This is a genomic window from Providencia rettgeri (genome assembly GCF_001874625.1).
Lineage (GTDB): Bacteria > Pseudomonadota > Gammaproteobacteria > Enterobacterales > Enterobacteriaceae > Providencia > Providencia huashanensis.
The window spans coordinates 865,072-922,742 of record NZ_CP017671.1 but is presented as its reverse complement, the minus strand read 5'-3'; the positions used below and the strand labels follow the sequence as shown (position 1 = coordinate 922,742).

At 39.4% G+C, this 57,671-nt stretch carries 52 protein-coding genes, 1 tRNA gene, 1 other RNA gene and 1 pseudogene (2 of these 55 only partly in view); 21 read left to right on the top strand and 34 right to left on the bottom strand.

Going from position 1 to position 57,671, the window contains the following annotated elements:
- The 3 genes in view from RB151_RS03940 to RB151_RS03930 are tightly spaced (at most 1 nt apart) and all read left to right on the top strand, a layout consistent with a single transcriptional unit that may run on beyond the window.
- On the top strand, nucleotides 1–773 hold the 3' portion of the coding sequence (locus tag RB151_RS03940; RefSeq protein WP_173424827.1) for a hypothetical protein. 268 nt of this gene lie to the left of the window's left edge; only the last 773 of its 1,041 coding nucleotides appear in the window; the start codon falls outside the window, past its left edge; its stop codon occupies nucleotides 771–773.
- Nucleotide 774: 1 nt separating this feature from the next.
- Entirely contained in the window at nucleotides 775–1,317 is a 543-nt protein-coding gene (locus RB151_RS03935) for a LemA family protein (protein WP_071547726.1), read from the top strand.
- On the top strand, nucleotides 1,314–1,712 hold the full coding sequence (locus RB151_RS03930; protein WP_042846863.1) for a hypothetical protein: 399 nt from the start codon (nucleotides 1,314–1,316) through the stop codon (nucleotides 1,710–1,712). The genes RB151_RS03935 and RB151_RS03930 overlap by 4 nt, the downstream gene beginning before the upstream one ends.
- A 20-nt stretch (nucleotides 1,713–1,732) precedes the next feature.
- On the opposite strand, the gene RB151_RS03925 is transcribed toward RB151_RS03930, so the two are convergent.
- The 3 genes from RB151_RS03925 to RB151_RS03915 are packed head-to-tail and all read right to left on the bottom strand — an operon-like array spanning nucleotide 1,733 to nucleotide 4,067.
- Entirely contained in the window at nucleotides 1,733–2,917 is a 1,185-nt protein-coding gene (locus RB151_RS03925) for a cyanate transporter (RefSeq protein WP_042846865.1), read from the bottom strand.
- Nucleotides 2,917–3,381: a nucleoside deaminase gene (locus RB151_RS03920; RefSeq protein ID WP_048608315.1), complete on the bottom strand. Its 465-nt coding sequence runs from the start codon at nucleotides 3,379–3,381 to the stop codon at nucleotides 2,917–2,919. The genes RB151_RS03925 and RB151_RS03920 overlap by 1 nt, the downstream gene beginning before the upstream one ends.
- A complete protein-coding gene (locus RB151_RS03915; RefSeq protein WP_042846869.1) occupies nucleotides 3,381–4,067 on the bottom strand; it encodes an ankyrin repeat domain-containing protein in 687 nt (228 codons plus the stop codon). Before RB151_RS03915 ends, RB151_RS03920 begins: the two co-directional genes overlap by 1 nt.
- Before the next feature lie 83 nt (nucleotides 4,068–4,150).
- On the opposite strand from RB151_RS03915, the gene RB151_RS03910 reads away from it, so the two are divergent.
- Together RB151_RS03910 and RB151_RS03905 are read left to right on the top strand one after the other, a co-directional pair.
- A complete protein-coding gene (locus RB151_RS03910; RefSeq protein ID WP_048608316.1) occupies nucleotides 4,151–5,005 on the top strand; it encodes a LysR family transcriptional regulator in 855 nt (284 codons plus the stop codon).
- 2 nt (nucleotides 5,006–5,007) lie between these two features.
- On the top strand, nucleotides 5,008–5,376 hold the full coding sequence (locus tag RB151_RS03905) for a DUF4440 domain-containing protein (protein ID WP_071547725.1): 369 nt from the start codon (nucleotides 5,008–5,010) through the stop codon (nucleotides 5,374–5,376).
- Between the two features lie 51 nt (nucleotides 5,377–5,427).
- On the opposite strand, the gene RB151_RS03900 is transcribed toward RB151_RS03905, so the two are convergent.
- Nucleotides 5,428–6,393, bottom strand: a complete 966-nt coding sequence (locus RB151_RS03900; RefSeq protein WP_048608319.1) for an agmatinase — start codon at nucleotides 6,391–6,393, stop codon at nucleotides 5,428–5,430.
- A gap of 38 nt (nucleotides 6,394–6,431) precedes the next feature.
- A complete protein-coding gene (locus tag RB151_RS03895) occupies nucleotides 6,432–7,652 on the bottom strand; it encodes a sodium/glutamate symporter (RefSeq protein ID WP_048608321.1) in 1,221 nt (406 codons plus the stop codon).
- A gap of 281 nt (nucleotides 7,653–7,933) precedes the next feature.
- Between RB151_RS03895 and RB151_RS03890 the strand changes: the two genes are divergently transcribed.
- The gene (locus tag RB151_RS03890) at nucleotides 7,934–8,809 is read left to right on the top strand and encodes a LysR family transcriptional regulator (RefSeq protein WP_042846876.1); all 876 of its coding nucleotides are present in this window, start codon (nucleotides 7,934–7,936) and stop codon (nucleotides 8,807–8,809) included.
- A 64-nt stretch (nucleotides 8,810–8,873) separates the two neighbouring features.
- On the opposite strand, the gene fbaA is transcribed toward RB151_RS03890, so the two are convergent.
- The 12 genes from fbaA to dnaQ all read right to left on the bottom strand — a co-directional run bounded on the left by fbaA (nucleotide 8,874) and on the right by dnaQ (nucleotide 24,082).
- Nucleotides 8,874–9,950: a class II fructose-bisphosphate aldolase gene (gene fbaA, locus RB151_RS03885; protein WP_042846877.1), complete on the bottom strand. Its 1,077-nt coding sequence runs from the start codon at nucleotides 9,948–9,950 to the stop codon at nucleotides 8,874–8,876.
- 60 nt (nucleotides 9,951–10,010) lie between these two features.
- Nucleotides 10,011–11,174 (bottom strand): phosphoglycerate kinase, encoded by a 1,164-nt coding sequence (gene pgk, locus RB151_RS03880; RefSeq protein WP_071547724.1) that lies wholly within the window; start codon nucleotides 11,172–11,174, stop codon nucleotides 10,011–10,013.
- Between the two features lie 96 nt (nucleotides 11,175–11,270).
- Nucleotides 11,271–12,299: an erythrose-4-phosphate dehydrogenase gene (gene epd / locus RB151_RS03875; protein WP_042846879.1), complete on the bottom strand. Its 1,029-nt coding sequence runs from the start codon at nucleotides 12,297–12,299 to the stop codon at nucleotides 11,271–11,273.
- A gap of 491 nt (nucleotides 12,300–12,790) precedes the next feature.
- A complete protein-coding gene (gene tkt / locus RB151_RS03870; protein WP_042846880.1) occupies nucleotides 12,791–14,785 on the bottom strand; it encodes a transketolase in 1,995 nt (664 codons plus the stop codon).
- Between the two features lie 603 nt (nucleotides 14,786–15,388).
- Nucleotides 15,389–16,078 carry a fimbrial protein gene (locus RB151_RS03865; RefSeq protein WP_071548817.1) on the bottom strand — a complete coding sequence of 230 codons (690 nt, stop codon included), beginning with the start codon at nucleotides 16,076–16,078 and terminating at the stop codon, nucleotides 15,389–15,391.
- A gap of 34 nt (nucleotides 16,079–16,112) precedes the next feature.
- Entirely contained in the window at nucleotides 16,113–17,720 is a 1,608-nt protein-coding gene (locus RB151_RS03860; protein WP_071547723.1) for a fimbrial protein, read from the bottom strand.
- Nucleotides 17,721–17,727: 7 nt separating this feature from the next.
- Nucleotides 17,728–20,226, bottom strand: a complete 2,499-nt coding sequence (locus RB151_RS03855; RefSeq protein WP_071547722.1) for a TcfC E-set like domain-containing protein — start codon at nucleotides 20,224–20,226, stop codon at nucleotides 17,728–17,730.
- An 18-nt stretch (nucleotides 20,227–20,244) separates the two neighbouring features.
- A complete protein-coding gene (locus RB151_RS03850; RefSeq protein ID WP_048608337.1) occupies nucleotides 20,245–20,928 on the bottom strand; it encodes a hypothetical protein in 684 nt (227 codons plus the stop codon).
- 91 nt (nucleotides 20,929–21,019) lie between these two features.
- Nucleotides 21,020–21,625: a common pilus major fimbrillin subunit EcpA gene (ecpA, locus tag RB151_RS03845; RefSeq protein ID WP_048608339.1), complete on the bottom strand. Its 606-nt coding sequence runs from the start codon at nucleotides 21,623–21,625 to the stop codon at nucleotides 21,020–21,022.
- Between the two features lie 169 nt (nucleotides 21,626–21,794).
- Nucleotides 21,795–22,076: a helix-turn-helix domain-containing protein gene (locus RB151_RS03840; RefSeq protein WP_071547721.1), complete on the bottom strand. Its 282-nt coding sequence runs from the start codon at nucleotides 22,074–22,076 to the stop codon at nucleotides 21,795–21,797.
- A gap of 1,015 nt (nucleotides 22,077–23,091) precedes the next feature.
- A tRNA-Asp gene (locus RB151_RS03835) sits at nucleotides 23,092–23,168 on the bottom strand.
- A gap of 152 nt (nucleotides 23,169–23,320) precedes the next feature.
- The gene (gene dnaQ / locus RB151_RS03830; RefSeq protein WP_071547720.1) at nucleotides 23,321–24,082 is read right to left on the bottom strand and encodes a DNA polymerase III subunit epsilon; all 762 of its coding nucleotides are present in this window, start codon (nucleotides 24,080–24,082) and stop codon (nucleotides 23,321–23,323) included.
- 54 nt (nucleotides 24,083–24,136) lie between these two features.
- On the opposite strand from dnaQ, the gene rnhA reads away from it, so the two are divergent.
- Nucleotides 24,137–24,607 (top strand): ribonuclease HI, encoded by a 471-nt coding sequence (rnhA, locus tag RB151_RS03825; RefSeq protein ID WP_042846886.1) that lies wholly within the window; start codon nucleotides 24,137–24,139, stop codon nucleotides 24,605–24,607.
- On the opposite strand, the gene RB151_RS03820 is transcribed toward rnhA, so the two are convergent.
- A complete protein-coding gene (locus RB151_RS03820; protein WP_042846887.1) occupies nucleotides 24,604–25,338 on the bottom strand; it encodes a class I SAM-dependent methyltransferase in 735 nt (244 codons plus the stop codon). The genes rnhA and RB151_RS03820 overlap by 4 nt on opposite strands.
- A gap of 33 nt (nucleotides 25,339–25,371) precedes the next feature.
- Here RB151_RS03820 and gloB point away from each other — a divergent pair, with 33 nt between their 5' ends.
- The 4 genes from gloB (at nucleotide 25,372) to RB151_RS03800 (ending at nucleotide 28,752) form a co-directional block, all read left to right on the top strand.
- Entirely contained in the window at nucleotides 25,372–26,124 is a 753-nt protein-coding gene (gene gloB / locus RB151_RS03815; protein ID WP_042846888.1) for a hydroxyacylglutathione hydrolase, read from the top strand.
- Nucleotides 26,125–26,205: 81 nt separating this feature from the next.
- Nucleotides 26,206–27,576, top strand: a complete 1,371-nt coding sequence (gene mltD / locus RB151_RS03810; RefSeq protein ID WP_071547719.1) for a murein transglycosylase D — start codon at nucleotides 26,206–26,208, stop codon at nucleotides 27,574–27,576.
- A 529-nt stretch (nucleotides 27,577–28,105) separates the two neighbouring features.
- Nucleotides 28,106–28,474 carry an Hha toxicity modulator TomB gene (gene tomB / locus RB151_RS03805; RefSeq protein WP_042846890.1) on the top strand — a complete coding sequence of 123 codons (369 nt, stop codon included), beginning with the start codon at nucleotides 28,106–28,108 and terminating at the stop codon, nucleotides 28,472–28,474.
- 74 nt (nucleotides 28,475–28,548) lie between these two features.
- The gene (locus RB151_RS03800; protein ID WP_042846891.1) at nucleotides 28,549–28,752 is read left to right on the top strand and encodes an HHA domain-containing protein; all 204 of its coding nucleotides are present in this window, start codon (nucleotides 28,549–28,551) and stop codon (nucleotides 28,750–28,752) included.
- Between the two features lie 343 nt (nucleotides 28,753–29,095).
- Here the strand turns inward: RB151_RS03800 and ffs are convergent.
- Both ffs and RB151_RS03790 read right to left on the bottom strand, forming a co-directional pair.
- Nucleotides 29,096–29,192: signal recognition particle sRNA small type (ffs, locus tag RB151_RS03795), an RNA gene on the bottom strand.
- 143 nt (nucleotides 29,193–29,335) lie between these two features.
- Nucleotides 29,336–29,794, bottom strand: coding sequence for a YbaY family lipoprotein (locus RB151_RS03790; protein ID WP_071547718.1), 459 nt, complete (start codon nucleotides 29,792–29,794; stop codon nucleotides 29,336–29,338).
- A 239-nt stretch (nucleotides 29,795–30,033) separates the two neighbouring features.
- Here RB151_RS03790 and tesB point away from each other — a divergent pair, with 239 nt between their 5' ends.
- Complete coding sequence (gene tesB, locus RB151_RS03785) at nucleotides 30,034–30,900, top strand: acyl-CoA thioesterase II (RefSeq protein ID WP_042846893.1); 867 nt, start codon at nucleotides 30,034–30,036, stop codon at nucleotides 30,898–30,900.
- A 140-nt stretch (nucleotides 30,901–31,040) separates the two neighbouring features.
- On the opposite strand, the pseudogene amtB reads toward tesB, so the two are convergent.
- The 5 genes and pseudogenes from amtB to RB151_RS03760 form a co-directional block, all read right to left on the bottom strand.
- Nucleotides 31,041–32,255 (bottom strand): annotated as a pseudogene (gene amtB / locus RB151_RS03780) (ammonium transporter AmtB); the annotation flags it as partial.
- A 79-nt stretch (nucleotides 32,256–32,334) separates the two neighbouring features.
- Complete coding sequence (locus RB151_RS03775) at nucleotides 32,335–32,673, bottom strand: P-II family nitrogen regulator (RefSeq protein WP_042846895.1); 339 nt, start codon at nucleotides 32,671–32,673, stop codon at nucleotides 32,335–32,337.
- Between the two features lie 172 nt (nucleotides 32,674–32,845).
- Complete coding sequence (locus tag RB151_RS03770) at nucleotides 32,846–34,630, bottom strand: SmdB family multidrug efflux ABC transporter permease/ATP-binding protein (protein ID WP_042846896.1); 1,785 nt, start codon at nucleotides 34,628–34,630, stop codon at nucleotides 32,846–32,848.
- Nucleotides 34,627–36,372: a SmdA family multidrug ABC transporter permease/ATP-binding protein gene (locus tag RB151_RS03765; RefSeq protein ID WP_071547717.1), complete on the bottom strand. Its 1,746-nt coding sequence runs from the start codon at nucleotides 36,370–36,372 to the stop codon at nucleotides 34,627–34,629. Before RB151_RS03765 ends, RB151_RS03770 begins: the two co-directional genes overlap by 4 nt.
- 75 nt (nucleotides 36,373–36,447) lie before the next feature.
- Nucleotides 36,448–36,909, bottom strand: a complete 462-nt coding sequence (locus tag RB151_RS03760) for an Lrp/AsnC family transcriptional regulator (RefSeq protein ID WP_071547716.1) — start codon at nucleotides 36,907–36,909, stop codon at nucleotides 36,448–36,450.
- 278 nt (nucleotides 36,910–37,187) lie between these two features.
- Here RB151_RS03760 and queC point away from each other — a divergent pair, with 278 nt between their 5' ends.
- Nucleotides 37,188–37,889, top strand: a complete 702-nt coding sequence (queC, locus tag RB151_RS03755; protein ID WP_042846900.1) for a 7-cyano-7-deazaguanine synthase QueC — start codon at nucleotides 37,188–37,190, stop codon at nucleotides 37,887–37,889.
- Between the two features lie 41 nt (nucleotides 37,890–37,930).
- Here the strand turns inward: queC and RB151_RS03750 are convergent, their stop codons facing one another.
- The 9 genes from RB151_RS03750 to bolA form a co-directional block, all read right to left on the bottom strand.
- Nucleotides 37,931–38,359 (bottom strand): acyl-CoA thioesterase, encoded by a 429-nt coding sequence (locus tag RB151_RS03750; protein ID WP_071547715.1) that lies wholly within the window; start codon nucleotides 38,357–38,359, stop codon nucleotides 37,931–37,933.
- Nucleotides 38,360–38,554: 195 nt separating this feature from the next.
- Complete coding sequence (locus tag RB151_RS03745) at nucleotides 38,555–38,926, bottom strand: ComEA family DNA-binding protein (protein WP_071547714.1); 372 nt, start codon at nucleotides 38,924–38,926, stop codon at nucleotides 38,555–38,557.
- Between the two features lie 144 nt (nucleotides 38,927–39,070).
- A complete protein-coding gene (gene ppiD, locus RB151_RS03740) occupies nucleotides 39,071–40,942 on the bottom strand; it encodes a peptidylprolyl isomerase (protein ID WP_042846904.1) in 1,872 nt (623 codons plus the stop codon).
- Between the two features lie 175 nt (nucleotides 40,943–41,117).
- The gene (hupB, locus tag RB151_RS03735; RefSeq protein ID WP_004914513.1) at nucleotides 41,118–41,393 is read right to left on the bottom strand and encodes a nucleoid-associated protein HU-beta; all 276 of its coding nucleotides are present in this window, start codon (nucleotides 41,391–41,393) and stop codon (nucleotides 41,118–41,120) included.
- A 226-nt stretch (nucleotides 41,394–41,619) separates the two neighbouring features.
- Nucleotides 41,620–44,058, bottom strand: a complete 2,439-nt coding sequence (gene lon, locus RB151_RS03730; protein ID WP_042846905.1) for an endopeptidase La — start codon at nucleotides 44,056–44,058, stop codon at nucleotides 41,620–41,622.
- Nucleotides 44,059–44,263: 205 nt separating this feature from the next.
- Nucleotides 44,264–45,541 carry an ATP-dependent protease ATP-binding subunit ClpX gene (clpX, locus tag RB151_RS03725; protein ID WP_042846906.1) on the bottom strand — a complete coding sequence of 426 codons (1,278 nt, stop codon included), beginning with the start codon at nucleotides 45,539–45,541 and terminating at the stop codon, nucleotides 44,264–44,266.
- 116 nt (nucleotides 45,542–45,657) lie between these two features.
- Nucleotides 45,658–46,278 carry an ATP-dependent Clp endopeptidase proteolytic subunit ClpP gene (gene clpP / locus RB151_RS03720; RefSeq protein ID WP_042846907.1) on the bottom strand — a complete coding sequence of 207 codons (621 nt, stop codon included), beginning with the start codon at nucleotides 46,276–46,278 and terminating at the stop codon, nucleotides 45,658–45,660.
- A 695-nt stretch (nucleotides 46,279–46,973) separates the two neighbouring features.
- Nucleotides 46,974–48,278: a trigger factor gene (gene tig, locus RB151_RS03715; protein WP_071547713.1), complete on the bottom strand. Its 1,305-nt coding sequence runs from the start codon at nucleotides 48,276–48,278 to the stop codon at nucleotides 46,974–46,976.
- A gap of 350 nt (nucleotides 48,279–48,628) precedes the next feature.
- The gene (gene bolA, locus RB151_RS03710) at nucleotides 48,629–48,967 is read right to left on the bottom strand and encodes a transcriptional regulator BolA (RefSeq protein WP_071547712.1); all 339 of its coding nucleotides are present in this window, start codon (nucleotides 48,965–48,967) and stop codon (nucleotides 48,629–48,631) included.
- Between the two features lie 265 nt (nucleotides 48,968–49,232).
- Between bolA and RB151_RS03705 the strand changes: the two genes are divergently transcribed.
- The 8 genes from RB151_RS03705 to cyoE form a co-directional block, all read left to right on the top strand.
- On the top strand, nucleotides 49,233–49,814 hold the full coding sequence (locus tag RB151_RS03705) for a YajG family lipoprotein (RefSeq protein WP_042846912.1): 582 nt from the start codon (nucleotides 49,233–49,235) through the stop codon (nucleotides 49,812–49,814).
- Nucleotides 49,815–49,959: 145 nt separating this feature from the next.
- Complete coding sequence (gene ampG, locus RB151_RS03700; protein ID WP_042846915.1) at nucleotides 49,960–51,462, top strand: muropeptide MFS transporter AmpG; 1,503 nt, start codon at nucleotides 49,960–49,962, stop codon at nucleotides 51,460–51,462.
- Between the two features lie 273 nt (nucleotides 51,463–51,735).
- The gene (locus RB151_RS03695; protein ID WP_042846916.1) at nucleotides 51,736–52,506 is read left to right on the top strand and encodes an outer membrane protein OmpK; all 771 of its coding nucleotides are present in this window, start codon (nucleotides 51,736–51,738) and stop codon (nucleotides 52,504–52,506) included.
- Between the two features lie 428 nt (nucleotides 52,507–52,934).
- A complete protein-coding gene (gene cyoA, locus RB151_RS03690) occupies nucleotides 52,935–53,906 on the top strand; it encodes a cytochrome o ubiquinol oxidase subunit II (RefSeq protein WP_042846918.1) in 972 nt (323 codons plus the stop codon).
- Between the two features lie 4 nt (nucleotides 53,907–53,910).
- The gene (gene cyoB, locus RB151_RS03685; protein WP_042846919.1) at nucleotides 53,911–55,902 is read left to right on the top strand and encodes a cytochrome o ubiquinol oxidase subunit I; all 1,992 of its coding nucleotides are present in this window, start codon (nucleotides 53,911–53,913) and stop codon (nucleotides 55,900–55,902) included.
- Nucleotides 55,892–56,506, top strand: coding sequence for a cytochrome o ubiquinol oxidase subunit III (locus RB151_RS03680; protein WP_042846920.1), 615 nt, complete (start codon nucleotides 55,892–55,894; stop codon nucleotides 56,504–56,506). The genes cyoB and RB151_RS03680 overlap by 11 nt, the downstream gene beginning before the upstream one ends.
- On the top strand, nucleotides 56,507–56,839 hold the full coding sequence (locus RB151_RS03675) for a cytochrome o ubiquinol oxidase subunit IV (RefSeq protein WP_042846921.1): 333 nt from the start codon (nucleotides 56,507–56,509) through the stop codon (nucleotides 56,837–56,839).
- A gap of 12 nt (nucleotides 56,840–56,851) precedes the next feature.
- Nucleotides 56,852–57,671 carry the 5' portion of a heme o synthase gene (cyoE, locus tag RB151_RS03670; protein WP_042846922.1) on the top strand. The gene runs 68 nt beyond the window's last position, so 820 of the gene's 888 nt are visible here — the first part of the coding sequence; its start codon is at nucleotides 56,852–56,854; its stop codon lies beyond the right edge, outside the window.

The window sequence follows — 57,671 nt, the reverse complement described above, 5'->3', positions numbered from 1 at the left end:
CATCAAAGTTTAGCGCTTTTCTTAAAGTACTCGTGGGGACTTTACTAGCAAGTTGCTTATTTGTAGGCTTTTTTATCGACATGCGAGTGTTTTTCATCGCATTTGTCTTAGCCTTCGTATTTAAGTTTATTGAAAATACACCAACCAAGCGCTTCTTAAAATTTCAAAAAAACCTCGCGACATCCAAAATACGCTCAATAGCTATGGGGCTTGTCGAAGTTGAAGGTGAAATAACCACAGGTACTGAAATTAAAAGCCAGTTAGGTAATAAAACCTGCTATGGCTCCTTTTATTTTGAGTATTCCATATCGAAAGATAAAGATGGTAAAAAAAGTTATACATTACAAAATAGTAAAAGCCGTATGGAGAGTTTTATCCTGACCGATGATACAGGGTCAGTAAAGGTAGAATGTGACCCCGATTACTTTGTTTATCCAGGGCTACAAGCGCATATGGATATTGAGCAAGGCAACCGTCGTTATACTGAATATTTGCTTGAACCAAAAACCCGTTATTTACTGATTGGCACCGCTGACGCGAATGAAAAAGGTGAGCCCGTTATTATCCGCAAAGCTCCTCATATGCTATTAGGTGTTTCTCCGGCTGACTATGTTGTACGTTGGAATAAAACCGGGCCGTTACGTCGGAATTTATCCATTACCGCCATTATTGCACTGTTATTGATTGGGGTTATTTTGGTTACCCCGATAAATTACCGTAATGGGCAATTAAATCTGTATTTTGACAAAATATCATTATTCGGTGATAACTAGCATGGAAACGCTTATTTTCTTCATTATTATTGTTATCATTGGCTATATAATCATTCGCTATCTAATTAATATTTATAACAATATTGTCTTTTTGAAAAATAATTGCCTCAAAGCATTTGCCAATATTGATGTGCTATTAATGAAACAAATTGAGTTAATACCAGCGCTGACTCAAGTGGCAGATAAAGCTATCGCGTATGAAAAACAGCTTATTAATGAAATAGTTGAAAGCCGACAGCGCTATTTATCCAATACGTCCATTGAAATCAAAATTGATACTGCAAACCAACTATCGCCAAAAATAAAGCCATTAATTGCTATCGCAGAAAACTATCCCGCGCTTATCAGTAAGGCGGTACTATTGGAATTACAAACACAAGCAAAGCATATTGAAGAGCAAATTGCCGACAGACGTGAATTTTTCAACCAAACGGTCACACTCTACAATACCGATATTCACATCTTTCCAAACCTAATTTTTGCAGCGTTATTTCGCTTTAAAGCTATTCCTCTACTATACGGTAAACAGGAGCCTTCACAATGATCAGCATTCCTTTTTCTTGGTTTGGTTTTACTGATTGGCTTCTTGAACAAGAAGCTGGGTTAGTCATTATGTTTGCCACGTTCGGCACATTGTTTTTATCTATTGCCACCCTTGTCGTACTAAATATACTCGGGTTAAAAAAACTCTCACTCTATATTTCAGGGGCTTTATTTTGCTCAGTTTTTATTAGCATGATTGTGATGATCCCACTATTACTGCTTTTCAGTATTGAAGACTCAATCAAGTTACAACTTATCTGGGTCATTATTGTTGCCAGTTGCCTAATTTCATTTTTAAGTAACCGACATTATTTGGAGATCTATTTTAATTCCATTGAAAATAAAATTGAAAAAGAAACCAAAAAACAAAAATCCAAACGGAAAAACAAAAAATAGAGGACAAATAAAAGTCCTTTTTATGGTTTCAATGCAAAAATCTTACTGTAATTTTTAGGGTTTAAACGTAAATAAAGCAACAATGTCACTAATACAAATGCAATATGCATTGCCCACACCCATGTAAAATTATGGCTGACTTGATGTAACCAAGCTGCACATAGCGGGCCAAATGCGGCAATAATAAAGCCCCCCGCTTGCATTAAAGACGTAAGAGCCCCAGCACTAACAGGGTGCGATATATGGTCTAATGCAGTGATAATACTCAGTGCAAAACACCCACCAAGCCCTAGGCCAAGCAAAGCAACCCATAACAACGGGAAAGCATTCGCGAATAACATTAACCCTAAAAATCCAATTGCTTGGCTACTAAGCGTTACCATTAGCCAAAATCGCCGATCAATATTATGTGAAGCCAGTACAGGGATCATCAATGCAGATAACGCTTGAAACACCGTTAATATGGCAACAAAAGAACCGCTTTGTGCAGCACTGATCCCTTGTTGTTGGAAAAATGGCGCCAACCAAGTCACCACAGTGCCATAGCCTGCGTTGATAAGCCCAAACCCAGCCATTAACAACCAAGCTCTGGGTTTACGTAAAAAGCGCCATAAAGAAACCTGCTCGGCTTTTGGCGTACGAGCCGTACGAATGTTCAGAAAAACAGCAACCAAAGCCAACAGCGCAGGGAATGCAAGCCAAGCTAAAGCCGTTTGCCAATGCCCCGTTGCATTTTCTAATAGTGGCGTTAATTGCGCCCCGATCGCACCACCAGCCATTAAGGTTGCAGAATACAGCCCTGTCATCATCGCCATTTTTTGTGGGAAGTTAGCTTTGATAAGCCCCGGAAATACCGACTGAATGTACGCCGCCCCTACACCACATAAAAAGGCCGTGAACAGTAAAGAGGTGCCATCCTCTACAAAATAGCGCCCTAATGAGCCAACGAGCAGCAATAACATCGCTGCACTAATCCCTAACCGTTCTCCTAACTGTTGATTTAAGATAGGTACAATTAATGCGCCAATGCCCATCAACAACATAGGTAATAAAGTGAGCAAAGAAATACTTTGATAGCTCATCCCTGTCGTTTGCATAATACTATCAATAACGGGCCCTGGGCCGGTCATGAATGGCCGTAAATTGACCCCCACTAACACAATAGTGAGTATCAAGGCAAAAGAGGATGAGGCTGTTTTACCCATTATTTCTGTTGTTCCGACCATAACTGATACAGTGAAGAACAAGCGTCATTATCAGGTTTCAACTGTTCAAAACGCAAACCGGATTGGTGTTCAGGTTCAACCCGCAAAGCCTTGGCAATCCCTTCTGTTGAAAGCCCAAAGGGCTCTGCATCTTGGTTTGAATAAGCGTACACAACCCGGCTAACCCCTGCCATTCGCATAGCGGCAAGGCACATAGGACAAGGTTGCCCACTGGCATAGACCACACAATCTTCCAGTTTAACGCGGTTCAATGTTTTCCCTGCTTGTCGCAAAGCCATCAATTCGGCGTGTGCTGTTGGGTCACTTAATTCAAGCATTTGGTTCACACCAGTCGCCACCACTTGCCCGTCACACACCACGACAGCACCAAATGGGCGACCACCAGCCCGTACATTTTCTGCCGCTAAAGTGATAGCTTGCTGTAAAAATTGCCTATCTGACATTATTTAGCTCCTGATTTTTCAAGAATTTCAATAAGGTTACGATACCCTTTACTTTTTGCCAGCGTCAACGGCGATGCACCCGTACTATCCGCTAAATTGACATCCGCGCCACCGTTAATCAATAGTGTCACAATCTGCGCGTACTTATCACTACCATCACCTAAAATAATAGCTTCAATTAGAGCAGTCCATCCTAGGCGATTAACATGGTTAACATCCACACCAGCGTCAATCAACGTCTTAACTGTCTGCACATGCCCCCGCTCTGCCGCTGGGATCAGCGCCGTACCACCATAACGGTTGGTACTCGTTAAATCAGCCCCATTTTGTAAGGTTAATAACAAAATCTCCTGCAAGCCGCGGGCACCTGCATATAAATAAGGGGAATCTTGCATTGCATCCCGTGCATTCACATTTGCACCTTGTTCAATCAGGTAACGAGCAACTGCAATTTGGTTTTTATGTGTTGCTGCCATCAATGGTGTACGCTGACGCAGATCTCGCTGTTCAATATCAGCCCCCTGTTCGACCAAAGATTGCAACTGATGAAGGTCGCCTTGCTCCGCAAGTGCAACAAGTGGACTCTGTTGTGGATTTGCCATCCCTTTCACCATAAATATCAAAGAAATAGTCAAAATACCCAGTAAAGAAACCAACCACTTAATAGATAAAAAAGTTATTTTCATGATTTATCTCCTATAAGCCCTTTAATCTACTCAAAAAATATGCTATTTAAAAATTAAATAACTTAATGGTAGGTATTAAAAAAATGAATCCACTACTCAACTTTGTATTATTAAAAACCTTTGTAACGGTTGCTGAAACAGGGAATTTTACTGTTGCTTCACAGCACCTAAATTCGACGCAGTCAACATTAAGTCAACAAATACAACGTTTAGAGGCACTTGTGGAGCACCCTTTATTTATACGTGGGCATCGAATACTCACACTCACAGAAACAGGGGAGATCCTACTTAGCTACGCTAAAAATATTTTAGCCCTAAATGATACTTTCTTTATGAAAATAACAGGTAATGCCGTCATCCAAACTATTCGGCTAGGTTTCCCTGAAGATTTAGCATCAGGGCAAGTCACTCCCACTTTAGCTGCTTTTATGCAGGCAAACCCGAATGTGCGCTTAGAAGTCACTAGTGGATTAAGCCGCCAATTACACCAACGTTACCAACATGGTGAACTGGATTTGATCATTGTTAAGCAAAAAAAAGGCGAGTTTAAAAGCGACTATCACTGGCCAGAGCCTTTATGTTGGTTAACCAGCAGCCAAGCAAAACGGTTAAATATTGACTCCGTGCCACTGGTGGTTTTCCCTGAAAATGGCCTATACCGCAATGATATGTTTAAATTATTGGATAGTGAACAACGCCCTTGGCACATTACCTATACCTGTTCCAGCCTTGCTGGTATCCAGAGCGCTATTGCTGATGGGTTAGGCGTTAGTTTATTACCTCTACGTGCGAAACTCCCGCAACATCGGGTTTTAACAGAAGAAGAAGGTTTTCCTGTTGCTCAAGAAATGGAAATCGCCATGCATTTTCACACTAATACCTCCGATATAATTAATCAATTAGCCGAAAAACTGGCTCAACAATTAGGGGAGCGCTAGCTATGGAAGCATTATTTAATAAATTAATTGATGTAGAAAAAAAGCTACATCTTTCAGCTAACCGGCAGAATATTAATTTCCTTCGTGAGGTGCTACATGAGGATTTTTTTGAATTTGGACGCTCAGGGGGGACGACAAATAAGACCAATACTTTATCCGTACTTGTTGATGAACAGCCTAAAACAATTTATTCAGAAGATTATCATTGCACGTTATTGAGTAATAATACGCTGCTAATGACCTATACCAGTTTTGAGCGACAACAAAATATTAAAATAAAGTTAACTCATCGCTCATCTATTTGGCTGAAAAACTCAAAAAACCAATGGCAATTAAGGTTTCATCAAGGGACGCCGACGGGCGGTCAATAAAGTGGGAAAATATCTCCCACTTTATGATGAGTACGATATTAGTTCGTTGAGTTATTTCTTATCAAAATACCCTGCTCGAATCGATGCGCCAATTAAATTCACGACAAAACGCCCCGCTGTCACCCCTGTTAATTTCGAGGGTATATCCTTAGCTGGGGTGATTTCGACGATATCCATCCCCACAACTCGGCCTTTTTTCACTAAGCCGTGAATTAAGCTACGCGCTTGTAAGTAAGTCACCCCGCCCGGTGCAGGGCCATCAACCCCCGGCATAATGCTTGGGTCGATACCATCAGCATCAATACTGATATAGTAATTTGAGTTATCTGGAATACGGTCTAAAATTGCCTGCATCCCCACTTCATGCAATTCGTAGGCAGGAATAACATGGGCTCCATGGTCTTTGGCAGCTTGGTAATCTGCGGGACGACCACTTCCTTGAGCACGCAAACCAATTTGGAATATTTCACCAATATGTTTCATTTCAGATGCGCGACGAATAGGGCTCGACAGGCCAGTATCTACCCCATTAACCTCTTCGCGCCAATCTAAATGAGCATCAATATGAACCAAAGTAACAGGGCCTACCTCGTCAAAACCTTGCAAAATAGGCGTGGTAATTCCATGGTCTCCACCTAAAACAATCGGTAGTGCATTTGCTCTTAATAATTGCCGAATAGCTTGTGCTGCTCGTTGGTGATGCTCTCCCAATGGTTTTGATAAGTCAGGGATGACATCACCGCAGTCGACAAATTTGATGTCTTCCCGCCCTTGTAATAATGGTCCGTCAATATCAAAATCATAATGATCTGGGTGTCTCACAATCCTATCACTCATATCACGTAGATATTGTGGAGCCCTCGACTGATCATTGGTAAAAGCATGGGCACTGTAAGCTGAGCTAAATGGCATCCCTAGTATGGCAATATCCGCTTCAATATTGGTCAAGTCAGTCACAAGCTCTGAATATAAAAATGTTTTATGACCAACATGAGGAGGTGTCGTTAATTTTTTCATATAACATAATCCTTATTAAATTTATTTTTATTTCTTAATTAGCTGCCAAATGTATTGGCTAAAAAGACAAATAATGGAACTCCGACAATATCTGTTAATACCGTTCCGGCAATAGGGATAATGATGAAGGCTTTTCGCGAAAACAGCCCATATTTATTACAAATTGCATCCATTACGACTAACCCATTTGGTGTCGCACCTAACCCATGACCAATAAACCCTGCAGACATGACAGCAGCATCATAATTTCGCCCTAATGCACGATAAACAATAAATATAGCAACGAGCACTGTTGCAATAACCTGAGTGATTAATATTATGGTTAATGGCAATGCTAATTCGTAAAGTTCCCAAAGCTTTAATTTCATCATCGCCATAACTAAAAACATTTCTAACGATATTGTTGAAATTAATACCACTGTACTACGCGATATTTTGATAATTGGTTTTCTTTCATTAAATGAATGGAAAATAACACCAACAAATAAACTAAAAATATGTCCTGGAATAGTAAACCCTGTAGCTTCACTGATCCATTTAGCTGTTGGCATACCAATAGCAAGTATTGATAAAATAACGGCCCCTGTGACGATACACTGCTGAGGCGTGACCTTATCTTCCTTACTTTCCTTTTCAGTTAAGTCATCCAAATCAATATGATCGGTTTCAATTTTTAAGTTATTTCTTTTTATCAACCAGTTTCCTACTGGCCCACCTAATATTGAGCCGGCGATCAGCCCAAATGTTGAAGCGGCGAGTCCGACATTCAGTGCTTGGTCGTAGCCAAAAGATTCGATAAGAGGAGCCAAAGAAGCCGCCATACCGTGGCCACCTTGCATGGAGGCTTGACCCGCCATCATCGCAATTAATGGTTCGATATCTAAAACATAAGATAAGCCAAGGCTAACACCATTTTGGGCGAACGCTAGTCCCCAACAAATAACCATATACAATAATAATATCTTACCGCCACTAACAAGTAATTTAACCCCCGTCATCAAACCGATAGTGACGAAAAACACATACATAGATAAATCATATAATGTATTATCAAAACTTAGTTCTACAATATTAAATTGGTATGCTAACCACATAATGACGGAAAATATAAACCCGCCAATAACAGGGCTAGGAATCGAATACTTCATAAAAAATGGAAACTTTTTTATAATTACATTGCTCGCAATTAATAATAAGGCCCCTAATGCTGTAAATGTAATCATATCCAGTTTTATTGTTAACATTTCATCTGTGACCATAAATTAGAATCCTTTTGTATTTATATATATTTGGATTAATTATTATTTTGTGGCGCCACTTTGGTAATAATTTATTAACAACTACAACTTTAAGATATACATATCTGCTAAGAATAAAAGTGATATTTTTGATCCTATGGTTTCATAAAATGAAACCTTTTCTGAAATAAAAAATAATTTTAAAAATTAAAATAAAAACATATCAATTATGTTATTTGTGTCTCAATAGAAAGTAAGTTAAATTAACAATTAGTGATTGATTTCACGTAATAGGTATAAATATGCATAATAAAAAATTAACTGAAAAAGATTTAAAATCATTGCGGGTTTTTATTTCCGTTGCTGAGGCGGGGGGCTTTTCTATCGCAGAGAAAAAACTCAGTATGTCTAAAGCCTCAATAAGCCGTCATATCCGTGAAATTGAAGATAAATTGGGAGTACAGCTCTGTGAAAGGGGCCCTGCAGGCTTTAAACTCACAGAATCGGGTTTGTTAGTGATTGAAAAAGCTAACATGGCCTTGACAGCTTTGGATAATATTAAGACAGAAGTAGATGAGTTACATGGAATTTTATCTGGGACACTTGTGATTGGTGTTATCGAACATATCTTGATTGACCCACTTTGCCACCTTTCATCCACCATTTCTCAATTCACCCAAGCGGCTCCCAACGTTAAATTAGAGCTGATTATACTCAACCATAACCAATTAAACCGAGCACTTAGTGATAGAACTATTCATATTGGTATTAGGGGGCAATATCATGAAAATAGCCGTTTTAATTACCAATTTTTATTTATTGAAAAACATAAGCTGTATATTTCGGCTAAAAGCGCTCCAAATAAGCACAATCTAGCATTAGTCTACCGCCCTCACCCATTCACAGAAAGTATTCTAGCTTCAGGTGAATTTAATAAAGGCCCTGAAGCTGCGGGGCTTGAAGCTGTCGCAACCTTTATTGCATCAGGTCACTATGTCGGAATATTGCCTGAAAATTACGCATCTCAAATTAATTTTCGCCATTCCCTTATAGAAGTGGAACACTCTCCCGTTTTTCATAACCGAATTTGTGCTATCACTGAAGCCAGCAAACCCCTCACACAAAGTGAGTCATTATTTTTAAAATTACTCTCACATTCAGGTGAACAACTTGATTAAACAAATAAAAAACCCCCAATAAGTCACCTTACCGGGGGTTTATTAAAAATTAAATCAGTATCAATTATAGAACATCAATACAGTTTAATTCTTTAAATGCCTGCTCTAAACGAACAACCATTGAATCTTGTGCTTTACGCAGCCATACACGTGGGTCATAGTATTTTTTGTTAGGTTTATCAGCACCCTCAGGGTTACCTAACTGACCTTGTAAATAGCCTTCGTTCTTTTTGTAGTACTGTAAGATACCATCCCAAGTAGCCCATTGGGTATCAGTATCGATGTTCATTTTGATCACACCGTAGCCTACAGCTTCTTTGATTTCTTCAGCGCTTGAACCTGAACCGCCATGGAATACGAAATCTAAACTGTTGTGTGGCAGGTTATATTTCTCAGAAACATAGTCTTGTGAATTACGCAGAATTTTTGGCGTTAACTGTACGTTACCTGGTTTATAAACACCATGGACGTTACCAAATGAAGCCGCAATAGTGAAACGAGGGCTAATTGCGCTCAGTTTCTCATAGGCGTATGCAACATCTTCTGGTTGAGTATACAGTTCTGAGCTATCCATACCAGTGTTATCAACACCGTCTTCTTCACCGCCAGTACAGCCTAATTCGATTTCCAGAGTCATATCGATTTTAGCCATACGCGCTAAGTATTTAGAACAGATTTCAATGTTTTCTTCTAAAGATTCTTCTGATAAGTCAATCATATGGGAAGAAAACAGTGGTTTACCTGTTTTCGCATAGTGTTTTTCACCTGCATCCAGTAAACCATCAATCCATGGCAGTAATTTACGTGCGCAGTGGTCAGTATGCAGAATAACTGGAACACCGTAATGTTCTGCCATTTGATGTACGTGATAAGCACCTGAGATTGCACCTAAAATTGCTGCTTGTTGCCCTTCTGCTTTCAGGCCTTTACCTGCGATAAATGCAGCACCACCATTTGAAAACTGAACGATAACTGGTGCACGTACTTTTGCTGCTGCTTCAAGTACCGCATTAATTGAATCAGTACCAACACAGTTCACTGCTGGCAATGCAAAGTTATTTTCTTTGGCAACTGCGAAAACTTTCTGTACATCATCACCCGTGATAACACCCGGTTTAACAAAATCAAAAATTTTAGACATGTGAAAAGGTCCTGTGGTGAACAGGCAGCCTACGCTGCCTGTTGTGTATGAAAAAATTAATTACGATTTAGCTCGTTCTTCTAGCATCACAACGGCAGGGAGTTTCTTACCTTCAACGAACTCAAGGAAAGCACCACCGCCCGTAGAGATATATGAAATTTTGTCAGCGATACCGAATAAATCGATAGCTGCTAAGGTGTCACCACCTCCTGCGATAGAGAATGCGTCGCTATCTGCGATTGCTCTCGCCACAATTTCAGTTCCTTTGCGGAAATTAGGGAACTCAAACACGCCAACAGGGCCATTCCATAAAATGGTTTTTGCATTTTTGAGGATTTCGGCCAAACGCTCTGCTGACTTATCACCTAAATCCAGAATTTGCTCGTCATCTTTAATTTCAGTGCTTGATTTTAATGTTGCTTCTGCGGTTTCTGAAAACTCGGTTGCAACACGGACATCAGTCGGCACTGGAATTTGGCAGTTAGCCAGTAGTTTTTTCGCCTCTGGGATTAAATCATCTTCATACAAAGAGCGACCAACATTGTTCCCTTCAGCTGCGATGAAGGTATTTGCAATCCCCCCACCTACAATCAGTTGGTCAGCAATTTTAGACAGAGAATCTAATACTGTCAGTTTAGTGGATACTTTAGAGCCACCCACAATCGCCACCATTGGACGTGCAGGGTTATCCAACGCTTTACCCAGCGCTTCCAGTTCATTGCTTAACAATGGACCCGCACAAGCAACTGGAGAGAATTTTGCAACGCCATGAGTTGACGCTTGCGCACGGTGAGCCGTACCAAATGCATCCATGACATATACATCACATAGTGCTGCATATTGTTTTGATAGCGTTTCATCGTCTTTTTTCTCGCCTTTATTAAAGCGAACGTTTTCCAGAACAACTAATTCGCCATCTGCGATTTCGACGCCGTTTAAGTAGTCTTTAACTAAACGAACAGGGTAATCAATTTTGCCGGCCAGATAGTCAACAACAGGTTGCAGTGAAAACTCTTCGTTGTACTCGCCTTCGGTCGGGCGACCAAGGTGAGAAGTGACCATGACTTTAGCGCCTTGTTTAAGAGCAGCTTCAATGGTTGGTAATGAAGCACGAATACGTGCATCAGAAGTAACTTTGCCATCTTTTACAGGGACGTTTAAGTCAGAACGGATGAAAACACGTTTACCCGCTAAGTCTAAATCGGTCATCTTAATTACAGACATGGTGAATCCTCTTGTTGATTCTCTATAAAGTTGCTATTAACTACTGCGCGGAAGCTATCTAGGATAGTGTCCGTTGTCTGTCAGTAGCCAATTAGTTTAAACCTGTTCGCCGAAACCGACGGCTGCCATCGCTAGTGTAGTATCTAGCATCCGGTTAGCAAACCCCCATTCGTTATCACACCAAACCAGGGTTTTAATTAAATGTTTTCCGCTAACTCGCGTTTGCGTACCATCAATGATAGCACTGTGCGGGTCATGATTAAAATCCATCGACACGAGCGGTAATTCTGTGTAGTCCACTATACCACGAAAATGCCCTTGTGCAGCGCTTCGCAATAGTTGGTTCACTTTTTCGACGCAAACATCGTCATGTACGGTAACACTCAAATCAATCGCTGTCACATTGGTCGTGGGTACACGGACGGAAATCGCTTCAAAGTGATCTTTAAATTTAGGGAAAATACGGGTAATCCCCGCAGCTAATTTGGTGTCAACTGGAATAATCGACTGGCTTGCCGCACGTGTTCTGCGTAAATCTTTATGATAAGCATCGATAACGGGTTGGTCATTCATGGAGGCGTGGATAGTGGTCACAGTGCCCGATTCAATGCCAAAGCTGTCATCCAGTAATTTGATAATCGGGATAATGCAATTTGTCGTACAAGACGCGTTAGAAACAATGTTATCGCTTGCCGTTAAGCTTTCATGATTAACCCCATACACGATCGTGGCATCAAGGTCATCCGTACCGGGGTGTGAAAATAATACTTTTTTTGCCCCTGCGGTTAAATGTTGCAAGCCATCATCCCGCGAGCCATAAACCCCACTACAATCAAGAACGATATCAATGCCTAATTCTTTCCAAGGTAGCTCACCAATATCGGCTTGGTGAAATAAGCGAATGTTGTCATCACCAACCTGTAAAAGTTCACCGCTAAGCCTTACATCCCACGCAAACCGCCCATGACTAGAGTCATACTTTAGCAAGTGCGCAACCCCTTCCGGTTCAGCGAGTTCATTAATTGCGATAACTTGAACTTCGGCTCGGCGGCTAGTTTCATATAACGCCCGTAATACACTGCGACCGATTCGGCCAAAGCCATTAATTGCTACCCTGATAGCCATTGCGTACCTTGTATATAAGCAAAATCATACGGTTGCTAAAGACTGCTGACGCATGTGAGTTTATTTTCAACTTACCCCGTAAACAGACTTTAGTCATGATATTTAAACCTGTGATTTGAAGTCATTAGCTGCTAACTATTTAGTATAAAACATAAGCACTTATTACATTCAAACCTGAAGTGAGTCACTAAAATAACCAGAGAACTTCAGCAGGCCATAAGGATAACTGACTCACATTAACTCTACTGCTCATTTTAACAGTCAAACATCAAAAATGTGCTACAACCGACATTTTTTGAAAAAATTTTCATTCTACGCTACTCAACTGAAACGCTTCAGCTTATCTATAGTTAGATTAAGGGATATATTTACAGAACGCAATAGAAAAGCAGATATTCATGCACAAAAAAACAACGCCCAACTCATCGTCAGGCGTTGTTAAGTCACATAACCGGAATTAGCCGTAAACCCCTGCTAATTCCTTAACATTTTTATTTCAATAAAGACTTAGCCGCTTCAACCGCTTTTTCTACGGTAATGCCAAACTCTTTGAATAGCTCTTCAGCCGGTGCAGACTCACCAAAAGAATGCATACCGATGATGGCGCCATTTAAGCCTGTATATTTGAACCAGTAATCGGCAATACCAGCTTCAATAGCAACACGTGCGCTAACATTTGCAGGTAATACCGCTTCACGGTAAGCCGCATCTTGTTTATCGAATGCATCGGTAGAAGGCATGGATACAACACGAACTTTACGGCCTTCTGCTGACAGTTGTTCTGCCGCTTTAACCGCTAATTCCACTTCAGAACCTGTTGCAATAAAGATTAGCTCAGGAGTGCCCGCGCAATCTTTCAGGATGTAAGCACCTTTCTCGATATTCGCTAGTTGCTCAGCAGTACGTGGCTGTTGCTCTAAATTCTGACGAGAGAAAATCAGTGCGCTTGGGCCATCTTTACGCTCAATGGCATATTTCCATGCAACCGCAGATTCAACTTGGTCACAAGGACGCCATGTGCTGAGGTTTGGAGTAACGCGCAGGCTAGCTAACTGTTCAACTGGTTGGTGAGTTGGACCGTCTTCCCCCAGACCAATAGAATCATGTGTATAAACGAAGATGCTGCGAATTTTCATTAACGCGGCCATACGAACAGCATTACGTGCGTATTCAACAAACATCAGGAATGTTGCACCGTAAGGGATGAAACCACCATGTAATGCAATACCATTCATGATAGCTGACATACCAAATTCGCGTACACCGTAATGAATGTAGTTACCTGCAAGGTCAACATTCAATGCTTTCGAACCTGACCACATGGTCAAGTTACTTGGCGCTAAGTCCGCAGACCCACCCATAAATTCAGGTAATACTTTACCAAACGCTTCTAAAGCATTTTGTGATGCTTTACGGCTTGCAATGTTCGCTGGGTTTTGTTGTAGGTTTTCAACAAATTGTTTCGCTTCAACATCAAAGTTTGCTGGTAATTCACCGTTCATACGACGAGTAAACTCAGCCGCTAACTCAGGGAACTGAGCGGTATACGCTGCGAATTTTTTATCCCATGCGCTTTGTTTTTCTTTACCTGCAACACGCGCGTCCCAAGCTTCATAAATATCTTTAGGGATTTCGAATGGGCCGTAGTTCCAACCTAATGCTTCACGTGTTGCTGCAATTTCTGCATCACCCAAAGGTGCACCATGGACAGACTCAGAACCCGCTTTATTTGGCGAACCAAAACCAATAATGGTTTTGCACATAATCAGCGTTGGTTTGTCTGTTTGGTTTTTCGCTTCATTAACAGCCGCATTGATTTGCGCTGCATCGTGACCATCAATATCACGGATCACATGCCAGCCATAAGATTCGAAACGTGCTGCTGTATCATCAGTAAACCAACCTTCAACTTCACCATCAATCGAGATGCCGTTGTCGTCATAAAAAGCGATCAGTTTATTTAATTTGAGAGTACCCGCTAAAGAACAGGCTTCATGAGAGATACCTTCCATCATACAGCCATCACCCATGAAAACATAAGTATGGTGATCAACAATATCATGGCTAGGACGGTTGAATTGCGCTGCTAATGTGCGCTCTGCGATAGCAAAACCGACTGCATTTGCAATGCCTTGCCCTAAAGGACCTGTCGTAGTTTCAACACCTGGAGTATAACCATATTCAGGGTGACCCGGTGTTTTTGAATGTAATTGGCGGAAGTTTTTTAACTCTTCAATAGGTAAATCATAACCTGCAAGATGCAACAAGCTATAAATTAACATAGAGCCATGACCATTGGATAATACAAAGCGGTCACGGTTCGCCCAGTGTGGGTCTGCTGGGTTATGATTCATATGGTCACGCCACAGCACTTCAGCAATATCAGCCATGCCCATTGGCGCGCCAGGATGCCCTGATTTTGCTTTTTGAACCGCATCCATACTTAGAAAGCGGATAGCATTAGCAAGGGTTTTACGAGTCGTCATCAGTATACTCCAGGTAGGATAAAAACGTACTTAAACCAATTTTTACAACGCGATATAAATACTTCTACTTCTATTAACACCTACACACCAACCATTCAGTTTATCAATGCATAACAACTTTTTCAGTCTTTTAACTGATACCATTAGCCACAAGAGCTTACACATGACAACTTGAATATTATGAGCAGAGTGATTGAAAGTAACGTAATTCCATTCATACCGCAATATTTGCTATGTTCATGGCAGCAGATCGAAAAAAATTAAACTGCTGCAAAGCTGAATCCATTCCATTGCGCAAAATATCCCTTAGGGCTTACATTTTTGCGCAATTGACTAGTCTTATTAAACCTGAGTTCACGGTCTGGGATCAAGGTGATTTATCCATCTTAAGCATTTAGCTACCACAATAGTGATAATAGGCAAAGTTTTAGGCAAAAAAAGTATGAAAAACTACCGACTGCTTCCGAGTGTAAACCTAAGCAAGGTTGGCTCCAAAAGGGGTTATATTTCAAATCATAAGAAAAAAGCCAGAGACTGGCTAATCTCTGGCTTATCATTGGCCCATACTGAAAAATAGCCCGCTTGATGAGTGGCTTTCTTACTCTACTTAGCCCCTTCGCAGTTACCAATTGAATAATATTTATTAAAAATAACGATATACTTACGGCTTTTCTTTTTCATACTACTATCACGAAACTCTTGCTGAGGTAGTAGATACAGCATTAATGGCACCTCATTTTCATCAACCTCACAGCTTTGATGAATCAATACACGAAAATAAGTATTTCCTGTATTTTTCAATACGCCGCTATCACTATTTATTTCATATTTAAAATCAATATTTTTAGGCCTTACCACAAAGTAAGTTTCCAAACTGACTGTTGGATAAAATAAAGATTGTCGGTTTTGCCTGTTATCACTTTGAACATCAAGGGCTGTTTCACTAATCACAATCTTATAGTAACGTTCTTTATTATCTTCTTGACCACGATAAAAAATTTTAAAATATTCCTGTTCTCCTGGTAGTAGGACTTTTTTCAATGGAGTGAAAATAATTTCCCCATCCTTAATCGCGTTTCCTTGTTCTTTTTCGTTTGGTTTATCAATTTGATAAGCACTAAAAGTATATAAATTTACCTTTTTCGTATCATTAACATACGGTTTTGAAAAAAAACTATTATTAGGTTCTAATGAAGAAATATCCGAACTCAAATAAAGCGCATATGCCTTCCCACCAAATAAAAGCAATAGTAACAACAAGCTACTGAATAATTGTTTTCTACGTACTTTCATTATTATATTAGCGGACAGGAGCATCGACTTAATATTACAAATGTACATCTGGTCCCGTCCAAGTCGCTTTTACAGCCACAGTTCCACTTGCCGATACCGTTCCTAGCCAATCAATACCATCTAACGTAAACAAAGAGTTTGAATCATTCATTGGGAACCGTAAATCTAAGTTGGTACGATAAAAAGAGCCTAAATCTTGATTGGGAATATCCCATGGAGTTTCCGTCCATAATGCATTATCCATAGAGACTTCCGTGCCATCGCAACTTGAACGATAAGACCCCTCAACTCCCGATGCGTTCTTAAACGAAAGGTAAGCTGGAAAAGGGACATGGAACTTATCATCATCCGAACTAAATAAGCAGTAAGCTTGCCCACTCACATTAACCGTAGGCCCCTCTACTCTAGCGGTAATTGAGTCGGCCTGCCTTGGACCACTTGTTGTTACAATATAATTAAACTCAATTGCAGGTTCATTGGCTCCAACTTTACCTGTTTTTGACGGATTTGGAATAAAATCAGAAGGAACAATACTGATACTATAGTCACGAGGCTTAATCACTAACTGATTTGAGGGGGTAAATTCATAATATCCCGATTGTGGCGCTGCAGCTGGGTTAGTAAATGAAAAAGTAAAGAAATCCTGGCTATTAGTAAAATCGACGTTGTTCGTAATTAACTGCTTAAAAAACGTATTAGAAAAAAAGATAGATACGGAATCATTCGAAGTTTTGAAATAAGTGTTTGCTGCGTAAGTAAAATTATAATTCTGCCAAATATTTGACCCGTCATCAGGACCTATTTTTATTGATGCGCTCGCTGGCGGAAATGGAATTAACGTTGAGTTAACTTTTAAACTCAATAAGATATTTGCAAAAATATCCCCTGATGTCTCATGCTTAACAACTTGGCATATCAAGCCATTCACATTAGCAACAATGCCAATCCGGCAAAATTGAGCCCCTGGCCCCAAACTTGGATTACCATTGCTATCAATATAAACCTCTTGCATCGCACCTGTTGAGCTCAACTTTATATGCCCTGCCTTCGTCATCGTAAATTCATGAGAAGCAATAATATTTCCACCAACTCCTTGGCAAGTCTCACCCTTAGAAGGGTCATAATCAATATTTGTCATACAGGCACGATAACTATATGTCTCAACCGTACCAACAGGGAGTTTCTGAAAATATTGGTAAGTCGACTCACTAAATATACCTCGAGCATAAATGCCTTCACCTAAGATGTCAGATTGCACTATCTTATATGCACCGTTTTTTCCAATATATTGAGCTGGCCAATAACCGCTATCACGATGACAGTAATTACGCATACAGCGGTTACCAATAAACGGGCTGTCGATGGGGGAATTTTCAAACCAAATATCTACATTTTGGTTTGCTCTAATGGCAGTATTGGTATACCCCATATAACCTAAGCTCTCCTGTGATTTTGCTGAATAACGGGAAAACTTATTCGCCCCTGTAAATCGTGGGTCTAATGATCTGGGAGTAACGAAGTATTCATCATCTATCCCATTTTCAATAAAAACATAGGAATTACTAAGGGCTATCGCTGAACTATAAAAGCCACTAAGCAATGCTAACACCGGAAGTAATGTATACATTATTTTATTTATCATAAAATTCTCATTGTCTTAATGCGACGGTTTTCTGTGGATCACAGGTTACATCACCTAACCATAACGCCCCTCTGGCTCCCTCTAAATTCAAATCAGCTTCACAAATCGTTTGCTCATCTTCTTGTAAAAGAGAAATAACGGGGTAACGAATATCGACATCCATCGAAAATTCGCCATTATGATCCGTTTTTGTTCGGCCAATATGATTGCGGATTGATGCATATTTTATAAACTCACCATCAGGGGATTTAAGGCGACCAAATACCGTGACTAATTGCCTGACCTCTGGTTTATAAAAAGCGATATTTCCAGGGTATAAAGTGACAGATTTATTTCGTCCAGAGACAATATCAAAACTATCTTTAGACTTAGCGTCATTCATTAATTGAATGTCATAATCAGAATAAGGTGATAATGGGATAAATGTGTTCGTACCACTAATTGGATAACTTTGCCCATTAACACGAGCTGTCATACTCCCCGCGCCATGTATATCCGAATGGATAATAACACCCGACTTCCCTTGTTGACCGCTCGGCATAACTGTTCCATTGCTATATGCAACAGCACCTCTTGAGGTAAAATTACCATTTATTCTATCGCTGTCAGGTCGGTTAATAGTCACCATGCCCGAGTTATATTTAGTTTCATAAGAGGCGTAACCCATGGTTGAGAAATCAGACTCCCCATTATTTTTATCTCTAACCAACTTAGAAACTGAGCCGCCTATATTCGTAATTGCCGAATTTTCAAAATTTTTATTAGCATAAATATTTGCTTTCATGTTGCCATTACTTGATGAAAGCCCAGTGCTTAACCATGTTGATAAAGGTAATGAAAAATCAAGGCTAATAAATTTTTCATTCATACTTTTTTGGTCATCATAGTGGTAACGCTGTACGCCTGTTCTTAAACCAACCGTACCATAGCGGCCTGAAAATAGCGTATTTGCATACTCATAGTTGATAGAATCACCGCCAATACGTTTATCTGTTGTACGACTAATGGTAAATGACCCTGCTCGCTCAAAGACTTTATCAATATTTAATGTTGCACCGTAAGAGTAACTATTTGAGTCATAGATAGGTAATTCGCCTTTTACTACCGCTTTTTCTTTTGATGCCCAAATAGAACCGTAACCATCAGGAATACTTGACGATAGGGTAGCAATATTTCGATGACTACCATGATTCTCAAACATCCCCTGCCAAGACAATGAGATATACTGATTTAAAGAAAGGTTAATGCTACTTTCATTAATCAAAAAATCATCATAGCCGTAATTAGACATCTGAATGTTAACCCCAGATAAGACAGGGAAACTTTTTGCTGCAGAAACCCCGAATAAATAACTTTGCTTGAGCGGCTCACGTTGAGTGTACTTCCCTCTCACATAACGCTTCTTATCAAAATCAACATATCCCCCGTAAATCTCCCAGTTGAGTTTGTCAAAATTGACACTTCTTCCCCCAAAAGATTTATTAATAGTTTGATGTTGAGTTGTCACAATCTTGCCATCCACAACCGTTTCAATAGTAACGTCATAGATACCAAATGGTAGAATACTGGTGTCTACTTCAAAGCTTCCCATTGGGAAATTTTGAATGTTTAATAATTTTCCATCGCGATATATACGTACTTCACCAGGGCTATTCAAAAAGACGTAAATAGGGGTTAACGAATATTTAGAATTGACCACGACACTCGAAGCATTATTACCAACTGAAACCGCATAAATTTTGCTGCTATTTAACGTTGTTAAACTAGCGATAGACTGTAAGTTCCATGTACTCATTAACCCAAGAGCGAAGCGTAACCCATTAAAATCACGCTCATACATTGCTCGATAGAGCTCAGTATTAGAGTTTGACTTTCCAATACTGTACGCCGAAGCATTAATATTGATATGATGCTCTGCGATCGCAAATAGGGTATCTAAATTAAAATAACTACTAGACGAATTTTTACCTTTTTTTACCTGACTCTGAAAAACACCTAAGTCATAATTAACAACGGTAGAAAAAGCATCAACAGACGAATCTCCAAGAGAAAATTGGCGTATTTTTTCCTGAGGAGCAAATGCATCACTATCCACATCTAAAGATAAGTTAAATGAGGATACATCGAGTTGTAACCATGCATTCTTATCAACTTCAATATTATTTGTCTCATTGAAGAATGACTCTTTCTTACTTTCTAATTTTTCAATTAATAATTGGTTTAATTTTGGTCCTTTACTAGCATCAACTAAATGAATGTTCGCAAGCTTAATCTTTCCTTGTTCTACAACTATAATAGCATCTGCTATCTTATCTTCACTTTGATTCTTCTCTATATCGCTATTTAGACGTAAAAATACTGGGACAGACATACCTTCTTCCAACGCAATAACAAAAGCAGGAGGAATAATATACCCTCCAACTTTAATACGCTTTATGTCCCTAGCATAAATAGCATTTGAAAAAATAAAGCTTATTATTGATAACGTAATAATACTTTTATGCATAATTAAGCCCTAACCCTGCTATTTGACAACAATGAAATTCCCTTTGTGCCAAATACCAATACTTGTTTTTTTATTATTTACATTGACTAATTGAAGTTTCACTGCCAAGTTTGGCATCAAGTAATAACGCTCTCGACATATACCTTCAATTCCAAAAGTTATTTTTTCTGTTAAGCAAGGGCCTGATGCAACAACACGGAAAGAAGTATTTCCTAAATTAGCAACTTGGTATTTTTCATATTGATATCGAAAGTTTTCCACCCTAGGAGCGACAACAAGTATCGTGCTTATCGTCGCTGATGTTGTTGCAGAGGCTGATTTTGAACTTTTCGTTATTCCGCTTTCACTTATTGGGTCATCTTTCCAATTTAATCGGTAGTAACGTTCTTGATCATCTTTAGGACCATTATAAATAATTTTAAATATGTCTCTTGCTTTGCCCGGAAGAATAATATTCGCTGGTGTTGACAATATCTCATTAGGGTCATTAACGGGAATAACTTTTCCATTCTCTAAAGGAGAATCTATTTTTTCAATGCTTAAATTTACCAACCTTGCTGCATCGACCGTATTTTCAATTTCCTTTGACAAGGTGTTTTCTTCAGAAGAAATAATTTCTGTTATATTCCCAACATTAACAGCCAAACTATTTTTCAGTGGAATAATTGATAATAAAATGAGCGCAAGAATTGTTTTTTTCATAATAAAACTCAAATAAAAGACGATAAAGATACTATTTCCTTATATTATCTTTATCGTAATAAAGGATTTGTTATTTAATTAGTGAAATAACTTATGGTGTAACAAAAGTTCCTTCCCAATTTGCAGTAAATTGAACTCTTACATCACCATCCCAAACGCCATCAGCAAGATCTTTAAATTCAGCTGCCGCACCTGCAGATTCTGCACTTGCAATAACGAACGTAAATTCGCCACGGTCTGTTGCGCGGTCAGAACCATTATAAACACCATCAGCAGCTAAATTATCTAAACCAGACGTTAAACCACCAGCAACATCAATTAAAGTTGTCTCCGTTGCCGTATCTAAGTCAGTTCCATTCCATTTAACACCCACTTTTAATGTGGAGTTATCAGTAGTTCTTGATAATGTATTAGCAATCACTTTTGAAGTTAATTTAAAATCTGTAGCACCTGACTGCCCTTGAATAGCAACATCAAATGCCCCATTTTGCTGATTAAAACTTTGTTGGCCTTCGGCATAATTAAATGTCAGGCTTTTTAACGGAGTAACAACTAACATACTTGTTGTATCTTTAATTGCGGTTGCTTGCCATGTTGCGGTCGCTTGTGCAGTGCGCGTATCCGCATTCGCAACAGTAGCAAAAGAAGCAGCAATAATCCCAGATAATAGTACAGACGATATTCTTTTATTAAACATTGTTATTCTCTCTAATTAAAATTAAATACATACCAAATAAAAATTACATAGTATAAAAAACACTTTTAGTTGTGTTTTTTATAAAATATAATCTTGACCACTAAAAATGTAATTAAAAAATATTTTTATTATTATTTTTTATTTAAAAAATTATCCATTAAGTAATTACTTAACAAGTAATTTTTTTATTAGATTCTTCCTTAGCCATTTTTATATCAAAGTCATGTTCATTTTGAACAAACATTATTAGTTCAACCCAATTTTTATCGAGTATATTCAAAAGTTGACTTAGTTGATCTATGGTCAAAGATGTTTTTCCAGTTTCATAGCGTGAAATTTGTTGCTGGCTGACATGCATTAACTTTGCTAGTTGCTTTCCCGTTAGATTTTTTTCTTTTCTGGACTTTCGTAAAAAAACCCCCGCATAATAACTTAAGTTATTTACTTCCATAAGCATTTCCAAAATTTTCCCGATGACAAAATTCAAGTAAAATCATTCAATAAATGATAATCATTAATATATTTATATTTAATAGAATAAATTATTTGATAATAATTTTCTGACTATTAATTTATGCTTAATAATATAAATTGATTAAAAAACGTGTAAAAATGTTTAAACCTATCAATGCTAGAAAATCAATAGATTAACTCTATTTAGGTGTTTTTTATGAACTACATTTCAGTTTTATCACTAGATAAAACACGTAGTCAGAGTAGAAAAATGATAAGTAACTATGTGATAAGTAAATTATTTTTTGATGTGAAAATATTGTTTTTTATATTGGTAAAATAAGTTACGAAAATTATTTTAATTAAAACATAATATATTTAATAGACATTTAAATTAATACTATTTTTCATTTTGTTACAATTTGGCATGTAATGTATAAATAGATTATTACAATAACACATAATATGAGTATTAAGGATTAATCTCTACGAAGAGATCATTATTTAGCGTTAAGATCGAGTACGATATATTTATTGATGTAAATCAAAAATGTATTCAATTAATTTTGCTCTTTTGAAGAATTAAAAAAATAAAATAATAACTAGAATAACAATCGTAACCGAAACAATTCATCAATGATATAAAAAGTACACACCCTCAATTCGTCAAATACAGCGTAAAAATCGACCTAGTTTAGCCCATTAAATTAATAACCAAATAAAATAGTTTCAGTAAAAAATTGATTAACCTACCACAAAATAGGTAACCATTTGCTAAAAAACAGCTCTTATTAATAAACTGATTGTTATCTACTTAGTCATTTAGCCTTTCAATGATACAGCGCAGTTGATAGTGACAGCTCTCCATCCGATTGAACAAAGGTCTAAAATTAAACTTTTTTAGTCTAATATACAGATGGTTAAGCAACTGATAATGAAATAAAACTATTTTGACAAGATGAGATGATGAGACAAAAAAAAGCCCCGAGTTAAAAACTCAGGGCTTTAATATTTGGCGGAACGGACGGGACTCGAACCCGCGACCCCCTGCGTGACAGGCAGGTATTCTAACCAACTGAACTACCGCTCCGGATGTTCCCTTCTGGGAACGCCAAGCATATTACGAATACTTTGCAGCCCCGTCAATACTTTTTCTTGGGAAATCGCGCAGTTGAGCAGTTTTTAGCCTTAAATAGCACACTTAATTTGCATGCCATCATTTGTACCAATACATTCTATATATCAATGTAAATTTTCAGCCTCATCAGAAGACTGCCGCCAAAGACAAGGTTTTCCCCCTTTCTTATCGACAATGTCTAATCGCGCTTCGTGGGCAATGATCTCTTCATCGGAAGCATAGAGTACTTTCAAGCCTGTTGTCGGTCGTTCAATTCTTTGTATTTCATTGGTTTGCTCATTATCGGCGGACTCAGACTCCATCGAAAATGACAACGATGTTTGCCCACCCGTCATTGCTAAATAGACGTCAGATAAAATCTCCGCATCGAGCAATGCCCCGTGTAAAGTACGCTTAGTGTTATCAATTAGATAACGATCGCACAATGCATCTAAGTTGTTTCTCTTTCCGGGGAAAAGGCGACGAGCTAAAACCAAGCTGTCCGTGATCGTACAAAAGTCAGCCGTTGGTGGAATACCTTTATTGAGCTTACGAAATTCATGATCCATAAACCCGATATCGAAGGGGGCATTATGAATGACTAATTCAGCGCCACGAATAAATTCAATAAATTCATCCGCAATATCTGCAAAAACGGGCTTATCTTGCAAAAACTCATCGCTGATCCCATGCACTTCAAATGCTTCAGGGTCCACTAAGCGATCGGGTTTAATGTACACATGAAAATTACGCCCTGTGAGTCGGCGGTTAATCACTTCAACTGCACCAATCTCAATTATATTGTGCCCTTCATAATGAACACCGAGTTTATTCATACCGGTTGTTTCAGTATCAAGAACAATTTGTCTGGTTATCACCGTGCTCATAATGTTTTTTTGTGTCAAACTAGAAAGGAACGAATAATATAGAGTGTAACAGAAATGACAAAGCAGGTAGAAATTTTCACGGACGGTTCCTGTTTGGGTAACCCTGGCCCGGGGGGATATGGTGTTGTTCTACGTTATCAACAGCATGAAAAAACGTTGAGTGATGGGTATTTTTTAACCACAAATAACCGGATGGAACTACTTGCGGCTATTGTCGCCCTAGAATCACTGAAACGGCCTTGTGATATCATATTAACCACTGACAGCCAGTACGTCCGCCAAGGGATCACCCAATGGATCCACGGTTGGAAACGCAGACAATGGCGTAAAGCGGATAAGTCTCCCGTTGTCAATGTAGACTTATGGAAGCGCCTCGATGAAGCTATCCAACGTCACACTATCGACTGGCGCTGGGTTAAAGGGCACGCAGGTCACCCAGAAAACGAAAAATGCGATGAGCTTGCTCGCGCGGCGGCGTCATCTCCAACCAAAGAAGATACCGGCTACCAACCTGCACAAGATTAACGATTATGGTTAACTTTAGTGCGTTCACTCAGCTCTTTTGCCGCACCTAAAGCCGTGCCTATTTTAACTTTCGGCTGCTTAAATTTTAACGGCGTTGGCGTGAGCGGATAAGTCCGTTTTCGCGCCACAATAACACTTAGTACCCCTATACCACCGCCATGTTTATTAATCCGTCTGTGTGAATTCATCCAAGGGATAACATGACAATTACGATGATATAAAACTTCATAGTTTAATAAACTTAGCCAATCAAATACCCTTAAAGCAGGAAAAAACCGGCTACAATAAGGTTGCCGTTTACGTAGAACAGGTACTAACTTTGCTAACCCTGCTAAGCTAAAGGGGTTAAACCCTGAAATAACTAGCCACCCATCATCAATTAATACACGGTCGACCTCCCTTAGAAGCCAATGTGGGTCGCTATCATAGGCTAAACAATGAGCCATTAAGCATGCATCAATTGATTTCTCAGTAAAGGGCAACGCCCCCGGTTGAGCAATAAGATTAAACCGCGGGTCATTATTCCCAACATTGAACTGATGAGAAATTAGGCACTCTTGGGTCTGGATTTCAGTACTTAAATGGCCTAACTTAAGGAGATGAAAACCAAATATCTTTGGCCACCAAGGCCTTAATTGGTTTTCTATAGACTGCCGGTATTGCTCTCCAAAAGGAATATCACACCAACTAACGGGCATTTGGAGCTTTTTATCAATACGTGCAGGCTTCATGAAATTCCCCTATTAACAAGTATCGAGGTCGTTATGGAGTTAATTCGAGTCCCAGCTTTAAATGATAACTACATTTGGGTTTTAGCTGATAACCAGCAGTGTATCATTGTTGACCCTGCGGAGGCAGAGCCTGTGCTCGAAATAATTACCGCACAACATTTAACGCCAGTCGCTATCCTCTTAACTCACCACCATAATGACCATACCGGTGGTGTAAAAGGCATTTTAAACAAATTTACATCGCTACCTGTTTTTGGACCTAAAGAAACTGAAAATAAAGGTGCAACAGAATTAGTCGAAGAAGGTGATACTGTCATTATTAACCAATTTAAATTCCAAGTAATTGCTTTATCTGGGCATACCCTTGGGCATATTGGTTTTTACCAAGCGCCTTATTTGTTTTGCGGTGATACTTTATTTTCAGCTGGTTGTGGGCGTATTTTTGAAGGTACACCAGAACAAATGTGGCAATCTATTCAAAAAATTGCAGCGCTCCCAGACGAAACATTAATATGCTGCGCCCATGAATATACCTTGTCGAACCTTAAATTTGCTCACCATATCTGGCCTGAAAATGAAGCGATTACACAATATTTACAAAAAATAACGCAAATGCGTGACAAACATCAAGCAACAGTTCCTACCCTATTGAAAGATGAGAAGAAAATAAATATTTTCTTGCAATGCGACAATCAACAATTACAAAAAAAACTCGAAATTAATATGCAAAATCCCCCTTTGAGAGCAGTTTTTACCCTTTTACGTCAATTAAAAGATCAATTTTAAAGTTTAATGATTGTCATCATGGGGTGGGATAAGTATTATTGTTCGACTTTTAAACATTGCAACGAAGAACAATAGAATAAAATGAAGAAAATCGCGACACTCATCGCCATTGTTCTGCTGGCAGGATGCCAAACCGCCCCAAAAAATGTTAAGCAGAACAAACCTTCAGCCAATCACACAATTGAAACTGTTGCCTCTCACAACCAAGCAGCAAGTAGACAACTTCCAAAGGTAGATTATGACCTTTGGGGTTACATCAGTGATGAGCTAAAAATGGATATACCTGATAACCCACAAATCAGGGAAATGGCTAACAGTTACCTAAACAAACAACGTTTTGTCTACGATGTGGCATTAAGAGCAGAGCCCTATATGTACCTCATCGTAGACGAAATTAACGAACGTAACTTGCCGATGGAATTAGCATTAATTCCGATTATTGAAAGTTCTTTCAACCCTAAAGCAACTTCACCAGCAAAAGCCGCAGGCCTGTGGCAAATCGTTCCAATTACAGCGCGTTCTTATGGGCTAAAACAAACCCAATGGGTTGATGAACGTAGAGATGTTGTTTCATCAACTAAAGCTGCATTTGATTTACTTGAAAACCTAAATATCATGTTTGGCCATGATTGGGAGCTCACGTTAGCTGCGTATAATTGTGGTGAAGGTTGTGTGCTAAATGCTATTAAAAAGAATGAGGCTGCTGGGTTGCCGACTGATTTCTGGTCCCTTTCTTTGCCAAAAGAAACTAAACAATACGTACCCAAAATTCTAGCTCTCAGCCAAGTGCTGAAAACCCCAGAAAAGTACCAAGTTAACCTGCCAACCAGTAATAAAAATAGGGCGTTAACTCAAATTGATGTAGGCCAGCAAATTACACTATCCCAAGCCGCTGAGCTAGCAGGGCTTACTGTAGAATCAGTGAAAACCTATAATTCAGGCTATACTCGAGGCATCACATCGCCAACAGGCCCACATTATATTATGTTACCAACAGCAAAAGCGGAGCAATTTAAAACATCGTTATCTGATCAAGACGTTTTAGAAACCATCCGCCTTGCCGCAATACAAAATCAACAAATTAAAACGGCACAACCGACGGTAATTTCAACAGCTCGCCAAAACCGAGCAAAAATTACGACTTATAAAGTACGTAAAGGGGAATCAGTCGCCAGTATTGCTAAAAAGTTTAATACCACAGCCAAAAATATTCAGAAGCTAAATGGGTTAAAAACGGCGAGTGTGATAATGCCAGGGCAAACATTAAAAGTTTCTAGCCCAATATCGGCAGCAAACAATCGTAAAACGAAAACCTATAAAGTCAGAAAAGGCGATTCCTATTATAGTATTGCAAAACGCCATGGTATCAAGCTCAATGATTTAATGACTTGGAACTCAGGCGTAAAAATGGCTGATTTAAAACCAGGGGTAACCTTAAACCTTTACCTCTAAGTTACCTCCATGAAAAACCTCCCCAATTTTGGTCGAGGTTTTTTCTTATTTAATTATCTTATTTCATTGGTAAAATTAAACTATTTAAATACTCTGAATGGAGTAATACTTTTTATAACATCTTTTGTGTAAACATTTCATATTAGCCGTACTAAAATAACCAAATGGTTAAACGTAATTTAAACATTTTATAAAATTGAGTTTAAGTCGAGCATTTATGGCTCTATTTTAGTCACTTACTAATAAAAATGAAAAAAGTAGTTGATTGGTGGTGACTTATGTAATAATAATGCTATTATTATATCGCGGCTAAACTAGTCCAAGCTGCCAGTCCGTGTTCGAATGTCACTTATGTATAATATTAATAATCTTCGAAAACTTAACGAACTAGCAATAACTTTATATTTTTCAATATATTACTGCTTTATATATGTATATTGAACATAGGTGCTTTTAATTAGTTAACGTGACATTATTATTGATATAACAATACACATAGCAAAAGTCAGATTCGCCCGCGGAGGTGATTATGGATGAATACTCACCCAAAAGACATGATATAGCAGAACTAAAATACTTATGTAACAGTCTCAATAGAGACGCTATCTTAAGTTTGCAAAAAACCAACACACATTGGATTAACGATCTAAGCTCTGCACAAAGTGCAGCTCTAAATGAACTCATTGAACATATCGCAGCTTTTGTCTGGCGATTTAAGATCAAATATCCAAAAGAAAATCTCGTTATATCATTAATTGAAGAGTACCTCGATGAGACTTATGACTTATTTGGTAGCCCAGTCATCACATTAAGTGAAATTATAGATTGGGAAACTATGAATCAAAATCTAGTTTCAGTGCTGGATGATGACCTAAAATGTCTGACCAGCAAAACATAAAATCATTATTTATCTTTAATCAAACAATAACATCGTATGTTACTAAGTTATATTCCATATAAAGAAAGGGCGTTATGACCAAATCTGATTATCTGATGCGTTTGAGAAAATGCACAACAATTGAAACACTTGAGCGTGTCATTGAAAAAAACAAGTATGAACTATCTGATGATGAACTAGAGTTATTCTACTCAGCGGCAGATCATCGTCTTGCTGAACTCACTATGAATAAGCTCTACGATAAAATTCCACCTTCTGTATGGAAGTTTGTTAGATAATACTGTATTAACACGCGCAGATAGTGAATGGTTATAGCCGGTAAATCCACTTATCGGCTGAACTTAATACAATTTTATTTTTAGCACTAATATAGTGCTAGTAGGTTTTTTATTTCTAATTTCCCTGCCTTCTGTTTTTTATCACCATTATAATTAACAATTAATGCGATATTTTTAACTTTATTCTATTTTAATATTAGATATTATTTTAAAGAATAAAAATAAACTTCATATTTATAAATACAATTAAATACAGAACACAAAACTAGCCAATTAATTTGATATAAAAATAAGGGGATTTTTTCTAGTTTAGATGAAAGCAGTGGGATAAATTGGGTGGGAGCCCTGCCAGCGACATCCCGGCACACACGACCCCTGCTATGGCTGCTTCCTTCCGGACCTGACCAAGTTAACAAGTTAGCGTTGCGGGAGAACCAACAGAGCCCCCATTGATTGCTTCTTTCAAAGCAGGGGCATTATGCTTGATAGTCACTAAAATAGCAAGAAAGCCACAGCCAAGTGCTGGTTTATTACACAAGAACCAACATAAGAGATAGAATACTGAAAATTAGCTGCCATCAAATTAGTTCGCTGGTACCATCAGCAACTCTACATCTTTAGTTATACCATTATTGATAACTTCAGCATCAGAATCAGCAATGTATAATAGCTTCCCGTCAACTTTAATCGTCGCATTGACGGTCAGGGTACCCTCTTGTCTAACTTCATTTTTGAGATAAGTTAGCTCAAATGGAATTGTCGGTCGATTATTCAATGAATTGTAATATTTCTGCGATAATATCAATGCAGGCAGATCTACAACAGATGTATCTGCAAGAGTTACCGTGACAATCGCACTTTCTGGTAAAACAGAATCTTGCAAAATCACCACTCGCCCTTCAATTTTCCCTGAATCAACCGTTTGGTTATTGTGGCTACTTTTAGCATTAAGTGTTTTTGCGCTTGGCTTTGTGCTATTCCCTTCACAGCCAATCAACGTCAAAACGACCAATAAGCTAACTATATGGCGAAAGAAACTCATAGATATTACCTGTAAGCCTATGTTTTATTTAAAACATTTATGGTAGAGAAATAAACACATCATTTTTAGATATGGGAATAGGGTGAAGTATAACCAATATAAATAAAATAATAAATTAATATTTCAAAATGTAACATTAAGTGAATTAAAATTTTCTACGCACAATCATCCTACCTATTTAAAGTAAATAATGGGAAAATACCAATATCTAATTATGTCCAAGTGAACCGAAGATAACTATGAGCCCAGAATTAAAGAACTTAATTAGCCTAATTGAGCTTGAAAAGATTGAAGAAGGTATTTTTCGAGGACAAAGTGAAGACCTTGGTTTACCACAAGTTTTTGGCGGACAAGTTGTCGGACAAGCTATGTATGCTGCGAAGCAAACCATACCAGAAGATAGAGCTATTAACTCTTTCCATAGCTATTTTCTACGCCCTGGTGATAGCTCGCGCCCTATTATCTACGATGTTGAGATACTGCGTGATGGTGGAAGCTTCAGCGCCCGACGTGTCAGTGCTATCCAAAATGGAAAACCAATCTTCTTTATGACTGCCTCATTCCAGTCTGAGGAAACAGGCTATAATCATCAAAACCTAATGCCAGACGTTCCACCACCAGAAAAATTAATTTCTCAAGACGATATTATACAGCGCTTAGCGGATCAACTCCCCGAATCAGTTAAGAAATACGCCCTTCGCCCAACGCCTTTTGAGTTCCGTCCAGTGGAATTTTATAGCCCATTTGATGCACCACCTCAGGAGCCATTTCGCTATATTTGGTTTAAAGCCAAAGGGCAATTGCCCGACTTACCCTCTCTACATAGCTATTTACTTGGCTATGCTTCTGACTATAACTTTTTACCTGCCGCTTTACAGCCACACGGTCGAGGGTTTATGGAACGCGACTTACAAGTAGCGACTATCGACCACTCAATGTGGTTTCATCGCCCATTTAAGATTGATGATTGGTTGTTATATGCCGTAGAAAGCCCTTCGGCATCAGGTGGGAGAGGTTTTGTAAAAGGCCAAATCTATAGTCCCCAAGGGGAGCTAGTCGCAACAGCGGTTCAAGAAGGTGTGATACGTCACAGGCAACCTCGTTAATCCGCAGTAAAAAAGTAAGTGAATACTTACAGACTAAAAAAGAAAAGGTAATGGCAGCAAACAATAAACTGCCATTATCAATTCGAATAGAACACAGTATTTATCCTGTTTTCAGCATTATCATATCGTGCCGTACTTGTTTAATTGTAAGCACTTTCACCATGAGAAGTTATATCTAAACCTTCCCTTTCTTTCTCTACTGTAATTCTTAGACCGAATGTTTTAGCTGCTATCTTAAAAGCAATAAAGGCAACAATCGCAGTCCAAACCACACAGACTAAAATGCTAACAGCTTGAATACCAACTTGTTTCATCATAGTAATTCCTTCTGCATAACCACTTCCGCCTAATGTGCTGGCAGTAAATACCCCTGTCAACAAGCACCCTAAGATACCGCAGACCCCATGAACACCAAAAACATCACAAACATCATCTACTTTTAACCAACGTTTAAGAATGACCACGCCCCATAAGCCGGCGATCCCAGAAAGCAAACCGATGATTAGCGCCCCACCAACCCCGACAGTTCCTGCGGCAGGAGTCACACCAACCAACCCCGCTAAGCAACCAGAGCAAGCACCTAACAATGAGGGCTTATCCCTAAAAATCCACTCGGCAAATGTCCAAGACAGGATTGCTCCAGCCGCTGCCGCAATCGTATTGATAAATGCCAGAGCAGCAATACCATCTGCACTTCCCGCCGACCCTGCATTGAAGCCAAACCACCCAACAAATAAAATAGATGTCCCCATAAATACCATCGGTAAGTTATGAGGTTTAATTGCTTCCTTTCCTAATCCTGTTCGATGCCCAAGTAAGTAAGCACCAACTAAACCTGCAACAGCGGCATTAATGTGTACAACAGTGCCCCCTGCAAAATCAAGCGCACCATCTTGAGAAAGAATACCGCCTCCCCAGACCATGTGAGCCATAGGTAAGTAAGCAAATGTAGTCCAAATAACGGTAAAAATGAGAATGGCAGAAAATTTAATGCGTTCTCCTAATGCGCCAACAACTAATGCAACAGTTAAACATGCAAATGCACCTTGAAACGCCACATGCACAAACTGGGGAATTGAACCGGATAAACTTTCTACTGAAATGTTTTTAAGTAACACTTGGTTAAAACCACCAAAAAAAGCATTTCCTTCACTAAAAGCCAAACTATAACCATAAACAATCCAAATAACAGATACCAATGCAAAGATCACCGTTGTTTGCGCCATTAAAGAAAGCACATTTTTACTTCTTAATAACCCACCATAAAACAGTGCAATACCCGGTACAATCATAAAAATAACCAATGCAGTAGCTATCATCATAAAAGCATTATCGGCTTTATCGACTTCTTTTGGCGAAGCAAACACACTCATTGGAAAACCCATTAATACCCATATATATACGACTAGGAACCATTTACGCATCGTCATTCTCCTACAGTGCTTCATCTTGTTTTTCACCCGTACGGATCCGTACAGCTTGCTCTAGAGGCAAAACAAATATTTTTCCGTCCCCTACCTGTCCGGTACAAGCAACACCCTCAATGGTCTCAATGACCTGCTCTAACTGTTCATCTAACACCGCTATTTCCATTCGTACTTTGGGCAAAAAATCAACAGTATATTCAGCTCCTCTATATAACTCTGCGTGCCCTTTTTGCCGCCCAAACCCCCTAACTTCAGTAATGGTAAGCCCTTGAATACCAACATCAGATAGCGCTTCTCGAACCTCATCTAATTTAAATGGCTTAATAATTGCGATGATGTATTTCATATTTACTCCTATAAGTCATACCAATAACCCACTCAATTTAGCGAGCAGTACTGACGTCAGAGCAAAACTTATGCCAAAATGTTTTTTTGCTTAAAAATCAAAAAGAAAAGACAAAATAAAAAACCACTCGGCTGAGTGGTTTTAAGGTGTGCATTATAATGGTGCAGAATAATTAACTGGTTACAACTTCCTTTTCAGCATCACTGAGGGCATTCAACGACTCCCCAACTTGTTGTAACTGGTACATTTGATAATAACGCCCTTTTTGTTGTAAAAGTTGTAGATGTTGACCTTGCTCAACAATTGCACCACGATGTAACACAACAACTTGGTCGGCATCAACTATCGTTGATAAACGATGGGCAATCACCACCAGTGTTGTATGTTGACGGATCACTCGAAGCGCTTTTTGTATCGCTTGCTCTGTCCCTGAATCTATATTTGCAGTTGCTTCATCTAGGATTAAAATTTTCGGGGTCACCACCAGCACCCTAGCCATCGCTAATAACTGCCTTTGACCTACAGATAAGGTATTTCCTTGTTCACCTAATACTGTGTCTAACCCCTCAGGTAAAGTGCGAACTAACTCTGCAAGTTGAACAATTTCAAGAACATCCCAGACTTTCTCTTGATTAATATCACGCCCAAGCGCCACATTGTCAAAAAATGAAGCTGCAAGTACGACAGGGTCTTGCTGTACCATCGCAATGCCATTTCTTAATACATGGTGAGACAATGAATTTAAATCTCGCCCATCTAATAGGATCTCACCTTTTTGCCATGGGTAATAACCCATAATTAAATTAGCAATAGTACTTTTACCACTTCCTGTGTGACCAACTAAAGCTATAAAATTATTATCAGGTACGTGTAAGTTGATATCTTGCAACACTATTTTGTCATTACGATAGGCAAAAGATAGGTGGTTAATGGTAATTGAGCCACCTTGCAATGGGACAAGGCTTTCGCCATAACCCTGTTGTGGGCTATCCATTAATTCAAAAACTCGCTCACCTGATACAACCGCTTGCTGTAGCATGGATTGTTGAGAGGTTAATTCAATTAATGGTTCGTTTAATCGCCCCAAATAATTAATAAATGCATATAAAACACCAACACCAATCGTCGTTGTTCCTTCAAACCCAAACAGTAGCAACAACCCACACAATACTGATGCAGAAAATAAACTCAGTAATGGTCTTAGTAACAAACCATCTAATTTTAAAGCTTTCATCCGTGCAAAATAGTGGTCTTGGTTGACCTCTTGCATTTTTGCCCCGAACCTTGCTTGCTGTAGAAACTGCTGAATAACGGTCATTCCATTAATCACTTCATTAAAACCGTTGTTAATATCAGCAAGGTAAGACCTAACACGACGTACTATCGGTGTGCTCAACCTCTGATAAACAATCATCACCACAAATACAGCAGGGAAAATCATCACAGCAATAGATGCCATTCTCCATTCTAATGAAAACATCGCAACTAACATGGCACAAATCAGTGCTAAACTGCGAAAAACCGTTGGCACGACCATGACAAACAGGTCTTTAATCACCTCGGTATCATTAGTCACTCGTGAAATTAGCTGGCCAACAGGCTGTTTATCAAATGCACTTAGTGGCTGTCGCAAGGCAGCATTCATCACATCAGTTCGTAATGTTTGCACAACCCCCACTGATGCTTTGTTAAATAAAATAATCTGATAATAATGTAATAACGCAGCAATAACTTGAAGCAATATAAAGCCAATAGCCATATATAACGTCAATGGCATAATGATTTGCTTTTTCGCGACCATATTATCAATAAAATAACTGATCAATAGCGGCCCACTGACTTCTGCAATCGCGGCTAACCATAGCATAGCAATGGCAATTCCCATTGTACCCCGGTATGCTTTGCCATAAGATAATAAGCGCTTCAATGCTGGCCAAAGTGGTTTTTTCTGGCTCATAAATCACCATCCAAAGCAGCTTCAATTTGTTGATAATGATACATATCTTTATACCAACCAGTCTGGCTAATTAACGCCTCATGCCTACCTTGAATAACCATGGCTCCTTGGGATAACACTATAATATTGTCGGCTTCAACCAATGCAGATAAGCGATGAGCACTAATAATTAAGGTTCGCCCTTGTCGCCAGCGGCTTAAATTTTGCAAAATAGTAAACTCTGTTTGCCCATCTACTGCTGAAAGCGCATCATCCAATATAAGTATTTCTGCATTTTGTAAGATAGCCCGTGCTATTGAGATCCGTTGCTTTTGCCCTCCAGAAAGCATCACTCCACGCTCACCGACTTGGGTTAAGTACCCCTCAGGCAGACGTAAAATATCATCATGTACACAAGCAATCCGAGCCGCCTGCTCTATTTCTTCTTGGCTAGCTTCTGGTCTTCCTAGAGCAATATTCCCTGCGACAGTTTCTGAAAATAAAAATGGAGATTGGTTTACTACCGATAGCCTTGCGCGCCATTCATCTAGTAATACTTCAGACAAGGGCTGCCCTTGATAACAAATAGCCCCTTCAGTGATATCAAACTGACGTTGTAATAATGCCAGCAATGTTGATTTCCCCGCCCCCGTTGGCCCACAGATACCTAAAAACTGCCCTGGTTGCAGGTTAAATTGAATATCATGTAATGCGACTCGCGTTGTTTCTGGGTAACTAAACCTTATTATGTTCACATCCAACGGCCCTTTTTCAGGCTGTAATGAATGGGAACCATCTTGAATAACGAGAGGCTCATTTAATAAACTTAAGATACGGCTGTAAGCCGCACTTCCTCGTTCGACAATGTTAAACATCCAAGCAAGGGCTAACATTGGCCAAATCATCAACCCTAAATACATCACGAAACTAGTTAACTCACCTAAAGTCAAAGTGCCATTTAGCACCATCCAACTTCCGCCACCAATAGCGAGCAAATTTGCCATGCCTATCGCTAAAAAAATTGTTGGATCAAAACGAGCATCGACTTTCGCAACATGCATATTACGACGCCCCGCTTCCGTTGCCACTTGTTCAAATTGATTCGACTGATGATCTTCAAGGCCAAACGCTTTGATCATACGAATACTGGTTAAGCTCTCTTGTGCGTGATTGTTCAAAGATGAAAACGCACCTTGAGCGTGCTTGAAACGATGATGGAGCTGATCGCCGTAACGCTTAATAACCATTGCCATGATCGGCATCGGAATAAGCGCAAGCAATGTGAGCTGCCAACTAATTTCAACGCTCATCATGATTAATACTGCACACCCCATAACCAATGAGTCTACTAGCGTTAAAACACCCTCTCCAGCAGCAAATACCACACGATCCACATCATTTGTTGTACGAGCGATTAGATCCCCAGTTCGATATTTAAGATAAAACTGTTGATTTTGTAAGCTTAATTGTCGATAAAATTTTTGGCGCAATTGAACTGCCAGCTTATAAGATGCCCCAAATAGCCATAGTCGCCAAACGTACCTCAGGCCATAAACAACCAATGCAATAAGCAGCATTAATAAGATATATGTCACCAACTGTTTTTTAGGCATAGTATCTTTACTTATGCCATCAACCACGACACCCACGATGCGCGGCGGAACCAGTTGTAGAATTGCAATAATAATTAAAAAGCAAACTGCGCCAAAATAGCGCTTCCATTCGCTCAAAAAATACCAACTTAGTTGTGAAAATAATCGCACGTATTACTGCCTTGGATAATGTTAATTTACTTATACATAACTGAAACGCTCGTGTCGTTTACCAACAAAATTGCGCTAATCGGGGATTGGCAGCACCGTAGTATATTTAATTTTTTCCATCGCAAAGCTGGACGTTACATCAATTAAGCCATGTACCCCATTAACCAGTTTTTTGTAAAACAAATCGTAGGATTTCATATCGTGAACTTCTACCTGCATAAGATAGTCATATTCACCAGCCATGCGATAAAACATTAGCACTTCAGGAAGTTGGCTCACGAAAGACACAAACTGTTCATACCATTCACTATTATGGTGCTGTGTTTTAATTGTTACGATGACAGTTAAACCTAACCCAAGTTTCTCACCATCTAATAACGTTACTCTACCCCGAATATAACCATCATCTTCGAGTCGTTTTAGTCTTTTCCAGCATGGTGTAGAGGTTAAATTGACAGCTTCTGCCAGGGTGTTTAAAGATAGACTACTGTCAGTTTGTAATAAAAAAAGCAGTTTTTTGTCTATTTTATCTAACATAATTGCCCTCATGGCTTAGGTGGAAATGCTCTTTTATCTTTCTATTATTTGAATTACCAATATTAAGCAAAATCTCATCATTTAAAAACAATAAAAATGTTACCAATTGACATTATTATAGAAGAATTTTACCCAGATAACCAAATAAGAGTACAAATAGCACGCTAATTAATGGAAATTTATAAAAATAGAACTGTTAATTAAATTACAGTGTCGCTAACATGAAAGCAGAGAATTAATATTCGTTTTAAACAAAGTGATATCACCAAGGAGTCCCTATGAAACGTGCAGTGGTGGTCTTTAGCGGAGGGCAAGACTCAACAACCTGCCTCATTCAGGCCTTACAAAACTATGACGAAGTGCATTGTGTTACCTTTGATTACGGGCAGCGTCATCGCTTTGAAATCGAAGTTGCACAAAAGTTAAGTGTATCACTTGGTGCCAATGCTCATAAGGTTTTAGATGTGACCTTACTCAATGAGTTAGCGATCAGTAGTTTAACTCGGGATAATATCCCTGTGCCTGATTTTACAGAAAGCGAATCGAGCAGTCTGCCAAGTACTTTTGTACCCGGTCGTAATATTTTATTTCTCACATTAGCGGCAATATATGCTTACCAAGTACAAGCTGAAGCCGTCATTACTGGTGTTTGTGAAACTGACTTTTCCGGTTACCCTGATTGCCGAGATGAGTTTGTCAAAGCCCTTAACCACGCGGTTGACCTTGGGCTCGCTAAAAATATACGTTTTGAAACCCCATTAATGTGGCTGAATAAAGCCCAAACATGGGCTCTTGCCGACAGTTATGGCCACCTTGAGACCATTAGGAAGCAAACACTCACTTGCTATAATGGGATTCAAGGTGACGGATGTGGTGAATGTGCTGCATGCCACCTACGAAGCAAAGGCTTACATGAATATTTAGATGACAAAGAAGCTGTCATGCTCTCTCTAAAACAGCAGCAACAAAAAACAAACTAAACCGAACAGAGATACGCCTGCCTAACCACTTTTTAGGTAGGCTAGTTCTGAATGAAATCATCAGTCCCTGATTTGAACAATGCTAGTTTTTCACGTAACTCATCATCTATAACAATGGCTTTATTAGTTATATTATCGATAAAAACAAACGTAACATAGGCGTCAGATACCACTTCTGATCCCCCCGCGTTATTACGGATAATTTGCTGATAGCACACCGCACTCTTAGAGCCTATTTTATCCATACGCGTTACAACAGTAAGCTCATCACCTAACAGCACTCCTTGGATATAATTTACGTTAATATTCACCGCAGCCATAGTTAGATTATTTTTTATCGCCCAATTAATGAAATTACGCTTATTCATCCATTCCCAACGGTCTGCTTCGTAAAATTCCAAATAACGTGCATTATTAACATGTTGGAAAACATCAATATGGTAACCATGGATCTTGACATGTGTTGTCATTCTAACTACTCCGACCAGTTTAATTTTAGATAACATAAAAATAACAAATGTACGGAAAATATGCTGAATGAATACCAGAAATAAGATCTAGCTCCCAAATTATTTACAATAAATTAATATTACAGCTCAATTACCCACCATTAAAATGGTATCCCCATACAATTGAATGAACCACAATGTATGGGGAATATTCAACTACAGTACAATTTTATCTTTATTTTTCTCTAAAAATGCAGGCCCTATCCCCTGAACTTCTAGAATATTTTCAATTGAATTAAAAGCCCCATACTTTTGCCTATATTCAACAATTGCTTTCGCTTTTTGTTTGCCGATGCCACTCAGCTTTTGTGCTAGCTCATCTACACTTGCTGAATTAATATTGACTTTGTCTGATTGCTCTGAAGATATGAGTTGTGAGTTCTCATTTGACGCTTTTTTTTGCACAAGTGCTGTTGTCGGTTTTTCCGCTTCAATCTTTTTCGCTAAAGAAAAAGAAGTAAAAGCCCCTAATAGAGAAAGAAGAAGTACGGTATTAGCCCCATGTTTCATCACTGTATTCCATAACATAATGATTCTCCTGTGTGTGTTGAGGAGTAACAATGACAAAAAAAAACAATGAAAGCTTTCAGAGGGTTATTTAAATGCGAAAGGCCACCCAAAGGTGACCTTTCATTTATAATGTTGCAAATTAAATTGCGAAGCTTCTCGCAATTATTCCATATTCAACACTTCAATTTTTGCATTTTCACGTAAGTTAAGCATCAGAGCTTCGTTAACCGCAGAGCTCATCGCCCCTTGGTATTCACGTGACAGCTGTTTTAACTCATCTTCCGTTGGTTGGCCTAAAGTGACTTTATCTAACTGAATAATCACATAATTATCAGATTCATCACGTGCAATGGCATAGTTTGGTTTACCTTCAGCCGGTTCAGCCATTTCCATTGATGCATTGATAATCGCAGTCTGTGGCATCAAACGTGAAACTGTTTGAACATCCGTAAATTTAATGCCTGCTGCATTCAGAGCTTCTTCGCCTTTACCTGCTTTCAGCTCAGCCAGTAGTTTCTCACTCGTTGCTTTAAGTTCTGCTTCTGCTTTTTGACGTTTAACTAAAGCTTCTATTTCAGGCTTAACAGTGTCAAAAGGTTCAATGTTTTCAGGCTTATACTCTGTAACACGTACAACAAATGCACGGTCACCTTCTACGTTAATAACGTCTGAGTTAATACCTTTAGAACCATTTTTATCAACTAAGCGATCACTAAATACCTCGTTAATCACTTTCGGGAAGTTAAGTGCCGCCGGAGGATTATTGCGGTCAAACCAATCCGTTGTGATTGATTTCAAACCTGAAACAGATTCAACTGAAACTAATGATTCCATATCATTTGTTGCTGCTTCACTAACCTTTTGTTGTAAGTCATAGAACTGTTTGATGTTTTTATCTTGCAGTAAACTGTTTTTGATACTTTCTTTAACTTGTTCAAAAGGCTTAGTTAATTCTGGCTTAATATCATCTAAGCGGAAAATAATATAGTTATTTTGTGACTTGATTGGGGCAGAAAGTTGGCCTTTCTCAGTTAATTTTGCATCAGCAATCTCACTTGGTGTTGATGATGCTTCCATCCAACCAATAAGACCTTTTTGTTTAGCGCTGAATATATCCGTCGACTTTTCAGCTACAATGGCAGCAAAATCAGCCCCTGCTTTTAGTTCATTTAGGATATCATTTGCTTCTTTTTCTGAAGCTACTTGGATCATACTATATTGTTTTTGCTCAGCCTGAGTATAGTTTTTCAGGTTTTGCTCATAATATGCTTTCACATCTTCATCAGATACTGTTGCTGCTGGCATAGATGCCGCATCCATTTCAACATAGCTTACTTTCACTTTTTCAGGTGAAATAAAGCTATCTTGGTTAGCATCGTAATAAGCTTTTAATTCATCGTCTGAAACGGTTTGTTTACCTTGAACATCAGCTAAAGGTAACGTTGCCGTACGAATTTCACGTTCTTGCATATACAGTTGTGCATATGCTTTAACCTCAGATGGCAAAGCAAAATCTGTACCGGTAAAGGTTTTACCTAACTGTGCGCGTGTAAGGTCTTGGCGAATTTGTGCTGCAAAGCTATCTGCATTGATATTGTAACGCTGTAAAATCTCACGGTACTTTTCGCTATCAAATCGACCATCTGTTTGGAAAATTTGCATTGAGAATATAGATTGCTCAATTTGCTGATCGCTTGCTGACAGGTTTAGTTCATTAGCATATTGATTAATCAATTCATTGTTAATCAAGTTATCAAGTGCTTGGCGGCGCAGCAAATTCATGCTTTCTTCGTTACTAGCCACTTCTGAGAATTTATCTCCCAGATATTCTTGCAATGACTGACGTTCCTGCTGAAAGGCCTGCTGCAACTGTTCCCTGCTAATTGGCTGACCGTTAACTTCGGCTGCATTATTTGCACTATTGCCTCCGATGCCGCCCATCATAACGCCACCTAACACAAATGAAAGGATTATCAGCGCTAGTATTATTTTGAGCAAAGGACTATTTGCCTTTGTGCGTAAATTTTCCATCATAAAAAGGCTTAACTCCGCTTTGTTGAATTCAATTTCCTGATAATACGCTAATCTTAACTCAGAAAGAAAAAAAAGCGCACCATTTACATGGTGCGCTTATATATTAGCTGATTAAAGACATTCCGTCAGTTTGAGTTTTCGCAAAAATGCAAGAAAGACAAACTTAAATACCTAATTAGCTATTAACAGCGTCTTTAAGACCCTTGCCTGGACGGAAAGCTGGAACTTTCGCCGCAGCGATTTTAATTTCTTTACCCGTTTGAGGGTTACGGCCTGTACGTGCTGCACGCTCACGAACAGAAAAAGTACCAAAGCCAACTAGAGCAACATCGTCCCCTTTACTAAGAGAGCCCGTTACAGTAGCGACGAACGCGTCAACAACACGACCTGCTGCAGCTTTAGAAATATTCGCATCAGAAGCGATTTGATCAATCAGTTGAGCTTTATTCACTCTTATCATCCCCATATTAGTTGGACTATAAATCTCTTAATTAACTCTAACGGTTATTAGTATAGTTAATTAATGATGCAGTCGTTATATCAATCCTGATTACCAATGGCAAGAGAACAGATTACATACAAACAATTATCAGAATCATCGCTAAAGTAGCTATGAAAAAAAAGGCTGACAAGCCCTAAATTAGCTATCAGCCTTAATTTTATACAAACTTCTTGATTCAGCTCACTCTTTTAGCTTTATTTTTTACAACTTCAGCCCCAAATGGAGGGTTAACTAAAGCCAAAGAAAGCACTTCTTCAATAGTTTTTACTGGATGAATTTCCAGATCAGCGATCACATTTTGAGGAATTTCTTCTAAATCACGTTCGTTTTCTTTAGGGATTAATACGGTTTTAATCCCTCCACGGTGTGCCGCCAATAGTTTCTCTTTTAAGCCACCGATTGGGAAAACTAACCCTCTTAATGTAATTTCTCCTGTCATAGCCACGTCTGCTCTAACAGGATTACCCGTTAAGCAAGATACCAATGCCGTTGACATGGCAATCCCCGCACTTGGACCATCTTTCGGTGTCGCGCCTTCAGGAACATGGACATGAATATCGCGTTTTTCATAAAAATCGCTATTAATACCCAATTTTTCTGCACGAGCTCTAACTACGGTTAATGCCGTTTGGATAGATTCTTGCATCACTTCACCTAAAGAACCGGTATAAGTTAACTTACCTTTACCTGGAACACAGGCGGTCTCAATGGTAAGTAAGTCACCACCAACCTCAGTCCAAGCAAGACCAGTAACTTGCCCTACACGGTTTTCAGTATCCGCTTGGCCATAATCAAAGCGACGAACGCCCAGATAGTCTTTCAGGTTGTCTGCATTAATTTCAATATGCTTAAGCTTTTTATCCATTAATAAAGCTTTAACTGCCTTACGGCACAGTTTTGAAATTTCACGCTCTAAACCACGTACACCAGCTTCGCGAGTATAGTAACGAATGATGCTCATTAGGGCGCTATCATCAATAGTAAGCTCACCCTTTTTCAAAGCATTACGTTCTATTTGCTTAGACAATAGATGTTTTTTCGCTATGTTCAGTTTTTCATCTTCTGTATAACCAGAAAGACGAATAACTTCCATACGGTCTAATAATGGCGCCGGAATATTCATCGAGTTAGACGTCGCAACAAACATAACATCGGACAGATCGTAATCGACTTCTAAATAGTGATCATTAAATGCAATATTTTGTTCTGGATCAAGGACCTCTAACAATGCAGAAGCAGGGTCGCCACGCATGTCAGATGACATCTTGTCAATTTCATCCAATAGGAATAGCGGGTTTTTCACCCCAACTTTAGCCATTTTTTGGATAAGTTTGCCCGGCATAGAACCAATATAAGTACGGCGGTGACCACGAATTTCTGCTTCATCACGTACCCCACCTAAAGCCATGCGAGTGTACTGACGGCCTGTTGCCTTCGCAATGGATTGGCCCAATGACGTTTTACCAACGCCCGGAGGCCCAACTAAGCAAAGAATTGGCCCTTTAATTTTGCTAACACGGCTCTGTACTGCCAGATATTCTAAAATCCGATCTTTCACGCGCTCTAAGCCGTAGTGATCGGTATCTAGCACTTCTTGCGCTTTAACTAAATCTTTTTTAACTTTACTACGCTTATTCCATGGTACTTGTACCATCCAATCAATATAGCTACGAACAACTGTAGCTTCTGCAGACATCGGAGACATCATTTTCAGCTTCTGCAACTCAGCTTCGGCTTTTTCTTGTGCCTCTTTTGGCATTTTCGCTTCTTCAATCTTACGTTTTAGCGATTCATACTCGTCTGGCGCATCGTCCATTTCACCAAGCTCTTTCTGAATAGCTTTCATTTGCTCATTCAGATAGTACTCACGCTGGCTTTTTTCCATCTGTTTTTTAACGCGATTGCGGATACGTTTTTCTACTTGCAGCAATTCAGTTTCTGATTCCATCATTGCCATCAAGAATTCAACGCGTTCAGCAATATTTGCCATTTCCAAAACACGCTGCTTATCAGCTAATTTCAATGGCATGTGAGACGCAATGGTATCCGCTAGTTTATCTAGCTGATCTTGCTCTATCGCATGCAATGCCGTTAGTACTTCAGGTGGTATTTTCTTATTTAGTTTTATGTAGCTTTCAAACTGACTAACAATAGTACGATATAAAACTTCGTTTTCTTTTTCATCAAGTACACTTGATGACTGAGAGCCCGCGGTTGTTTCGTCATAAACTACGTTTTCAGCTTGTGTATCTTGTTCTGGGGCTAAATATTCCGCTTGTGCTAAGAAATATTCGCCATTATCAGTCAAGCTCGTAATACGTGCGCGTTTTAGCCCTTCAACGAGGACTTTAACGGTGCCATCAGGTAGTTTCAGCATCTGAATAACGGATGCAACAGTACCTACAGCAAATAAATCATTCACCCCTGGCTCATCAGTCGAGGCTTCTTTTTGCGCAACCAGCATCACTTGCTTGTCATGATCCATCGCTGCTTCCAGACTGTGAATGGATTTTTCACGTCCAACAAACAGTGGGATCACCATATGTGGGTATACCACTACATCACGCAGAGGCAATACTGGTATTTCAATGCGTTCGGAACGCTCAGGATTCATAAAGCTCTCTCTTCGTTTAGCTCACGCTAGTTTAAGGGTTTCTGTTTCTTATTCTAAAATTACTTTCTAAAACAAGGAAACCACACCTCAGAATATAAACTATATGGGGACAAGATTTTAGCATTCAATAGCTAGTTGAACATAAAAAACAAAATGAGGGAAACCCCTCATTTTGTTTGATTAATTATTGAACGTTTATTAAGGATTAGTTATCGCCAGAAGCTTGAGCCTCAGGTTTACTGTAAATCAACAAAGGTTCAGACTGTTCGTTAATTACATTTTCATCGACAACAACTTTCTCAACATCACTCATTGAAGGAAGGTCATACATAGTATTCAGCAATGCCGCTTCAACAATAGAACGTAAACCACGTGCACCCGTTTTACGTGCCATTGCTTTTTTCGCAATTGCCTTTAATGCTTCTTCACGAAACTCGAGTTCAGTCCCTTCAAGGCTAAATAACGCTTGGTATTGCTTGGTTAAGGCATTTTTTGGTTCTTGCAGAATCTGAATTAATGCTTCTTCGCTTAGTTCTGTCAGCGTTGCAACAACTGGCAGACGGCCAATAAATTCAGGAATTAAGCCAAACTTAATTAAGTCTTCTGGCTCTGCTTGAGTCAGCAATTCACCTTCCGTTGCTTTCTCTGATTCACCTTTAACTTCCGCAGCAAAGCCAATACCAGAACGCGTGTTTAAACGTTGCCCAATGACTTTGTCTAAACCGGCAAATGCACCACCACAGATAAACAGGATTTTTGATGTATCAACTTGCAAAAACTCTTGTTGAGGGTGCTTACGACCACCTTGTGGTGGTACCGCCGCAACCGTCCCTTCAATAAGTTTCAGTAACGCTTGCTGCACACCTTCACCGGAAACATCACGAGTAATTGATGGGTTATCTGATTTACGTGAAATTTTATCAATTTCATCTATATATACAATTCCACGCTGTGCTTTTTCAACATCATAGTCACATTTTTGCAAAAGCTTTTGAATGATGTTTTCAACGTCTTCACCAACATAACCAGCTTCAGTTAATGTTGTTGCATCAGCCATTGTAAACGGTACATCCAAGTAACGAGCTAATGTCTCAGCTAAGAGAGTTTTACCGCTACCTGTTGGCCCTATAAGCAAAATGTTACTTTTACCTAGTTCAACACCATCACTGGTTTTATCGCCATTACGTAGGCGCTTGTAGTGATTATATACCGCAACAGCTAAGACTTTTTTTGCCTTTTCTTGGCCAATAACATAGTCATCAAGATGTTGCCTAATTTCATGTGGAGTCGGCAATTCACTACGCTCGCGATGCGGTGCAAGTTCCTTGATCTCTTCACGGATGATGTCGAGACATAAATCTACACATTCATCACAAATATAGACTGACGGACCGGCAATCAGCTTACGAACTTCATGCTGACTTTTTCCGCAGAAAGAACAGTAAAGCAGTTTGCCTGTCCCCTCTTTGCGTTTCTCTGTCATCAGTTGACCTCACTTTTATCTATACCACTTTGTTTTTCTTAATTAAAGCTAAAAACAAAGCCGCAATTTCTTAAAATAGTTTATGGTATAAACTAATTATACCAAAAGTTGACCCATTAACGGCTACTATAAATTTGGTCGACTAAACCATATTCTTTTGCTTCATTAGCCGATAAGAAACGGTCACGCTCCGTGTCACGGTTAATTTCTTCAATAGATTTCCCTGTATGTTGAGCCATTAGCTCATTCATACGTGCTTTCACTTTGAGGATTTCTTGAGCATGAATTTCAATATCTGTCGCTTGGCCTTGGTAGCCACCCAATGGTTGGTGGATCATGACTCGTGAGTTAGGTAAACAAAAACGTTTACCTTTCGTACCTGCTGTCAATAAGAAAGCCCCCATGGAACATGCTTGCCCCATACAAATAGTACTCACATCAGGCTTGATAAATTGCATTGTGTCATAAATTGACATTCCTGCTGTAATCACACCACCAGGTGAATTAATATACAGATGAATATCTTTTTCAGGGTTTTCTGCTTCAAGAAATAACATTTGAGCGACGATTAAGTTCGCCATATGGTCTTCCACTTGACCTGTCAGGAAGATAATCCGTTCTTTTAATAGACGTGAGTAAATATCATATGAGCGCTCACCACGGGAGGTTTGCTCTACGACCATTGGCACAAGTGCCATTTGGGATGCTAATTGTTCCTGACTGCCAAAATGTGACATCGAAATCTCCTATTAAAAACGTTCTGGTGCTTGCGCCTAATTTGCTTTCTGTCCGCTATATAGAGCAGAGATCGTGCCACAAACAACTGTCTTTAAAACATCTGCCTTAAAAAAAGACCGTGCCTGCAACCTGTTGCGATCTTCTTATTTTTAGTTTAGCTAAAATTTAACCGCGTCACAGATAAAAATTAAGAAGAAAATGCAGCTAAATATGCTGCAGTAAACAAGACGCTGTTGAAAATAGTTTAACACAAGTTAATTAGGTTACACGGATTATCCCATTAGAAAACCTTACCTGATTTTCAAAATTTGCGAAATAACCCGTTAGGCTGATATCAGCACTTTCTTCAATGTTAAGCTATTTAAAATAATTCAAATCTCAATTAAAGCTTTTCGCAAATCAAAAACTATACTCTAAATCATTCACGTGGTAGCTAGACCACAAGCCAATCAGCCTCTTAGAGTGCACATTTGTATGTAACTAGTATGTATAAACATAATCAACCACATTACAGCTTGAAGTATAGTGAGCACATTCATGCTACTTGAAGTATAGATAATATAATTAGGGTTTAAATGTGATTTTCAAGGCTAACCTAGCTAAATTCACAAAAGTGTTAATTTAACGGCTTTAATTGACAAAAAACCCGCAGTAACACACTACGGGTTTTTTATTTTCTACAGCAAGAAAAAAATTAACCAGCTTGAACTTGGTTCATCAGCTCAGTAAAGTTAGTTTCTTTTTCTGTCACTTTAGCAACCGCCAGTACAGTTTCAACGGCTTGTTCTTCTAAAGCTAAGTTACGAACGCTGTTCATTAACTCTTCGTTTTTGCTATAGTATTCGATAACTTCAGCTGGATCTTCGTATGCAGATGCCATCTCTTCGATTAGCGCTTTAACGCGATCTTCGTCAGCTTTCAGCTCATTTTTGTTGATCACTTCGCCTAACAGCAGGCCGATAACAACGCGACGTTTAGCTTGTTCTTCGAACAGTTCACGTGGTAATTCCATCGCTTGTTTTTCATCACCACCAAAACGCTGTGCAGCTTGGCGACGCAGAACATCGATTTCACCATCAACAACCGCTGCTGGAACTTCGATGTCATTAGCTTTGATCAGGCCTTCTAATACTTGAGCCTTCACACGGTTACGAACTGCATTTTTCAGTTCACGTTCCATGTTTTTACGCACTTCTGCACGCAGACCATCTAAAGAACCATCAGCGATACCGAAACGCTTAATGAATTCTTCAGTGAATTCAGGTAATTCGCGCTGTTCTACTTTCTTCAGAACGATAGCAAATTTTGCTGCTTTACCTTTCAGGTTTTCAGCGTGGTAATCTTCAGGGAAGTTAACTTCAATCTCAAACTCTTCGCCAGCTTTGTGGCCAACAACGCCTTCTTCAAAGCCTGGGATCATGCGACCTTCACCCATAACTAATGCGAAGTCTTCTGCTTTACCACCTTCAAACTCTTCACCATCGATAGAACCAGTGAAGTTGATAGTGATACGAGAATCAGCTTCTGCTGCTGCTTCAACTTCTTTCCACTCCGATTGTTGCTTACGCAGAGTTTCTAACATGCTTTCCAGATCTTCATCTTTTACAGATACAGCCGGTTTTTCAACTTCAATCGTTTCTAAACCTGTTAATTCGATTTCTGGGTAAACTTCGAATTCAACTGAATAGACAAAATCTTTACCGTCTTCGAGTTGCTCTGGTTTGTAACTAGGCGCACCCGCTGGGTTGATTTTTTGCTCAATAATAGCGTTAATGAAGTTGCGTTGCATAACATCGCCCAGAACGTCTTGCATAACTGACGCACCGTAACGTTGTTTAACAATGTTCATTGGTACTTTCCCTTTACGGAAACCATCAATACGCACTTTTTTAGCAACGCTGACTAGCTCGCTATTTACTGCTTTTTCAATATCAGTGGCAGGAACGGTGATTGTTACACGACGCCCAAGGCCTTGAGTCGTTTCAACAGAAACTTGCATCTTCTTACCTCAAAATAAATCTTAGTGATCGGTCTACTCCAGAGTTATGCCATTAAATCATATTGGCTGTCTCCCTTCCAGAACCGGGGGCGTTACTTTCATAACGGTCATCCCTGATATCAGAAGCGTCCCGAAACCTTACTGAAAATTAGACGCAGCATTATACCGATGCATGCGCCCTGAGTCGAGAAAAGCTGAGAAAAGAAGCGATTTTTCCTCTTTATTTGTGACTTTTCTGACTAAATTTTTTATTTCCCTTCAAAATTTGAAGAAAAAATACTCATCAAACCCATCATAGGAATGATAAATTATCAAAAGAATAGTTTCAGTCTATTAACTGAAACTAAAAATTACCGGTTTACTCCACCAACACCACGACAGGCTGGCGATTTTAATGCCGTATTGGCAAGCTCATCCCATTCTTTTTGTGTATAAGTGTGCAAAGCAAGAGCATGGATGCCCCCCGCTAATTCATCGGCTAAAATAGCATAAATTTCACGATGACGAGCAAGCATTCGTTTATTCTCAAATTTATCGCTGACTAAAACTACCTTAAAATGGCTTTCTGAACCGGGTAATACATTGTGTTGATGACTTTCGTTGATCACATCTAAATGTGAAGGTTCAAAAGCAGTTTGTAATTTTTGGCTCACTCGATCTTGCATACTTTGCGATGCATTAGCGACCATAAAATACTCCTTAAATTGTGATTCTCTCTAGTATTGGTAAGTTCAGTAAACTATATTGCACATCTTAATTAATGTTGTCTTCTTATTATAGAAATACCCGATTATGATTTGGCAATGTTATGATAGCGATACGTTAGTGCGAATTTTTTTAAAAAATGTTGTCTAACCATTCAGGGAAAATAAACCACAACATTCTATATTGTATAACGGCTACCCGCACCATAACGAAACATTTTCAATTAGGAAAGATGAACTGGGAAAAATTATGTTAAAAAAACTGTGTTTTCCACTTGTTGCGTTGTTCCTGCTCGCTGGATGTGCAACTAGCAGCAACACGCTATCACTTGAACCGAAAATTGCTTTACCTGCTAAAAACCCGACATTAAATGCAACATCAATTAGTGTCAGTAGTGTTGATAACCGCACTAATAAGTCCTTAGCAGAAGTGAATCGTAATGGTAGCTTAGTCGTGCTTAACCCATCGCGTGACCCGCGTTACCTCATGCAAGAAGCAGTAGAAAAACAAATGGCAGCGCGCGGCTTCATGGTGACATCGCCTGCAAATGTGAATTTAGTGGTTCAATTGAATAAATTAGAGACTAAAGTTGCTGAAGGCAGTTTACGCCACAATATTACCGTCAACTCTAGCGTTAGTATTATAGCTACAGCACCGAATGGTTCGACCAAAACGCGTTCATTCACACGCAACTTTAATACGCAAGAATTGTTGGCTGCGAGTAATGCCAAAATAGAAACTGCTATCAATAGTGCATTGGCTGATTTAATTGCAGATATGGCTACAGACCAAGAAATCACCGATTTTATCAGACAGAATTCACGCTATTAATCGGGCAATCTACACTATAACGTATTAAGCTATCCAAGTTTTAATCACCATGACTTGGGTAGCCTAGCGCGGCGACTAGCTCCGCAGTGCAATGTCTCCCCAGTCAATGTATTGCAGCAATATAACATTAGGCCTAGAGGGGATTATGCCTCGTTTTACACTACCCAATAATATTACTTTAATTCTTTTAGGCTTTGTCTCAGGGCTGCCTTTAGCACTTACTGCGGGTACTTTACAGGCTTGGTTAACTGTTGAAAATGTTGATATCAGAACCATTGGTTTCTTTTCATTAGTCGGTCAAGCTTATGTATTGAAGTTTCTGTGGTCCCCTATGATGGATCGCTATACCCCGCCATTCCTCGGCCGACGCCGTGGGTGGTTATTAACAACTCAGATTTTGTTAATTATCAGTATTGCCGCGATGGGTTTCATGAACCCTTCTGAACACTTATGGTATCTTGCTGCGTTAGCTGTCACTGTTGCATTTTGCTCTGCCTCCCAAGATATTGTTTTTGACGCATATAAAACCGATTTACTCAGTGCAGAAGAACGTGGAATTGGCGCTGCGACCTCTGTGATGGGCTATCGGATCAGCATGCTCGTTTCTGGTGGGCTTGCACTTTGGTTAGCCGATAAGTTTTTAACCTGGAAACAACTCTACCTACTGATGGCAGGGTTAATGGTTATTGGTGTTATCGCAACACTGCTAGCCAAAGAACCTGAAGAAGATACTGCTCCTCCCACATCCCTAAAAAAAGCCATCTACGAACCCTTAGCTGAATTCTTTAGCCGCAACAATGCTTGGCTGATTTTATTACTGTTAGTGTTTTATAAACTCGGCGATGCCTTTGTAATGGCGTTGAATACTAACTTTTTATTGAATGCATTAGGCTTTAGCTTAAGTGAGGTTGGCACTGTCAATAAAACGGTTGGGATGGCAGCAACCATTATTGGGGCGCTTTTAGGTGGGTACCTAATGAAAAACATGAGCTTATTTAAGGCTCTGTTTCTTTTTGGGTTACTGCAAGGCGGGTCAAATATAGGGTATTGGTTTTTAGCAATCACACCTCCACACATTCTCACCATGGGTTCAATTATTTTTCTTGAAAATATTTTCTCTGGTATGGGAACAGCTGCATTTGTTGCCCTGTTAATGACATTGTGTAATAAATCATTGTCAGCAACGCAATTTGCACTGCTTTCAGCGCTTTCTGCTGTAGGGCGTGTATATATTGGGCCAATTGCTAGTATTTTTGTCAGTAATTATGGCTGGCCGCTTTTCTACCTAATTTCAATTGGTGTGGCTGTTCCTGGGGTTTTACTATTATTAGCTTGCCGAACCTCTTTGGTTTACACACAGACTACAGGCTTATTTCAGCGCCGTGAGTTATATGCCAAAGGTTATCGCTTTGCCGTATATGCTCTAATTACTGCGGTCAGTTTTCTATCTATTTGGCTGCTTTCGCTACTTGTGTTCTCATTTAGTGGCATGAAACTGTATTTATTTACAACACAAATTGAGTTTTGGTTGGCTCTCCCTAGTTATCAAAATCTAATATTTAATACAGGTATTAGTATTGGCGCTATCAGTTTAATTATAGGTGGTAGCTTAGATTTTCTAGCTGTCCGTAAAACGTCTCAATCCTAGTCCTTCATTAAATCCCCCCTCATCCATTAAATCAATTCCCTAAATAGAACTTATTAGTTTAGGGAATCTGATCTGTTGATTAAATTAGACCCAAATAGCAAATTTAACTAAATCCAACTCAATATCGTGATTACGATCACCATAAGACTGAAATATATTTCTTAATTGCAATTTTAAAGACTAATATATCACAAGTTAAAGGCTGACTGTCTAATGCGTTAACAGATAGCGTACAACCCAACCTTATTAATCATTAAACGAAAATAATCTATTATGAAAAAAATCATTTGCATAGCAACCTTAGCATCTATAGCCGGAACGGCATATTCTGACGATTTTATTGGCTATCAAAATGGCTTTGCTGATATCAATGTAAACTATTTAGATTGGTCACATCGTACTGAAACAAAAACAGAAACGACTACGCGTAAAAAAGACTTTGCTTATATTGAATTAGAGGGAGGAGCTAATTTTAATTGGGGTGAATTATATGGTTTTTTTGATCTAGAAAACCCGTTCCACTCTCAGCACACCGATTCCGGACGTAATCGCCGCTATACCATTAAAACAACTGGTCGTTACTATTTAGGTGATACGGGTTTTAATTTGTATGGTCATGTTTATGGAACTTGGTCATTGCCGGGAGCTAAATATGGTGGCAACTTCCATGACGTCAATACGCTATATGGTATCGGTTATAACACCGCATTTGGTGACTTGTGGTTTAAACCGTTTATCGCATTGAATTATACAGACCAAACATTCTATTCCGGAAATAATGGCTATGTCGCAGGTTGGGTTGCCGGTTATAATTTCAACGTGTTAGAAGAAAACTTTATGATCACCAACTGGCACGAAATGGAATTTGCAAGAAATAAACGCTATAACGGTGGCAAACGCGATGGCATAAATGGGGCGGTCGCTTTTTGGTGGAATGCAACCAAGCACTTATCTGCGGGTGTGCAATATCGCTATGCTGACAATAAGTTAGGGGATACTTTTTACCAAGATGCAATCATTTATACATTAAAGTATACATTCTAACGCGCTCCAGAAAATTGCATTAGCATTTAATGATTTTTCTTTTTTTATCAGTAAAGTAATAATTTTTCTTTACTATTTTGCTGATAAAACCATAAAAATGGTTTTATCAGCAATAAAAACCGTAACTTCCCTTAGCATTTTACTTATCATTCATATCAGTTCGCTTATTTTTATGCTTCTTTTGTATATATTTTTCTTTGAATAATTACTAAGATAATTTAGTATTAGCGGGCTTTTATCAATATATACTTATAATGCGTATCAATTTTAACTTTTTCTTTATAAGTTCTTTACATGTGATCATATTAACATAAAGAGCTAACAATTCCGTTTCTTTGCCTTACAATCATTTACACTCGCATAACCTTACCGTAAAATGCCCGCACTGATGAAACGACAATTAGAATCTTTGTCATTTGGGGTCGTGGATGAGACTTATGAACTACAAAAAAAGTATCGGAGCAATCTCACTCGTTGTAGCTGCCTTATTATTAGGTGGGTGCGATATGGTGTTGATGGATCCAAAAGGCGCCGTTGGCGTTAAACAAAAAGAGCTAATTCTTATTGCAATTGGCTTAATGCTTCTTGTTGTTATTCCTGTTATTTTCATGACGATCATCTTCGCTATGAAATATCGTGAATCCAACAAGTCAGCTACGTACCGTCCAAACTGGGCTCACTCAAATAAAATAGAGTTAGTCTGCTGGACTGTTCCTATCATCATTATCATTATTCTAGGTACTATTACTTGGAAAACAACACATGAGCTGGACCCATATCAGCCATTAGTTAGTGATCAGGAACCTGTCACAATCGAAGTTATTTCGGCTGACTGGAAATGGATATTTATTTATCCAGAGCAAGGTATTGCTACAGTTAACGAAATTGCATTCCCTACGGGTGTGCCAGTCAACTTCAAAATCACGTCAGATTCGGTGATGAACTCTTTCTTCATTCCATCATTAGGTGGCCAAATCTACGCGATGGCGGGTATGCAAACTAAGCTTCACTTAATCGCTAATGAACCAGGTACTTATAAAGGCTTCTCTGCAAGCTATAGTGGCCATGGCTTCTCTGATATGAAGTTTAATGCTATTGCAACTCCTGACCGCCAAGGTTTTGATGAGTGGGTACAAAAGGTAAAAGCTTCTCCTAAAACAATGGATACCATGCAGGCGTTCGACGAAGTCGCTAAGCCAAGCATGAACGTTCCTGTTACCTACTTCTCAAGCGTGAAACCTAAACTTTATGAAGATATCGTTCTGAAGTTTGGTCATGAGCACCATAAAGGTCACGCTCCTGTAGAAAATGAAGGTCATTCAATGACTGATCATAAAGAAACTACAGGCAATTCAATGCAAATGAGCCACAGTGCTCATGCAGCAGGCGCTGAGGAATAAGGGCATGTTCGGAAAATTAACACTAGATGCAGTTCCGCTCCATGAGCCAATTATCGTTGTCACACTGATTGGTATTGTCCTTGGTGGACTCGCACTGGTCGGTGCGATTACATACTTTGGTAAGTGGAAATGGTTGTGGAAAGAATGGTTGACTTCTGTTGACCATAAAAAAATTGGTGTCATGTACATCATTGTCGCTATGGTCATGTTGTTCCGTGGCTTTGCGGATGCGATTATGATGCGGGGTCAGCAAGTACTTGCTTCTGCTGGCCAAGAGGGCTTCTTAAACCCTCATCACTATGACCAAATCTTTACCGCACACGGCGTTATCATGATTTTCTTCATGGCAACTCCATTTGTTGTCGGTCTGATGAACCTCGTTGTACCTCTGCAAATTGGTGCACGCGACGTTGCCTTCCCATTCCTTAACTCATTGAGCTTCTGGTTCTTTGTAGTCGGTGTTGTTCTTATCAACATCTCTTTAGGGGTAGGTGAATTCGCACAAACAGGTTGGTTAGCTTATCCGCCACTATCTGGCTTGGAGTACAATCCGGGGGTCGGGGTCGATTATTGGCTCTGGAGTCTCCAGATATCCGGTATTGGTACACTATTAACAGGGGTTAACTTCATCGCAACTATTATCCGTATGCGTACGCCGGGTATGTCGATGATGAAAATGCCTGTATTCAGCTGGGCTGCGTTATGTACTAACGTATTGATTGTTGCTGCATTCCCTATCTTAACTGTGACGCTGACTCTTCTGACGTTAGACCGTTATTTAGGTACCCATTTCTTCACCAACGATATGGGCGGCAACATGATGATGTACATCAACCTGATTTGGGCATGGGGTCACCCTGAGGTGTATATCCTTGTTCTGCCTGTGTTCGGTGTATTCTCTGAAGTTGCAGCAACTTTCTCGAAAAAACGTTTATTCGGTTATACCTCATTAGTTTGGGCAACAATCGTTATCACCGTTATGTCCTTTATCGTTTGGTTGCACCACTTCTTTACGATGGGTTCAGGCGCGAACGTTAACGCCTTCTTCGGTATCGCCACGATGATTATCGCAATCCCAACAGGGGTTAAGATCTTCAACTGGCTGTTTACTATGTACCAAGGCCGTATCGAATATAAATCTCCAATGCTGTGGACTATCGGTTTCATCATCACCTTCTCTGTAGGTGGTATGACCGGCGTTCTGTTAGCCGTACCTGGTGCAAACTTCGTTCTGCACAACAGCTTATTCCTGATTGCCCACTTCCATAACGTTATCATTGGTGGTGTAGTATTCGGGTGCTTCGCAGGTATGACTTACTGGTTCCCGAAAGCTTACGGCTTCACGCTGAATGAGAAATGGGGTGTTCGTGCCTTCTGGTTCTGGATCATCGGTTTCTTCTTAGCCTTTATGCCGTTATACATTCTGGGCTTTATGGGTATGACCCGTCGCTTAAGCCAGAATATTGACCCGACTTATCATACAATGTTAGTCGTTGCCGCAGGCGGTGCTGCTTTAATCGCACTCGGTATTGCATGTCAAGTTATCCAAATCATTGTGAGTATCCGTGACCGCCATGAAAACCGTGATCTAACTGGTGACCCATGGGGTGGACGTACTCTTGAGTGGGCAACCTCTTCTCCACCACCATTCTATAACTTCGCGATTGAGCCACATGTTCAAACTCGTGATGCTTGGTGGGATCTAAAAGAAAAAGGTCTTGCTCATAAGAAACCAACTTCATATGAAGAAATTCATATGCCGAAAAATACAGGCGCAGGCGTTATTATCGCCGCATTTAGCTTGATTTTAGGTTTCGCAATGATTTGGCACATCTGGTGGATGGCAATCATTGGTTTCGGTGGAATGATCGTAACTTGGATTGCAAAAAGCTTCGACGAAGATGTTGATTACTACGTACCTGTGGCTGAAATCGAAGAAATCGAGAATAAGCACTTTGAAGAATTACGTAAGGCAGGTGTGAACGATGTCAACTAATACAATGACTAACCAAAATATCGCCCATGCTGAGCATGGGCACCACGATGCAGGTGGAACAAAAGTATTCGGTTTCTGGCTCTATATCATGAGCGACTTGATTCTGTTTGCTTGTTTGTTTGCTACCTATGTTGTTTTGGCCGATGGAACTGCTGGCGGTCCAGCTGGTAAAGATATCTTCAGTCTGAAGTTCGTATTAGGCGAAACTTTCTTACTCTTGGTAAGTAGTATCACTTACGGCTTCGCAATGATTGCGATGCATAAAGGTAAGATTGCTGCCGTTAACTTATGGCTGTTTGCAACGTTTTTGTTAGGTCTTGGCTTCGTTATCATGGAAGTTTATGAATTCCATGAGCTGATTGCTGAAGGTTTTGGTCCTGACCGTAGCGGTTTCTTATCTGGCTTCTTTGCACTAGTTGCAACGCATGGTTTACACGTAACTGCGGGTCTCATTTGGATTATTATCATGATGATCCAAGTTACTCGTCGTGGACTGACTGATGTAAACAAAACACGTTTGAATTGTCTAAGCCTGTTCTGGCACTTCTTAGACGTGGTTTGGATTTGTGTATTTACCGTTGTTTATCTTCTGGGGGCTATTTAAATGAGTCATGCAAAAGATGCTCACACTGGAGCAAGCCACGGTAGCGTTAAAACATACCTGATTGGCTTTATTCTATCAGTTATCCTGACCGTCATTCCGTTCTGGATGGTGATGGAAGGCACGGCGTCAACATCAACAATCCTCTGGACTGTTGTTGGCATGGCAGTTGTGCAAATACTGGTTCACTTAGTATGTTTCTTACATATGAATACCTCATCAGATGAGCGTTGGAACCTGGTTGCATTTCTGTTCACCATGCTAATTGTCGGCATTGTTGTTGTCGGCTCGCTGTGGATTATGTACAACCTGAACATCAATATGATGCTCGACTAAAGAGTTGCCGATATGTTTAAGCAATACCTGCAAGTGACCAAACCAGGAATTATATTCGGAAACTTGATTTCTGTGATCGGCGGTTTTTTATTAGCCTCTAAAGGCTCGATAGATTACCCGCTGTTCGTTGCGACTTTGCTGGGTGTATCACTGGTCGTGGCTTCTGGTTGTGTTTTTAACAACTACATCGACCGTGATATCGACCGTATCATGGAAAGAACAAAGAATCGCCCGTTAGTTAAAGGGCTGATTGACCCGAAAGTTAGCCTGATTTACGCAACTGTATTAGGTATTGCGGGTATGCTGCTACTACTTGTAGCAGCCAATGCTTTGGCAATGCTACTTGCAGTTATCGGTTTCATTGTTTATGTAGGCGTTTATAGCCTCTATATGAAACGTAAATCAGTTTATGGCACGTTGATTGGTAGTCTATCTGGTGCAGCACCACCAGTTATCGGCTACTGCGCTGTCACAAATGAATTTGATACAGGTGCATTGATCCTGCTATTAATTTTCAGCTTGTGGCAGATGCCTCACTCTTATGCCATTGCTATTTTCCGCTTCAAGGATTATAAAGCCGCAAACATTCCTGTGTTACCGGTTATCAAGGGGATATCTGTCGCTAAGACACATATTTTCCTATATATCCTAGCATTCATGGTCGCAACACTAATGTTAGCTATCAGTGGATATGCGGGCTATAAGTATTTAATCGTAGGTGCAGCAGTTAGCCTGTGGTGGCTCGGTATGGCTATTTCCGGTTTTAAAACCGAAAATGACGACCGTGTTTGGGCTAGAAAATTATTCATCTTCTCAATCGTAGCTATAACCT

Coding starts and splice junctions, on each gene's coding strand:
- RB151_RS03935 (WP_071547726.1), top strand. CDS start 775: ATGGAAACGCTTATTTTCTTCATTATTATTGTTATCATTGGCTATATA.
- RB151_RS03930 (WP_042846863.1), top strand. CDS start 1,314: ATGATCAGCATTCCTTTTTCTTGGTTTGGTTTTACTGATTGGCTTCTT.
- RB151_RS03925 (WP_042846865.1), bottom strand. CDS start 2,917: ATGGGTAAAACAGCCTCATCCTCTTTTGCCTTGATACTCACTATTGTG.
- RB151_RS03920 (WP_048608315.1), bottom strand. CDS start 3,381: ATGTCAGATAGGCAATTTTTACAGCAAGCTATCACTTTAGCGGCAGAA.
- RB151_RS03915 (WP_042846869.1), bottom strand. CDS start 4,067: ATGAAAATAACTTTTTTATCTATTAAGTGGTTGGTTTCTTTACTGGGT.
- RB151_RS03910 (WP_048608316.1), top strand. CDS start 4,151: ATGAATCCACTACTCAACTTTGTATTATTAAAAACCTTTGTAACGGTT.
- RB151_RS03905 (WP_071547725.1), top strand. CDS start 5,008: ATGGAAGCATTATTTAATAAATTAATTGATGTAGAAAAAAAGCTACAT.
- RB151_RS03900 (WP_048608319.1), bottom strand. CDS start 6,393: ATGAAAAAATTAACGACACCTCCTCATGTTGGTCATAAAACATTTTTA.
- RB151_RS03895 (WP_048608321.1), bottom strand. CDS start 7,652: ATGGTCACAGATGAAATGTTAACAATAAAACTGGATATGATTACATTT.
- RB151_RS03890 (WP_042846876.1), top strand. CDS start 7,934: ATGCATAATAAAAAATTAACTGAAAAAGATTTAAAATCATTGCGGGTT.
- fbaA (WP_042846877.1), bottom strand. CDS start 9,950: ATGTCTAAAATTTTTGATTTTGTTAAACCGGGTGTTATCACGGGTGAT.
- pgk (WP_071547724.1), bottom strand. CDS start 11,174: ATGTCTGTAATTAAGATGACCGATTTAGACTTAGCGGGTAAACGTGTT.
- epd (WP_042846879.1), bottom strand. CDS start 12,299: ATGGCTATCAGGGTAGCAATTAATGGCTTTGGCCGAATCGGTCGCAGT.
- tkt (WP_042846880.1), bottom strand. CDS start 14,785: ATGACGACTCGTAAAACCCTTGCTAATGCTATCCGCTTTCTAAGTATG.
- RB151_RS03865 (WP_071548817.1), bottom strand. CDS start 16,078: ATGAAAGTACGTAGAAAACAATTATTCAGTAGCTTGTTGTTACTATTG.
- RB151_RS03860 (WP_071547723.1), bottom strand. CDS start 17,720: ATGATAAATAAAATAATGTATACATTACTTCCGGTGTTAGCATTGCTT.
- RB151_RS03855 (WP_071547722.1), bottom strand. CDS start 20,226: ATGCATAAAAGTATTATTACGTTATCAATAATAAGCTTTATTTTTTCA.
- RB151_RS03850 (WP_048608337.1), bottom strand. CDS start 20,928: ATGAAAAAAACAATTCTTGCGCTCATTTTATTATCAATTATTCCACTG.
- ecpA (WP_048608339.1), bottom strand. CDS start 21,625: ATGTTTAATAAAAGAATATCGTCTGTACTATTATCTGGGATTATTGCT.
- RB151_RS03840 (WP_071547721.1), bottom strand. CDS start 22,076: ATGGAAGTAAATAACTTAAGTTATTATGCGGGGGTTTTTTTACGAAAG.
- dnaQ (WP_071547720.1), bottom strand. CDS start 24,082: ATGAGCACGGTGATAACCAGACAAATTGTTCTTGATACTGAAACAACC.
- rnhA (WP_042846886.1), top strand. CDS start 24,137: ATGACAAAGCAGGTAGAAATTTTCACGGACGGTTCCTGTTTGGGTAAC.
- RB151_RS03820 (WP_042846887.1), bottom strand. CDS start 25,338: ATGAAGCCTGCACGTATTGATAAAAAGCTCCAAATGCCCGTTAGTTGG.
- gloB (WP_042846888.1), top strand. CDS start 25,372: ATGGAGTTAATTCGAGTCCCAGCTTTAAATGATAACTACATTTGGGTT.
- mltD (WP_071547719.1), top strand. CDS start 26,206: ATGAAGAAAATCGCGACACTCATCGCCATTGTTCTGCTGGCAGGATGC.
- tomB (WP_042846890.1), top strand. CDS start 28,106: ATGGATGAATACTCACCCAAAAGACATGATATAGCAGAACTAAAATAC.
- RB151_RS03800 (WP_042846891.1), top strand. CDS start 28,549: ATGACCAAATCTGATTATCTGATGCGTTTGAGAAAATGCACAACAATT.
- RB151_RS03790 (WP_071547718.1), bottom strand. CDS start 29,794: ATGAGTTTCTTTCGCCATATAGTTAGCTTATTGGTCGTTTTGACGTTG.
- tesB (WP_042846893.1), top strand. CDS start 30,034: ATGAGCCCAGAATTAAAGAACTTAATTAGCCTAATTGAGCTTGAAAAG.
- RB151_RS03775 (WP_042846895.1), bottom strand. CDS start 32,673: ATGAAATACATCATCGCAATTATTAAGCCATTTAAATTAGATGAGGTT.
- RB151_RS03770 (WP_042846896.1), bottom strand. CDS start 34,630: ATGAGCCAGAAAAAACCACTTTGGCCAGCATTGAAGCGCTTATTATCT.
- RB151_RS03760 (WP_071547716.1), bottom strand. CDS start 36,909: ATGTTAGATAAAATAGACAAAAAACTGCTTTTTTTATTACAAACTGAC.
- queC (WP_042846900.1), top strand. CDS start 37,188: ATGAAACGTGCAGTGGTGGTCTTTAGCGGAGGGCAAGACTCAACAACC.
- RB151_RS03750 (WP_071547715.1), bottom strand. CDS start 38,359: ATGACAACACATGTCAAGATCCATGGTTACCATATTGATGTTTTCCAA.
- RB151_RS03745 (WP_071547714.1), bottom strand. CDS start 38,926: ATGTTATGGAATACAGTGATGAAACATGGGGCTAATACCGTACTTCTT.
- ppiD (WP_042846904.1), bottom strand. CDS start 40,942: ATGATGGAAAATTTACGCACAAAGGCAAATAGTCCTTTGCTCAAAATA.
- lon (WP_042846905.1), bottom strand. CDS start 44,058: ATGAATCCTGAGCGTTCCGAACGCATTGAAATACCAGTATTGCCTCTG.
- clpX (WP_042846906.1), bottom strand. CDS start 45,541: ATGACAGAGAAACGCAAAGAGGGGACAGGCAAACTGCTTTACTGTTCT.
- clpP (WP_042846907.1), bottom strand. CDS start 46,278: ATGTCACATTTTGGCAGTCAGGAACAATTAGCATCCCAAATGGCACTT.
- tig (WP_071547713.1), bottom strand. CDS start 48,278: ATGCAAGTTTCTGTTGAAACGACTCAAGGCCTTGGGCGTCGTGTAACA.
- bolA (WP_071547712.1), bottom strand. CDS start 48,967: ATGGTCGCTAATGCATCGCAAAGTATGCAAGATCGAGTGAGCCAAAAA.
- RB151_RS03705 (WP_042846912.1), top strand. CDS start 49,233: ATGTTAAAAAAACTGTGTTTTCCACTTGTTGCGTTGTTCCTGCTCGCT.
- ampG (WP_042846915.1), top strand. CDS start 49,960: ATGCCTCGTTTTACACTACCCAATAATATTACTTTAATTCTTTTAGGC.
- RB151_RS03695 (WP_042846916.1), top strand. CDS start 51,736: ATGAAAAAAATCATTTGCATAGCAACCTTAGCATCTATAGCCGGAACG.
- cyoA (WP_042846918.1), top strand. CDS start 52,935: ATGAGACTTATGAACTACAAAAAAAGTATCGGAGCAATCTCACTCGTT.
- cyoB (WP_042846919.1), top strand. CDS start 53,911: ATGTTCGGAAAATTAACACTAGATGCAGTTCCGCTCCATGAGCCAATT.
- RB151_RS03680 (WP_042846920.1), top strand. CDS start 55,892: ATGTCAACTAATACAATGACTAACCAAAATATCGCCCATGCTGAGCAT.
- RB151_RS03675 (WP_042846921.1), top strand. CDS start 56,507: ATGAGTCATGCAAAAGATGCTCACACTGGAGCAAGCCACGGTAGCGTT.